Raw genomic sequence first — 55,089 nt, 5'->3', positions numbered from 1 at the left:
CTGCTGGTCGCCGTGGTGGGGCTCAAGGCGACCAGCGGTCACTGAGGCCGCTCAGTCCCAGCCGGTGGCCGTGAGCTGGGGGCCGACCGTGCCGGACGTGTTGCCGGTGTCGCCGCTCGCCCCGTCGGTGGTGCCGGTCGAGGTGCCGCCGTCGGTGGTGCCCGAGCTGGTGCCCGAGGTCGTCCCGTTGGTGGCGGTCCCGCCGTCGGTGGTGCCGGCCGAGGTGTTGCCGGTGGCCGCGCCCCCGTTGGTGGTGCCGGAGGAGGTGTTGCCGGTGGTGGCGCCGCCGGTCGTGCCGCCGCCGCCGGTCTGCCCCTGGGTCTGGCCCTGGGTGCGTCCCTTGGTGGCGTCGCCGCTCGGGGTGCTGCCGTCGGTCTCGTCGTCGCTCGGTTCGTCCGAGGAGGGCGGGGCCGAGGGGTAGGCGCTCTGCTCGCCGCCGTCCTGGATCTGGAGGTTGAAGTCCGAGGCGGTGGTGCCCTTCAGGGCGTTCCTGGTGAACTGGGCCCAGATCTCGGTGGGAGCGCCGCCGCCGTTGATGCGGGGCAGGCCGAGCGCGCCCTTGAGGGACTTGTGGGCGGCGGTCTGGGGGTCCTGGCCCATGACGGCGACCACGGTGGCCAGGTCGGGGGTGTAGCCGGCGAACCAGGCGGCGGTGTCCTCCTCGGCGGTGCCGGTCTTGCCGGCGGCGGGCCGGTCGGCGGCGAGGGCGGCGGTGGCGGTGCCGTTCTGGACGACGCTGCGCAGGATCGAGGTGGTGGTGTCGGCGGCTTCGCGGCTGACGACCTGCGAGGGCTTGCGCTCGGGCAGCTCCATCACGGCGGAGCCGTCCTTGGTGACCTTGTCGATCATGGTGTACACGCCGTGCTTGCCGTGGTTGGCGAGGGTGGCGTAGGCCTCGGCCATGTCGAGGACGCTGGCGTTGGCGGTGCCGAGGGCGATGGAGGGGTAGGGCTGGAGGTCGGGGGTGTCGGTGGGCAGGCCGAGGTCGATGGCGGTCTGCTTGACCTTGGCGGGGCCGACGTCGACGGCCATCTGCGCGTACACCGAGTTGACGGACTTGTCGGTGGCGGTACGCACGTCGATGTTGCCGTAGTTGACGTAGTCCTCGTTCTCGGGGGCGTAGGTGCCGCCGGTCCAGCCCTGGATGGGGCGCTTGTTGGTGCCGTCGTAGATCGTGTTGGGGGTGATCTGGCGGCCGTCCTGGGTCTCGGAGTCGTTCTCGACGGCCGAGGTGAAGACGAAGGGCTTGAAGGTGGAGCCGACCTGGAAGTCCTGGCGGGTGGCGTTGTTGGTGTACTGCTTGACGTAGTCGATGCCGCCGTACATGGCGAGGATCTTGCCGGTCTTGGGGTCGACGGCGGCGCCGCCCGCGCGTACGTAGGTGTCGACCTTGCGGTTCTTCTTGTCGAGCTTCTTCAGCAGCTTGTCGTTGACGGCGTCGACGAAGGCGTTCTGCTTGCCGCGGTCGATGGTGGTGGTGATCCGGTAGCCGCCGGCGTCGAGTTCGGCCTGCGTGACGATCTTGTTGTCGAGCAGGTAGTCCTTGATCGCGTTGACGAGGTAGCCGCGCTGTCCGGACATGCCGGTGTCGGCGCCGGAGGTCTCCTTGACCGCGGGGAACTTCATGCCGGTGCGCTTGGCCTCGCTGAGCCAGCCCTTGGTGACCATGCCGTCGAGGACGTAGTTCCAGCGGGCCTCTGCGGCCTTGCGGTTCTCGGGGTGGGCGATGATGTCGAACTCGCTGGGCGCGTTGACCAGGGCGGCGAGGTAGGCGCCCTGGGCGGGGGTGAGCTTGCCGGCCTCGATGCCGAAGTAGGCCTTGGCGGCGGCCTGCATGCCGTAGGCGTTGCGGCCGAAGTAGCTGGTGTTGAGGTAGCCCTCGAGGATGTCGTCCTTGGAGGTCTCGCGGTCCAGCTTGATGGAGATGAAGAACTCCTTCACCTTGCGGGTGACGGTCTGTTCCTGCGCGAGGTAGTAGTTCTTCACGTACTGCTGGGTGATCGTGGAGCCGGACTGCTTGCCCTTGCCGGTCGCGGTGTTCCAGCCGGCCCGCAGCATCGCCTTGGGGTCGATGGCGGACTCGGTGTAGAAGTCGCGGTCCTCGGCGGCGAGGACGGCGTGCTGGGCGTCCTTGGAGATCTGGGCGAGGTCGACGGTCTCGCGGTTGACCTTGCCGTCGCGGGCGATCTCGGTGCCGTCGGCGTAGAGGTAGACGTTGGACTGCTTGGTGGCGAGCGCGTTGGCCGGCGGGATCTTGACCATCGAGTAGCCGAGGGCGAACAGGCCGCCGAGGACCAGGACGCCGAGGACGAGGGTGCCGAGCACCATCCGCCAGGTGGGCAGGAGCCGGCGCAGGCCGGTGCGCTTGGGTCGCTTCACCTTCTTGCTCTCCTTGCCTTCGCTGCCACTTCCTCCGTCACCCGCGCGGGGTGGTCCGGGTGCCGTGCCTTCGGTCGGCTGGTGCGGCTGCGGCTCGTCACTCATGTGTTGCAGGACTCCCATTTCGCGTCGTACGTTCCCGTACGCCTTCAACGCCTCTTGTGCCTCTTACGTCTGTTACGCCTCGTACGCGTTCTGCGCCCCCTGCTAGAGACTCTCGCACCGACTGTTCCGTTCCCGGCAATCGGCGCGCGTTCCATCACACCTCGCCCGGCCGTGCCGCGGTGCCGCGGTGCCCGGAAAACGCGTGGCAGGCGGTCGCGGCGGCGCACTAGGCTCCTGCGCTTCGGTGCCGGTGCGGGCACCAGCGGTGACTATCGGGCGAGGAGGACGGTTGCCTTGGGATCGGCGCGTTTGTACGCGGCCGTCGCGGCGGGGGGTTTCAGAAGGTACGCGACGTATCGGGTGGCCACGGCCGCGGGGGTGTTCACCAACACCGTTTTCGGCCTGATCCTCGTCTCCGCATATCTGGCGTTGTGGGACGAGCGGCCGCACCTCGGGGGCTACGGCCAGGCGCAGGCGGTCACCTATGTGTGGCTGGGGCAGGCGTTGTTCGCGACGCTCGCCATCCAGGGCGGTGGTTTCGAGACCGAGCTGATGGAGCGGATCCGCACGGGTGAGGTGGCGGTGGATCTGTACCGGCCGGCGGATCTTCAGCTGTGGTGGCTGGCGAGCGACGTGGGGCGGGCGTCGTTCCAGTTGCTGGGGCGGGGGGTGGTGCCGTTCGCGTTCGGGGCGTTGTTCTTCCCGACGGCGCTGCCGGACGATCCGGCGCTGTGGGCGGCCCTGCTGGTCGCGATCGTGCTGGCGATGGTGGTCAGCTACGGGATCCGGTTCCTGGTGGCGTTGAGCGGGTTCTGGCTGCTGGACGGCACGGGGGCGCTCCAGGTGCTGATGGTCACGGGGATGTTCTTCTCGGGGATGGCGCTGCCGCTGAACGCGTTTCCGCAGCCGCTCGGTGATCTGGTGATGCTGCTGCCGTGGTCGGCGTTGTTGCAGATGCCGGCGGACGTGCTGATGGGGCGGGTCGATCCGTGGTCGGCGTTCGCCTTCCAGGCGGGGTGGGCGGTGGTGCTGCTGGCGGTGGGCCGGTGGGCGCAGGGGGCGGCGACGCGGCGGGTGGTGGTGCAGGGTGGGTGAGCGCGGCCGGGTCGTGGAGGGGCTGCGGGCGTACCTGCTGATCGCCGGGATGTGGATCCGTTCGACGCTGGCGTACCGGGTGTCGTTCGCGTTGACGGTGGTCGGCGGTCTGCTGGTGACGGGACTGGACTTTGTCGCGATCTTGCTGATGTTCTCGCAGGTCGACGTGCTCGGCGGGTACGCGTTGCCGGAGGTCGCCTTTCTGTACGGGCTGTCGGCCACGGCGTTCGGGGTCGCGGACCTGGCGATCGGTTCGGCGGGCCGGCTGGGCGTGCGGGTGCGGGACGGCACGCTGGACACGCTGCTGGTGCGGCCGGCGCCGGTGCTGGCGCAGGTGGCGGCGGACCGGTTCGCGCTGCGGAGGGTGGCGCGGATCACCCAGGGCGTGCTGGTGCTGGGCTGGGCGTGCGCCGTGCTGGACGTCGGGTGGACGCCGGTGAAGGTGCTGCTCGTGCCGGTGATGATCGTGAGCGGCGGGATGATCTTCTCGGCGGTGTTCGTGGCGGGTGCGGCGTTCCAGTTCGTGGCGCAGGACGCGGCGGAGGTGCAGGCGGCCTTCACGTACGGCGGTCAGACGCTGCTCCAGTACCCGCCGACGGTGTTCGGGCGGGAGCTGGTGCGCGGGGTGACGTTCGTGCTGCCGCTGGCGTTCGTCAACTGGGTGCCGGCGTCCTATGTGCTGGGGCGGCCGTATCCGCTGGGTCTGCCGCAGTGGGCGGCGTTCACGCCGCCGCTGGTGGCGGTGGCGTGCTGTGCGGTGGCCGGGCTCGCGTGGCGGGCGGGGCTGCGGACGTATCGGAGTACGGGGAGTTGAGCGTGATCGTGTCGGGGAGTGCGGCGGACGCCGGGGGCGCGCAGGAGGCGTTCATCGAGGTGGACGGGTTGGAGAAGGTCTTCGACGTCCGCAGGAGGACCGGTTTCCTGAAGCGGGAGCTGCGCCGGGTGCGGGCGGTGGACGCGATCTCGTTCACCGTGGCGCGCGGTGAGATGGTCGGCTACATCGGGCCCAACGGCGCGGGCAAGTCGACGACGATCAAGATGCTGACGGGGATCCTGACGCCGAGCGGGGGCCGGCTGCGGGTGGCGGGGATCGATCCGTCGCGTGAGCGGACGCGGCTGGCGCACCGGATAGGGGTGGTGTTCGGGCAGCGCACGACGCTGTGGTGGGACCTGCCGCTGATCGACTCCTACCGGCTGATGCACCGCATGTACCGCATCCCGGACGCCCGTTACCGGGAGAACCTCGACCGGCTGGTCGAACTCCTGGATCTGTCCGCGCTGTTGGCGGTGCCGGTGCGGCAGCTGTCGCTGGGGCAGCGGATGCGCGGGGACATCGCGGCGGCCCTGCTGCACGATCCCGAGGTGCTGTACCTGGACGAGCCGACGATCGGTCTGGACGTGGTCTCCAAGGCGCGGGTGCGGGAGTTCCTGCGGGAGCTGAACACCGAGCGGGGGACGACGGTGCTGCTCACCACGCACGACCTCCAGGACATCGAGCAGTTGTGCTCGCGGGTGATGGTCATCGACCACGGTCGGCTGGTCTACGACGGTGCGCTGGCCGGGCTGCACGAGGCGGGGGAGAGCGAGCGGACGCTCGTGGTGGACCTGGAGCGGGAGCTGCCGCCGGTGGAGGCGGGGGAGTCGGCGCGGGTGGTGAAGGTGGAGGGGCCGAGGCAGTGGCTGGCCTTCCCGGCGTCGATGTCGGCGGCGCCGCTGGTGGCGCGGATCGCGGCGGAGTACCCGTTGGTGGACCTGTCGGTGCGCGAGCCCGACATCGAGGCGGTGATCGCCCGGATGCTGTATCCGTCGGGGGAGACCCCCGCGCCCCGGTCCGGGCGGGAGCCCGAGCCGGAGACCGTGGTGCCGGCGCCCGGGAACTCGTAGGCTGCCGCCATGAGCGACGACGCAGCCCCGGGACTGCCGGATCTTCGTGCCTCCGACGCCGATCGTGAGCGGGTCGCCGAGGTCCTGCGGGACGCCCTCGCGGAGGGCCGTCTCGACATGGCGGAGTTCGAGGAACGGCTGGAGGAGACGTACAAGGCGCGCACCTACGGGGAGTTGGCGCCGATCACCCGGGACCTGCCGGCCGCCGGGGTGACGCCGCCGTCGGTTTCGCTGGCCAAGGAGGCTCCCGCGGACGGGAGGTGGGCGGGGCGGATCGTGGGCGGCGAGGGCTCGTCGGCCTGGGCGGTGGCCGTGATGTCCGGCTTCCAGCGCCGGGGCCGCTGGACGGTCCCGCGGCGGTTCACCTGCGTCGCGTTCTGGGGCGGCGGGGAGATCGACCTGCGCGAGGCGGACTTCTCGGCCGGCGAGGTCGAGATCAACTGCGTCGCGATCATGGGCGGTGTGCAGATCGTCGTGCCGCCGGGGGTCGAGGTCGTCGTCCGCGGAGTCGGTGTGATGGGCGGCTTCGACCAGCGGGAGACCGGCGTGCGCGGGGACCCGGGTGCGCCCCGGGTGGTCGTCGGCGGGTTCGCGTTCTGGGGCGGCGTCGGTGTCGAGCGCAAGAAGACGCGGGCGGCCAGGCGGCAGGAGAAGCTGGAGCGCAAGGCGGCCCGGCGCGAGCTGCGCTCGTCGTCGAGGGACGAGGATCTCGACGCCCACCTGCGGATCCTGGAGGGTCACCAGGACCTCCTGCGCGGCCACGGGCGGGGTCACGCGCCCGGGCGGGGCGCGCGGGAGGACGTGCGCGAGCCCCGCCGCGAGGACTGACGGCGGCCGTCGCCGTTCTACAGCCGGGCCGGGACCGGGCCTTCGAGGTCGGTCGGGTCGATGGTCCACGCCATCGTCCGGTAGCCGCGGTCGCTCGGGTGCAGACGGTCGCCGGAGTCGTACTCGGGGCGCAGGCTGCGCGGGTCGTACGGGTCGCGCAGCGCCTTGTCGAAGTCGACGACCTCGTCGAACACGGCGTCCGCCCGGATCGCCCGGTTGACCTGCTGCCGCACGTCCTCGCGGGCGTCGGTCCAGCCGCGGTGGCCGCGGAACGGCGTGAGGGTGCTGCCGACGACCCGGATGCCGTGGGCGTGGGCGCGTTCGACGAGGGTGCGCAGGCCGGTGACGATCGCCTGCGGGTCGGCGAGCCGCCGGTTGCGCAGGATGTCGTTGATGCCGAGGTCGACGACGACGGCCTTGACGTTCGGGCGGTCGAGGACGTCCCGTTCGAAGCGGTCGAGGGCCGACGCGCCGCGGCGGGGGTCGTCGGCGAGGAGCTGGTTGCCGCTGATGCCCTCGTTGACGACGCCGTAGCGGGGCGCGTCCCCGGTGGCGCCGTCGGCGCGCAGCCGGGCGGCGAGGACGTCGGGCCAGCGACGGTCGGCGCCGGACGTGGAGGTGATGCCGTCGGTGATCGAGTCGCCGAGGGCCACGACGGTGCCGTCGGCCTCGTCGCCGAGGACGTCCAGCGCGGTCAGGTAGCGCCAGTACTCGCCGGCGGCCGCGAACGACGCGCCGGTCACGTCCTCGGTGGACTCGCCGTCGGCGACGTAGTTGGTCTGCCGGGCGTGCGGGTGGTAGGTGACCGGGCCGGCGGAGATCGGGGAGTAGACGCTGACCAGGACGTCGGCGTCGGCGGGGACGACGACGGTCACGGCGTCGCTGGACGTCTGCCCGCCGGCCGGGACGACGACGGTGGTGGCGCCGCGGAAGGTGAGTCTGCGCAGCGTGTCCGGGTCCGCGGCGGCGCTCCCGTCGCCGGCCGCCACGGCGAGGGTGGCGTGCGTGACGGTGAGCGGGTCGGTGCCGTAGAGGTTGGACAGTGTGACGCGGGCACTCGTCCCCCCGACACTGGTGTGGACGACGTTGCGGACCGTGCGGCCCGCGGTGCCGTCGGCGGCGGTGCCCGGTTCGCCGCCGACCGGGGCGGCGGCCCAGGTGCCGACCCAGACGCCCGTCGACACGGGAGCGGCGTCGCCCGGACCGGGGGCCGCGGCGACGGCGGCCGAGCCGGAGCGGGGGCCGGGTCCGTGGTCGGCGGCGACGGAGACGTATATGGCGGCGGACAGCGCCACGACGAGGGTGATGATCGCGGACAGCAGGGCGCCACCGTGGGGCCTGGTCATGGGGGTGGGTCTCCTCGGTGAGGGGAGCGGCTGCGCGGCTCCGGGTCATGCGGTGGTGCGGTCATGCAGGAGTTCACCGTCGAGCTCCCCCACCTGACAGACGCCGGGAACTCCTGTTCCGTTCCGGGAGTCGGTCAGGTAGGGACAATATCTGCGTGATCCGCGTGCGGGACGGGTGGCACGGGGCGTCGACCGGAACGGATGGAGCGGATGGAACGTACGGAAGCGGAGCGGCCGGCCGGCACCGGGGCGGCGCGCGCGATGACCGTCTTCAGCGCCGCCGACGAGGAGAAACGGCGCGGGGTGCGCCGGATGAAGCTCACCGCGGCGGGCCTGCTGCTGTTCGTGGCCGTGGTGTACGTCCTCGCCGAGTGGGCCTCCCACCACGGCGCGGGCGCCTGGGCGGGCTATGTGGCGGCCGCCGCGGAGGCGGGCATGGTGGGTGCGCTCGCCGACTGGTTCGCGGTGACGGCGCTGTTCCGTCACCCGCTCGGCCTGCCGATCCCGCACACGGCGATCATCCCGAACAAGAAGGACCAGCTGGGTGTGTCGCTGGGCGAGTTCGTCGGGGAGAACTTCCTCTCCGAGGACGTCGTGCGGCAGCGGCTGCGCGCGGTCGGCATCGGCACCCGGCTGGGCGCCTGGCTGTCCGACCCGGAGCACGCCGACCGGGTGACGGCGGAGCTGGCGACGGCGCTGCGGGGCGCGCTGACGGTGCTGCGCGACTCGGACGTGCAGGCGGTGGTGGGGGAGGCGATCACTCGGCGCGCGGAGGCCCAGGAGATCGCGCCGGGCATCGGGAAGATGCTGGAGAAGATCGTCGCCGACGGCGGCCACCGGCGGGCCGTGGACCTGGTGGTGGCCCGCGCGTACGACTGGCTGGTGCTGCACGGCGACTCGGTGATGGGCGCGGTGGAGGGCGGCGCCCCGGGCTGGACCCCCCGCTTCGTCGACCGGCGGATCGGCGAGCGCGTCTACAAGGAGCTGCTGCGGTTCTGCGCGGAGATGCGGGACATGCCGTCCCATCCGGCGCGGGGCGCCCTGGACCGGTTCCTCGGCGACTTCGCCTCCGATCTCCAGTCCGACACGGACACCCGGGCGCGGGTGGAGCGGCTCAAGGGCGAGGTGCTGGGCCGTGGCGAGGTGCAGGACCTGATCGCGTCCGCCTGGACGGCCGTACGGTCCATGATCGTCGCGGCCGCCGAGGACGAGCGCAGCGAGCTGCGGCTGCGGGTGCGGGCCTCGCTGCTGTCCCTGGGGGCCCGGATGGCCACCGAGCGCAAGGTGCGGGAGAAGGTGGACGGCTGGGTGGAGGGCGCCGCCGTGCACGTCGTGACGACGTACCGGCACGAGATCACCTCGCTGATCACCGACACGGTCGCGGGCTGGGACGCGGAGCACACGACCCGCAAGATCGAGGCGAACATCGGCCGTGACCTCCAGTTCATCCGGATCAACGGCACGGTGGTCGGTTCGCTGGCCGGCTTGCTGATCTACACGGTGGCGCACTGGCTCGGGGCTTGAAGGCGCCGGCCGGGGGAACCCGAACCGCGTTCGCTCGATGAGGAGCGTGCCGAGGAGGGAGCCCATGACCAGCGCCGAAGCTGCCGTGCCGGCCGGGAACGACCGCACGATCACCACCGACATCCCCGCCCGCCTCGACCGGCTGCCCTGGTCGCGCTGGCACTGGACCATCGTCTTCGGGCTCGGCACCGTGTGGATCCTGGACGGCCTGGAGGTCACGGTCGTCGGGAACATCGCGAGCCGGCTGTCGGAGCCGGGCAGCGGCCTGCCGATCACCTCGGGACAGGTCACCGGTATCGCGGCCGCGCTGTACGTGGCCGGTGCCTGCATCGGCGCCCTGTTCTGGGGGCGGCTGACCGACAAGTGGGGCCGCAAGAAGCTCTTCATGATCACCCTCGCGGTGTATCTGGCGGCGACCGCCCTGACCGCGGTCTCCTTCGACACGTGGTGGTTCCTGCTGTTCCGGTTCCTCACCGGCTTCGGCATCGGTGGCGAGTACGCGGCCATCAACTCGGCGATCGACGAGCTGATCCCGGCGCAGTACCGGGGCCGCGTCGACCTGATGATCAACGGCAGCTTCTGGCTGGGCGCGGTCGGCGGTTCGCTGCTGTCGATCGTCGCGCTGAACACCGACATCTTCGCGGCGGACGTCGGCTGGCGGCTGACGTTCGCGCTGGGCGCCGTCCTGGCCCTGGTGATCCTGCTCGTACGGCGGCACGTCCCGGAGAGTCCGCGCTGGCTGCTGATCCACGGCAGGGACCGGGAGGCCGAGGAGATCGTCACCTCCATCGAGCGGAAGATCGAAAAGGACCGGGGGGAGCGGCTGCCCCGCGCCGAGGGCGAGCTGACGATCCACCAGCGCCGCAGCGTCTCCTTCGTCGAGATCGCGCGCACCGTGTTCTCCGACTACCGGCGCCGTTCCGTTCTCGGCTTCTCCCTGTTCATCGGGCAGGCGTTCCTCTACAACGCGATCACCTTCGGTTTCGGCGCGATCCTGACCAAGTTCTTCGACGTGCCGAGCGGGAACACCGGCTACTACTTCGCCGTCATCGCGGTCGGCAACTTCTTCGGTCCGCTGCTGCTGGGCAAGCTGTTCGACACGGTCGGCCGGCGGGTGATGATCTCCTCGACGTACCTGCTCTCCGGTGTGCTGCTGTTCGGCACGGCCTGGCTGTTCGACCAGGGCTCGCTGAACGCGACGACGATGACGGCCTGCTGGTGCGCGGTGCTGTTCTTCGCGTCGGCGGGCGCCTCCAGCGCCTATCTGACGGTGTCGGAGGTCTTCCCGATGGAGACCCGGGCGATGTCCATCGCCTTCTTCTACGCACTGGGCACCGCCGCCGGCGGCATCAGCGGTCCCCTGCTGTTCGCCGACCTCACCGACACGGGCAAGGTCGGCGACACGGTCCTCGCGTTCTGCATCGGCGCGGCGCTGATGTGCGCGGCGGGCCTGGTGGCCGCGTTCCTGGCGGTCAACGCCGAACGGCGCTCCCTGGAGGACATCGCCAAGCCCCTGACGGCGGCGGCGGGCAAGGCGCGCAAGGCGGCCACGGGCGACCGGCCGCGCAAGGCGACCGCCTGAGGGGCGCTGCGCGCGCGGGCGGCGCGAAGTGGCGCGCGGTGCGGGGCGGCCCGGAGGTAGCGGGTGGCGCGGGGTGGTGGCGGGGTGGTGGTGCGCGGCGGCCGGTGGCTGCCGCCGTCCCCCTCGCCCCCGCCGTGCCCCCGCCCTGCCTCGCGTCAGGCGCCGGTCGTCGACCCCGGCCGGACGATCATCAGAACCGTCACGGTCGCCCAGAGCAGGTTGAACACCCCCGTGAACATGGCCAGCCGGACCGTGGTCTCCTGGGCGCCGCCGCCCTCGACGAGCACCTCCTGCCGGGGCAGCACGAGCACCAGCAGCACACCCGCGGCCAGCACGGTCAGCACGATCGACGTGATCAGCCACGGGTCGCCCGTCACACCCATCGCGCCCGCGGTGGCGAACCCGAAGACGGGGACGGCGAGACCGACGGCCGCGTACACCTGGCAGATGCGGTGCAGCAACCGCACGCTTGCGGCGGCGTGCGCGTCGTCGGGCGCGGCCAGGGCGCGGCGCGCGGCGGGCGGGAACATGCTGGCGGCGACGGTGACGGGCCCGATCGCGACGATCGCGGCGAGGACGTGCACGGCGAGGAGGAACTTGGTCACGCCCCGACGCTAGGCGGCCCGCACGGCCGGCAGAAGTGGCACGAATGCCAGAGCCCGACGGATTCCCGCCAGCGCCTCCGGCGGGGTCCGTGGGGTCCGGGACACCGGCGGGCCGCGGTTCACGGCCGCTCGACGTGGCCGGGGGCCCGTGTGGCCGGGATCCGTCGTACGCCTAGTCTCCTGCCATGCACACCGTCGCCGTACTGGCCCTGGACGGGGTCGTCCCGTTCGATCTGTCCGCCCCGATCGACACCTTCGGCCGGGCCAGGCTGCCGGACGGCCGGCCCGCCTACCGGGTGCGGGTCTGCTCGCCGTCCGCCTCCGGCGAGGTGAGCGCGGGGGCGTTCACCGTACGGGCGCCGTACGGGCTCGAGGCGCTGGCCGAGGCGGACACGATCATCCTGCCCGGGGTCGCGGACCCGCGGGCGCCGCTGCCGATCGGCGTCGCCGAAGCCCTGCGGGACGCGGCGGCCCGCGGCACCCGGATCGCCTCCGTCTGCGTCGGCGCGTTCCTGTTCGCCGAGACGGGCCTGCTCGACGGGCTGCGCGCGACGACCCACTGGATCGCGGCGGGCGAACTGGCCGAGCGCTATCCGAAGGTGACCGTCGACCCGAACGTCCTCTACGTCGACAACGGCCGCTTCCTCACCTCGGCGGGCGCCGCCGCGGCCCTCGACATGTGCCTGCACATGATCCGCGGCGACCACGGCTCGGCGGTCGCCGCGCAGGCGGCCCGGATGTCGGTCATGCCGCTCGAACGCGAGGGTGGCCAGGCCCAGTTCATCGTCCACGAGCTGCCGCCGACGCCCGCCGGGGCGACCCTGGAACCCGTACTGGCCTGGCTGGAGGACAACTGCGCCCGTGAGGTGACGCTGGAACAGATCGCCGCCCGGGCCGGGATGAGCCCCCGCACCCTCAACCGCCGGTTCCGCGAACAGACCGGCACGACCCCGCTGCGCTGGCTGCACCGGGCGCGGGTGCGGCGCGCGCAGTACCTGCTGGAATCGACGGCGTACCCGGTCGAACGGATCGCCGCCCAGACCGGTTTCGGCTCCCCGACGGCGTTCCGCGAGTGCTTCCGCAAGGTGGCGGGCACCAGCCCGCAGGGCTACCGGCGGGCGTTCAGGTCGGGGTACCAGGTGGGAGCGACCGGGGTGAGGGCTGGGGCCGGGGTCGGGGCCGAGGTCGGGGCTGGAGCGGCTGCGGGGGCGACCGTGGGGAAGTGAGGACTCATCCCCGCACCCCTCGTCCGCGCACCTGTCGTACCCGCCGCACCCGCCGCACCCTTCCTGAGACCCGGCAGGCCCGGCGGGCCCGGCAGACCCGGCGGGCCGACCCTTCAGGAACGGCGGTCGGCGACCGCCCAGGACGCGAGGGCGACCGCGCCCGCCACGCCGAACACCGACGGCCAGGCGCCCACCCGCTTCGCCAGCGGATGCGACCCCGCGAAGGCGGCGACGTACGCGGCGGTGAGGGCGCCGGCCGCCGCCCCGCCCGCCTGCTGCCGCCACTGGCGGGCGGCCGCGGCCCCCGCGACGGCCAGGACGGCCCCGCCCAGCGGCCGCTGCCGCGTCCAGCGGGCCACGCCGTACCCGCCGACCAGCCCGCCCGCGGCGATCACCGCGCTGGGAACCTTCGCCATGTCTGCCTGCCTTCTCGTCGCTCGGCCCTGCTCGGCTCCGAGGCTAACCCGCGCAAGCACCGACGCGCCGAACCTGAGCCCAGGCTTGTCAACTTTTCTCGGCTGAGCTATATAAGAAGACGTGAGGCATCGCACCCCGAAATCTTTGGAAGGAGTGACTCGTGATGCTCATGCGTACCGACCCGTTCCGTGAGTTCGACCGGATCGCCCAGCAGTTCTTCGGCCCCGCCGCGGGCAGCGGCACCGACCACCACCCCGCCGCGATGGCGATGGACGCCTACCGCTCGGGCGATGAATTCCTCGTCCACTTCGACCTCCCCGGCATCGACCCGGAGACCATCGAACTCGACGTGGAACGCAACGTCCTCAGCGTGCGCGCCGAGCGTCGTTCCCCCGCTCCCGAGGGAGCCGAACTGATCGTCGCCGAGCGTCCGGCCGGCACGTTCACCCGGCAGCTTTTCCTGGGCGAGACCCTCGACACGGAACGCATCGACGCGTCCTACGAGGCCGGTGTCCTGACCCTGCGCATCCCGGTGGCCGAACAGGCCAAGCCGCGCCGCATCCAGATCACGGGCGGCACGAGGGGCGACCGCCGCCAACTGAACAGCTGACGCCCACCCGACCCCAGGGGCCCGGAAGGGGGTGGGGGCGGGGTGCCCGCCCCCTCGCCCTCCCGGGCCCCGGCCTCCTTGGGCCCCAGCCGCACCTTCATGGGCCGGATTCGTGTCTTGGCCCGCACGATTGGGCTGGGCCCTGGGGCCGACCGCGCGGGCCGGGCCTACCCGTCCCGCAGCCCCGAGACCCCGGTCCCGACCTGCACGGCTCCGGCCCGGCCCCGCGTCTGCCCCCACGCAACGGGGCGCCGGCCTTTTTCCTCCCTCCGAGCGGTGGGCGGCGGTCTGACTTCCCGCGACCTCGGTCTTGTCGTCGAAGCCCTGGGTGGCGCTCGATCGGCCGGTGCCGGAGAGGCGGGCCCGACTGACATACTCCCGGCTGCGGCGGGCATAGCCCTTTGTGCCACATCGTCCGTGGGGTACAGACAACTGCAAAGTCGGGTCCCATGCCCGGGGTGCGGGCAGAACACCGAGTGGCGGACTGCGTGCAGGCATCTGGGGGAGGAGCTCGCATGGACACGGCTGACGACGGAGAGCTGTGCGTCTGGGGTCTTGGACTGATCGGCTATTCGCTGGCCGGCGCTCTCGCCAGGGCCGGACGGACCTGCGTCGTGATGGACGTGGACCCCGAGCGCGTGGCCCGGCTCAACCGCGGCGAACTCCCCTTCCACCACCTGCCGTACCTGCCGGACGACTTCCGCGCCGAGGTGGTCCGGGGAACTCTGCGCGCCACCACCGAGGTGGCCGACGTGCTCCAGTCGGGCCATGCCGTGCACATCCTGTGCGTGCCCACCGAGGCCAACGGCGCGATCGACGCTTCCGCCCTCCACGACGTTGTCGGACGCCTGGCGGAGGGCGCGCGTGCCCGGCCGCTCTACCTGATCATCGAGTCCACCATTGCCCCGGCCTGGCTCGACTCCGCGGTGCACAAAGTGCTGGGCGACGCCGGGTGGCGGCGAGGTCTCGACTACCACGTGGGCGTCTCCCCACGCCGGGACTGGTTGACGGATCGGGAGCGCGACATGGCATCCACGCCGAAGGTCATCGGCGGGGACAGTCCCGAGATCATCGCGTTGATGAGGCGCCTGTACGCGCCGGTCTGCGATGAGGTGTTCGAGGCGCGGGACGCTCGGCACGCCGCCATGGTCAAGGTGGTCGAGAACTATTTCCGATACCGCGACATCATGCTGGCCTGCGAACTCAGCCTGGCATTGCCGGACTTCGATGTGGCCGACATCCTGCGTCTCGCGTCGACCAAGTGGAACATGGATCTCTATCACCCGTCGCTCGGTATCGGCGGCTACTGCGTTCCCCTCGCCAAGGACTATCTCGGTACGGAGAAGGGTGCCCACGAGGCCGTGGCCGCGCTCGAACGGGTGGAGAAAGACACCTTCTCGACCCTCCGTCAGACCGTTTGGCAGCACGGACCGGTCGACCGTGTCGCTGTGCTGGGCATTGCCTACGCCTCGAACATGAAGATCCATACGCGGTCCCCGTCTATCCCGCTGATCCGTGACCTGCGGGAGCGGGGGGCCGAGGTATGCGCACACGACCCGCTCTACTCGCCGTCCGAGGTCCAGGGGCTCACCGGCGCTCGGCCGCTGCGCTTCCCGGAGGGTCTGCGGCACTGCGACACGGTGATCCTGATGACGGGACACACGCTCTACCGAACCGTGGACGACGCCACACTTCGGGCGAACACGGCCGATGCGGTGCGGATATTCGACAATCACGGCATTTGGCTGCACAGGGAGTTCGGGACCGGTACCCGTTACCTTGAGGTGGGTGGCCGGCACTTCCAGCCGTGGCGAGGAAGTCCAGGGAACTGACAGCCTCCGTCGCTTGTGCTTTCCGGACGGATCGACAGTGACGCCCCCGGGCCGTCAGGCCCCTGCTTTCCGTGGACGGGAGCCGAACCGATGCAGTTGACCAGCAGTCGTGCCCTACGTGCGCACATGCCCTACCTGCTCCGCATCATCCTGGGACGGTTCGGGCGACTGTCGGCGCTGCACGGCAGCCTGCTCGGCATTGGGGTACTGGGAGTCGTCATCAGTGTCGTGGGTTTCGAGGACGGCTCACTCGTTCCGCTTCTGCTCGGCCTGAGCGGCATCCTCGCGTCGCTCGTCGGGATCCTCGCGCAGATCGTCGAGGACTGGCAGAGGGTGTCACGGATCTATCGCGACACCCGCATCAATCCGTTCGCCGCCGAGTACGCCGCGCCCTACGACGGGTGGAGTCGCCTCCACTTCAACGAATTCTCCTCGGTGCACAACGAGGACGTGGATGCCCGCCTGCGCAGTGACCCGGACATTCCGCTCCAGATCGAGCCGAGCTTGTGGGACGTGCCTCCCGAGTGCGAGGGAGTGCGCCGACTTGTCCGTGTCCTGCTCGACTTCGACGACGACAAGATCCGTCTCTCCGACGACCTCCTTCCCGACACGGCCCGGGTCAGCGTGCAGAAGACCCAGTACTCGGCTCACGTGGTCACCAATCTGCTCGGCGAGGTCATGCTGAGGGAACAGCGGCGGCGCCGGGAACTGGTCTCCAGCGAAGCGGTGCTTCTGCGCAACGGCACGATCCCGCGGTTGCGCTACAGCAGTTGCTCCAATCATCTCGGCGTCGATGTGGTGGCCGTGACCTCCAGCGGTCGCGTGGTGCTCACACTCCAGGGAGACAAGAACGACACGAATCAGGGCATGCTGGCTGCCTCGGGCAGCGGGTCCATGGACTGGAAGGATCTGCGGCACTGCCCGGACCTGTTGCAGTTGGTCAAGAGCACGATGCTGCGTGAGATGTCGGAGGAACTCGGGCTGCGCAGCCGGGACACGGTCGGCCTTGGTGACGTCCGGGTCCTGCGGTACGTCCGCGTGACCAACTGGGGAGGCAAACCGCAGTTCTGCGGGGTCGCGCGCCTCGGCGAGGTGAACGAGGAAGTGCGGGGGATAGAGCGCCGCTACCACCGCGATCACTTCAGCATCGACTTCGACCCGGAGGGTGATGCCGGTGATTTCGCGACGACAGTCCGCGGCTACATCCACGATCACGCCAAGCGTATCTCGTTCCCCCTGTACGAGACCCTCGATGTGCTCTGCACCTGGCTGGAACGGGACGCAGACGCCTGGCCCTGGCTCATGACCAGATGACCAGATGACCAGATGACCAGATGACCGGATGACCGGATGACTGTGAACAGGAATCCTGCCGCCCGGGCCGAGGGCCGCGTCGCCGCCGCCCTCGACCGCTTCCCGGCTCGCCTCGGCTTCGACCCGCTACAGCCTTCCGGTCGCCGCGCCCCGGCTAGCCCCGTCCGGCGCGGCGCCGTTCGCCCGGTTCCTGGCCTCGTCGGTCGACCACGGCCCGTTCCAGGACCGCGCTCGTGTTGTAGACCGTCCCCGCCCTGGCCCGCTCGGTGTCGCGGCTGAAGACGGTGCGTACCCCGAGGTAGCCGAGGGTGCCGGGATCGAAGATCCACTCGGTGCGGGTCCCGTGCCGGGTGTCCTCGCGGGCGATGGCGATGCCGTGCCGCCCGGCGGCGTCCACCGCGTCGGCGACCTCGGTGACACCGGGGATCCGGGCGGTGGCCCGGTAGAACGCGGCGGCCGTCGCCGACGGCATGATCTGCTCCCCGACGAGATCGCCGATCCGGTCGAACACCGCCTGGTCCCTGTCCTCCCCCTTCTCGGCGGGAGTGTCGGCGTAGATCAGCTCCAGCAGGGCGTCGGGGTCGGTGGGCAGCGAGGCGAGCCAGGCGTAGGTGGGCCGGTCGACGCCCGCCGGTACCGCGGAGTCCGCCGGGTCCGTACCGTCCGGCACACCGACCTCGATCGGCCAGTCCTGCCCGAACTCGCGGATCAGCCCGACGTCGGTCACGGGACCCTGCCGCTGCGAGAACCACACCTGCCGCTCGTGCATCTTCCCGAGCTTGACGCGCCCGTCGAAGACGCCGTCGTTCTCGGCCCCCGTACTGCGTACGTACACGAACTGGCCGTCGCCCACGGGGGTCACGTCCGTCCGCATGGCGACGGCGGCGATCCGGCCGAGGGTCGCGACGGCACCGCGGCTGCCGTGGGCGCCGCCCGCCGTGCCGCTCGCACCGGGCGCGGCCGTACCCCCGCCGTCCTGGTGCGGACCGAGTCCGACGGTCAGCCCGGCGGCCAGCGCGGCGGCGACGGCCCCGGCGACGAGCACGGGCCGGGAGAACCGACGGCCGCGCAACGGCGCCGGACCCCCGCCACCGCCGGCTGCACCCCTGCCGGCGGCGGTGGCTGCGGCGTCGTCGGCGGTGCCGTCCGCGTCGGCGGAGTCGCTGTCGATGAGCTGCATCAGAACGTCCTTGTGATGGGAGCGACGCCCGGGAGGCAGCACCTGCTCGGCGGGAGCGGTGGGCAACAGCCCTTCCAGCTCCCGGAGTTCTTCGAGTCGCTCGCGCTCGGGTCCGACCGGAGTGGAGTTCATCGGGCTTCCTCCTGAAGGGGCAGGACCGCGAACGCGGTCTCACTCTCTACCTCTCCGCGACGCGGGCGGGGTTCCGTCCGGCCTCCCGGGGCGCGTCCCGGCTCCGGGCTCTCCCGTTCGACGATCTCCCGCAGCCGGGCCCGCGCCCGGGACAGCCGCGACCGCACGGTCCCCACGGGCACCCCGAGCGCCTCCGCGGCCTGCGCGTAGTCGAGCCCGCCCCACACGCACAGCGCGATGACCTCCCGCTCGTGCCGGCGCAACCGCCCGAGCACCCGCCGCACCTCGGCGAGCCTGCGGGCGTCGTCGATCCGCCCGGCGACCTGCTCGGCGAAGTCACCGACGACATGCTCGGCCCCGTCGCCGGTTCCGGCCCGCCGGGCTAGGAAGGCGAGCCGTCGCCGAAGGCCCCGGTCGGCGTTGCGGGCCTTGTTGGTGGCGATGCCGAACAGCCACGGCCGCAGGGACCCGCCCTCGACAGCCACCCCGCCCCGCCCGCGCCAGGCGGCGAGGAACGTCTCCGACATGACCTCCTCGGCCACCGACCAGTCCCCGGTCAGCCGGAGGGCGTGGTTGTACACGGCCGTCGCGTACGACTCGTAGAGCTCGGCGAACGCCGCCCGCTCCCCGCTGCGCACGCGCCCGCGCAACCGGCCGTCGTCATCGTCGTCCCCGGCCTCTGCGATCTCTCTGATGGACCTCACACCTCTACCTCTCCGGGCACGGGGAGGCAGTTCCCGTGGCGTCGCTCACACCCCGCTCACATCTCGCTCAGTCGTCGCCGGCCTCCCCGCGGACCGCGTCCGCAGCGGCTACCAGGGCAGCGGGCCCTCGTCGTCCAGGAAGCGGCCGGTCGGCCCGTCGGGAGCGACCCGGGCCATCCGGACGATGATCTCGGCGCCCTCCTCGACGCTGCGCACGCCGGTGTTCCCGTTGAGGTCGGTCCTGGTGAAGCCGGGCTCCACCGCGTTGATCCGCATCTGCGGGAACGCCTTCGCGTACTGCACGGTGATCATGTTGACGGCCGTCTTGGACGCCGGGTACGCGACCCCCGGGTAGGCGTGCGCGGGCGTTCCCTCGTCGGACACCCGGGTCAGCGACGCCAGACCGCTGCTGACGTTGACGATCACGGGCGCCGGGGAGCGCCGCAGCAGCGGCAGGAAGGCGTGGCTGACCCGTACGGTGCCGAAGACGTTCGTCTCGAACACCTCGCGCAGGTGCCCGGCCGTCACGTCCGCGGCTCCGATCACCCTGTTGCCGGCGCCCCGGCTCTCGACACCCGCGTTGTTGACCAGCACGTCCAGTCCGCCGTCGGCCTCGATGCTCCTGGCCGCCGCCTCGACGGACGCGTCGTCGGTGACGTCGATGCGGACCCATCGCGCGCCCAGCCGCTCGGCGGCCCGCCGCCCGCGCTCCGCGTCACGGCTGCCGACGTAGACGAGGTGCCCCGCCTCGACGAGCCGCCGGGCGGTCTCGAACCCGAGCCCCTTGTTGGCCCCGGTGACGAGCGTCCTGGTCACGGCCCTGTGCGTACTCGGACTCGCGCTCGTGCTCGTGCTCGTGCTTGTATCCGTATCCGTATCCGTGCTCGTGCTCGCTGTCATGCCTTCAGGCTGCTGCCGACGGGGCCGGGCAGCCAGGAGCCCCGTCTTCCTGGGACCACGGGTACCAGGAAGACCCCGGCCGGGCGGTGCACAGTGGGGACATGGCGACCACGGACTTCGGGCGTACGGTACGACGCTGGCGGGACCGCGTCGCACCGGAGGCGGCGGGGCTGCCCTCGGCCGGCCACCGGCGCGCCCCCGGCCTGCGCCGCGAGGAACTGGCGATGCTGGCGGGCATCTCGGTCGACTACGTGACCCGCCTCGAACAGGGCCGGGCGCGGAACCCGTCGGAACAGGTCGTGGAAGCCCTCGGCCGGGCGCTGCGCGTCTCCCCGGACGAGCGCGAACACCTCTTCCGCACCGCGGGCCTCGTACCGCCCGGCCGGGGCACCGTACCGGCGTACATCGCGCCGAGCGTGCACCGCATGCTGGACCGTCTGACGGCGACGCCGGTGGCCGTCTCGGACGCCTCGTGGACGCTCCTGCTCACCAACCCCCTCTACACGGCGCTCATGGGCGAACGCCACGGCCGTGAACGCAACGGCGCCCGGCGGGCGTTCCTCGGCGGGAACGACCGCGTCCGCCACACGCCGGAGTCACGCAGGGCGCTGGAGACCGCGGTGACCGCCGATCTGCGCACGGCGGCGGGCCGCTACCCGGCCGACCGGCACCTGCGCCGGCTCATCGCGGAACTGCGCGCCGGGAGCGCCCGCTTCGCCGAACTCTGGGACGCCGGGACCGTGGGCCACCACGAGGCCTCCCGCAAGACGATCGACCACCCCCAGGTGGGCCCGATGACCCTGGACTGCGACGTCCTCACCGTGGCGGGCAGCGACCTGCGCATCATGGTCTACACCGCCGAACCGGGCACGGCGGACGCACAACGCCTGGAACTGCTGGCGGTCCTAGGTCCCCAGCCCTTGATCGAGGACCCCCACACGAGCTGACCCCCCGCTCGGCCGCGCAGTTCAGTCCTGAGCGCCGTCTTCGTCTCCGTGTTCGTCTTCGTCCTCGTCTTCGTCGTGGGCTTGGGGAAACCCCAACGCGTCGAGGAGCAGGTCGAAGAGGTCCTCGACGAAGGTCTCGTGGGACCGCAGCAGCTCCTCGACCCGGGACTGTTCGACCCGGGACTGTTCGGCGGTGGCCGGAACGCCGGCCGCAGCGGCCCACGCGCGGGCGCCCTCGGCGTCGGCGGGAACCTCGGCGTCGAGTTCGGCGCGCTTGCGGCTCAGGGCGGCGGCGAACTCGTCCGAGACGGCCCACAGGCTCGTGTCGTCCACGTCCTCGGGTTCCTCGACGAGGAGCGCGGCGGCCAGGTCCAGGTTGAGCCATGCCTGCCAACGGCGGTCACCGGTGTCCACCCCGGTCACCAGGGCGACGTCGCTGTCGGACACATCGGCGGCGCAGACCGGGGCGCCGGACCACTCGACCAGGGCGCCCAGGAGGGCGTCCTCCCAGACCCCGTGATCGAACTGAAGGGTCTGCCAGCCGCCGGGCCGAGGCGGCCACGCATGCACGGCGCGCTTCGCCTCCGCGCCGAGCCCGTCGAACACCGGCGCGTCCAGCAGAGGCCGCTCGCCACGAGCGAAGACCACGTGCCCCGAGAACCCCATGCGACCTCTTTCACCTTCACCGAGACGCACCGCGCACCCCGGTAGTGGGTGCTCCCTGCCGCCGGTAGGGTCGGCCCCCATGACAGCAGAGTCACCGGCACAGACCGTGCAACGCTTGTTCCCGCTGCTGGCGGAGGGGAAGAGTGCGGAGGCGGCGGCGCTGTTCGCCGACTCGGTGTCATTCTCCATCCCGCACCCGCCGGGCATCCCGTGGGTACCGGAGGTCCACTCGGCGGACGGCATGCGGACGTTCTTCGAACTGCTCGGGACCCATGTGCGGGCCAAGGAGTTCGACCTCCGTCAGGTCATCGCCGAGGGCGACGACGTGGTGCTCCTCGGACGCATGGTCTCCGAGGTCAGGAAGACGGGCCGGGACATCGACACCGCGTTCGCCCTGCACACCACGGTCGAGAACGGCCGCATCACCCGCTACCACCTCTACGAGGACACACACGCGGTGGCCAGGGCCTACTACGACGACTGACCCCGCGCATCAGCCTTCGGTGCTCACCGCGCGCAGGCAACCAGGAACTTGCGCCATGCCTCGGCCGACATCTGGATACGGGGGCCACCCGGCTCCTTGGAATCCCGGACCAGCACACCTGCGGCCACGAAGGCCGTCTCCACGCACTCGGTCGTGTTGCCGCCGCTGTACGACGACTTGAACCAGACGGGCTCGGAGTCAGGCTGCGGTCCGGCTGACATTCACAACTCCTTGCGGGCACGGTGGATCATGGCGGAGGAGGCCTCCATGTCCAACGCTTGTGCCTGGAGGTACTCGAACGCAAGTCTGTAGCGCTCCAGTTCCTCTTCCTTCTCCAGAAAGAGGGAGCCGGTGTGGAAGTCGACGTACACCACGTCCAGTGCCGGCTCCGACCCTCCGATGATGACGAAGCTGCCCAGGGCTGCGGCGTGGGCGCCCTGGGAGAAGGGCAGTACCTGCAAGGTGATGTGAGGTGACTCGTTCGCCTCGAGCAGCCGGTCGAGCTGCTCCCGCATGATCTGAGGTGATCCGACTACGCGGCGGATCACGGATTCGTCGAGAATGGCCCACAGGCGGAGCGGCTTCGGGCGGACGAGGATCTCCTGCCGCTTCATACGGATGCCGACCAGACGCTCGATCTCGGCCTGATCCAGGGGAACTTCGTTGGCTTTCTGCAACGCGGTGCTGTAGGCGCGTGTCTGGAGCAGACCGGGCACGTAGACACACGAGAAGTGGCTCTCCCGCACCGCCTCGTCCTCAAGGGTGAGCAGCAGGTTCATGCTCTCCGGAATCGAGTCGGCGAAGGAACTCCACCAGCCCTGCTGCTTGGCGTCCTTGGCGATGTTGACGACGGCCCGGCGCTCAGTGTCAGTGGCCCCGTACTCACGGCAGAGCGCGTCGACGACGAGCCATTTGACCGGCCCTGCCTGGGTCTCGTACCGGCTGACCGTCGCCTTGGAGACGCCGACGAGCCGTCCGGCCTCCTCCAGGGTCATCCCCCTGCGGGCACGCAACTTGCGCATCATGGCGCCCAGTTGACGGCGGCGGGTGGTGGTCCGTTCAGACATGCGGCTCCTTCGCCTACCACCGGGCGGCGGGCCCGGAAACCTCAACAGGCTAGGCAGCTGCGAGCGAGCCCCACCATCGGATTCACTCGATCGATTCCCGTGAGAAGTTACATAGCGAGATTTCTCCGTGCCATGCTCGTAGGCGGATTGCTACGCAGTGCAGCCGTACGGACACGGCGGGCGCAGCACGTGCGTGGCTTTGAAGTGAGGAGTAGCCATGTCGGGCTGCATGGTCACTGAACCCCGGGTCCGCTGCGTCCTGCCGTTCGAGGCGGCCCCGGCGGAGGTGGGCCTTCTCCGGAAGGCTGCTGGCAGACAGCTGAGCCAGTGGGGGGTGTCCGTCGAGCGTGACGAGGTGGAGCTGCTGGTCACCGAGCTGGCGACCAATGTCGTCAAGCACGTCGGTCAAGGCGCGTCGGCGGCCCTGATCCTCGAGTGGACGGGGGAGCGGCTGCGCCTCGAAGTCCATGACAAGTGCAGAACGCTGCCCTCGCAGAAGACCACGGGAAGCGACGATGTGTGCGGCCGCGGCCTGCACCTGCTGGCATCGCTGGCAGCCGACTGGGGCACCGTGCTGACAGCGGCGGGCAAGGCGGTCTGGTGTGAGATCGCCGCGGGCCCAGGAGCCGGCTGCCGACGCATGGAGCGGGCTGTGACGGCGCTGGAGGGCTATCAGCGCGCCGAGCAGGGTGGTGCGCTGCGGGGGCGAAGGCGTGACACCGGCCTCGCGGAGTCAGCGATCGCACTGATCGCCGATCTGCTCCATTGGTCTGCGGCTCGCGGCCACGACCCCGACGACATCCTCGACCGTGCGCAGATGCATTACGAGGCCGAGGCGGACGCGGCCTAGTGGCGGTCCCCGGGCCCGGCCTTGCCCATCAGCTCCCGGAGGGCGGCTGGAGTGCGCCAGGATTCACCAGGACGGCACCTGTGGCACATCCGGTGACAGTTCGCGCAGACGCAGGCCAGGTCATCGAGCCTGGTCTCGCGCGTACCGGATATGTGAAGGGGAGTGACGTGGTGCACTTCGATATAGCCCTCACCCAGATCCCCGTAGGCGCGGGCAAAGTCGAAGTCGCAGACCTCGCACCGCAGCGAGGCCTCGCGCTGCCGCACCTGCTTGATCTTCTGGGCGCGGAGCTTCGGGTTCCTCTCACGGGCAAGAGCCCGGCGGACGAGGAGGCGTCCCTCGATGGCGCTGCTGCCCGTCTCGTCGACCTCATCGGGTTGCGGTGGGATGAGATGCAGCTCACCAGAGCCGATTCCGTCTTCGACAGCCTGGGCCGCTTGAAGCATCTCGGCCTCACGCTCTGTGAAGGCATCGATCATGAGCAGCGTCGGCTTGCCGCACCGGGTAGCCCGGCCGGTGTACCGGCCGTGATTGGTCATGAAGTCGGTTGTCTTGCGGCTGACGCTGTCGGGGGACCGAAAGTTGGGCAGCGCGAGGGACTCGGGCCCGTGGATGGGCAGAGAGCGCAGCAGCTCCGAAAGATCCTGTACTTCCGTGTTGTGGGTCCGCAGCTCCCGCCAGCCGTTCTTCACGACGAGCGCGCCGGCGAGCAGGAGCTCGTCCTCAGTCCACGCAGGTATCCGCATGGGCCATATCGTATGAGTGTTCGGTGTGGTGGAGAGTGTGTTCAGCGAACCGCGGGGTGTACTGCACACTTGGTGAAGTCTCGTTGTCAGTGGGGTCTGTCACCCTCGGTGATGGTGGATTGCAAAGTGTGTCTGCCGCTGCATGGCTGTAAGGAGGGGGCATGACCCTGATGAAGGAACCCGATGGCGCTGCGACAGCGCGGCCGAAGCCCGAGTTCACGTCGATCGAGATCTGTGCCGGTGCGGGAGGCCAGGCGATCGGTCTGCATCAGGCAGGTTTCGGTCACCTCGCTCTGGTCGAGATCGATCCGCACGCGGTAGAGACGCTCAAGCTGAATATCGACGACCATGAGGTCTGGTCGTGGGAGCGGGAAAACTGCGATGTCCTGTCGGCCGACGTCAAGGACTTTGAGCCCTTCAGGGACCTGGTCAAGGGAGCGGAACTGCTGAGGCAGGGCGATCTCGACCTGCTGGCCGGCGGGGTTCCGTGCCCCCCGTTCTCCCACGCCGGCAAGCAGCTCGGCCGGGACGACGAGCGTGACCTTTTCCCGCGCATGCTGGAACTCGTCGAGATCCTCAACCCGCGGGCAGTGATGATCGAGAACGTCCGGGGGATCATGGACCCGAAGTTCTCCGATTACCGTGACTACATCACGGCACGGCTTGAGGGCGGTACCTACCGGGCTGCTGACGGCGAGCTGGTCACCGATAGGGGGCTCGGCTACACCGTCTGCCAGTGGGGCATCCTGGAGGCCAGCGACTTCGGAGTTCCGCAGCTCCGGCCTCGCGCCATCCTCGTCGCGCTCCGGGATGACGTCATCAAGGACCTCAAGTACGAGTGGCCTACGCCCACGCACGAGGATCCGGTCAGCGTCGCGCAGGCCCTCGAGCCGTCCATGCGTGAGCGCTACGGGCGGTATGCCGACGGTGAGCATTCCCATCTTGCTCAGGAGAGGTTCGACCGGTGGCTTCAGAAAGCCAGCGACCGGGACGCCGAACTAAGGAGCCAGGGCAGGGGCGGAGGCATTGCTCCCACGCTCGTCGGTGGATCGAAGAAGCACGGGGGTGCCGACCTTGGTCCCAGCCGTGCAAAGGCAGCGTGGAAGCAGCTCGGCGTCTCCGGGCTGGGCGTCGCCAACGACATCGACAAATGCGCCGAGAAGAAGTCGGAGGGCCGAGACCTTTTCGGTCCCGACGGGCCGATGCTTACCGTGCGGCAAGCCGCAATCATCCAGGGCTTCCCGGATGAATGGGATTTCTCGGGCGGGAAGACGGCGCAGTACCGCCAGATCGGAAACGCGTTCCCGCCGCCCGTAGCCAGGGCCGTCGGGAAGTCGATCATGGATGTACTGAAGGCGGCTAGAGAGCGTGACCAGCAGCAGGGCTGATCAGAGGCCCTCCCGCGCCTTGCGGCGTTCGCTACGGCGCTGCTCGACCTCGGCCGCAATGCGCTGAGCGCAGTCTTCCGACGGCTCATGTTCCCAGAACCGGAGCACCGTCCAGCCCGCCTCTTCCAGGCGCTGGTCGGTGTCCCGGTCGCGGGCCATGTTCCGGGCGACCTTGTCTGACCAGTAGCCCGGATTGGTCTTCGGCGGTACGTAGTGCTCGGGACAGCCGTGCCAGTAGCAGCCATCGATGAAGACAGCGACCTTCGCGGGCCCGAAGACCATGTCAGCGGTCCGGCGAAGCCCTGGAAGCGGCTTCGCGGCCACTCGGTAGCGCAGCCCCCGGGCGTGCACCAGCCGCCGGATCAGCCACTCCGGCTTGGTGTCCCTGTTCCGGATGGCCTGCATGTTCCGGCGGCGCGCTGCGGAGGATGCCCATGAGCCCGCGGGGGGACTCCATTCGCCTGCCGGTTCAGTTGGCCCTGAAGGATTACTCATAGCGCACTGACTCTTACCAGCTCACCAGTGTTGTGGCTAGTTCTTCGTATGGCCTGAGGCGCCCCTGCCCCACCATCTCGGCCAGGTCGTTCTTCTGCTGTTTGCTGCCAGCAGCCGCCACAGCCTCTTGCAATGCCTCGAAGGCGATGTGGTAAACGGCGTCAACCTCCCCGGTTCCTCTGGCGATAGCGGCGAGCCTGCTGGGCATCGGCTCAGCCGTCACGGTCATCAGGTGGGGTAGGCGGCCACGCCGGTGCCTGATCATCTGCAAGAACTCATGCCGGATGTTCTGGACGCGGTCAGAGCGAATCGTCCACTTGCATGATACGGCTGCGTGGAGAAATGAACCGATGCCGGGAGCGTGTGAAGTTCCTACTGTGACATCCGGCCTGATCAGGTAATCAAGGCCGAGGTCAGCGCTGAGGACAGGATTCCTGAGTACCGCCTGCTTCAGTTTCCCCAAGTGCATGTACTGAGAGAAATCGGAGATCACCTTCTGGTGATCTACCTGCCATGTGCGGGACGGATCGGCCTTCGGCAGGACCTCTGCAAGGTCGTTTCTCACCGACGTTTCAAGTCTTGGGCCCGGATTTCGCGGGGTGTCCGGCAGGACGACTTCCGGTACGACGCCCAGGCAATCCAGGATTTCCCGCGCCAGGGCCTTCGATGGGTCGCTGCTGCTGTCGGCGCTGTTAGGGACGACCTGTCCGGAGTCGAGTTTCTTCCAGCCCAGCAGTTGGGCTGCGAACGATGCACTCATTTCTGCGCGTTCCTACTTCGTGTGGGAGGGAAGTGAGGGCGCGGCCTCAGGAGAGTCGTCGGCAGTGGCAATGACCCAGGCGTCGCCATCAAGGACCACGTGCGGTGCGTCCCGATGGTGCGGGCGGCGCTTGGCCACTCGCACGCTGATGAACTCTCCCTCGCCGGGCTTCGGGAGGCCGAGCTGCTCCGCTACCGAGCGGTGGCTGTCGTAGTCGCCCATGATGAGGAATCCCTCGGGCTTCAGAGCTGAACGCGAACCTCCGTTGCCCCGAACGCGTTTCATGTAATCCTTCTGCTGAGCCACGGTTCGTACCACATTGCGGCTTATCAGCCGCTTCTCGGCCCGTCGGAACAACTCGTTGAGCCGCTGCTGCCCGGACTGCGAAGCAAACACCGCTGTGCAGTCGGACGGGCTCATGTGGAGAAGCACGTTCTCTGGAAGTACGGCATCGCGCCACAGCCATAGGATCTTGTCCCGGTGTCTGGCCTTCACGGTGAGCTTGGCATCGCGATTGCCGCCCTGGTTCAGCCACTCCTCCCGGACCCGGAACAATCCGGCACTCCAGCGGCTCTCGTAGTCGCTGGCCCACACGAGAAGGCAGAGGTGTCCTCTGGCCTCTGGGGGGATCATCCAGCCGCCGAAGTTCTGGGAGTACTTGCAGTCCACATCAACGCCGGCGATCCGGTAGTCCATGGATTCCCCGTCGGCGAACTTGAACTCGCGCTGCAAGTTGATCTCGACGAGAGTTCCGGCGTGCGTTCTCTCTGTCTTGAACAGATCTGCCCAGTCGTAGCGACCCGTCACCTCACCGTTCAGCAGCTGATCGATGGTGTCCCGCAACACGGCTGCGAAGCGATCTCGCGAGTTCTCCATTCCCATGAGCTTCGCGTGTACATCCAAGAGCTCGGTATCACCCCTCAGCTCTTCGGCTGGAGTGATGTTCGGTGCCGCGTAGACGTCGATGGGCAGCAAGCGGATCCCCCTCAGGACGAACTAACCGGAATAGTAGCGGCGCCGCTGTGCCGCGAATCCCTGGCCCGGAAGCGCACCAGACGACGGTCTGAGTCGACGGCCGATGCCGGTGGAATGAGCGTGAAGGCCATCACGATCTTCGAGGGGTCTGCCGTCCCGTTCCGCACGACCGCGTGCACGTCGGCATGGCTGTCGCCCTCAACGACGGGGTACAGGAGCATGACTCCTGTGGTGGGTCCGATGCTGGGATTCCGGTGAGGACGAGCCTCCGCCGAGGAGGACGCCTCGTCGATGAGACGTTGTGCCGCAGCGCGATGCTCGACGCTGGCGATACGGCCGAACGAGGTCTTACCGGACTGCCGGGTCCGGCGGACTAGGGACAGCGGCAGCGAACCGAGCACACGAGCCTCGACGCGCTTGTTCGCAGCCAGGCGAGGGGATACGAGAAGCCAGTCGTCCACCTTGGCAAGGGTGCCGTCGAGCTGGCTCAGGTAGGTCAGATGAGGATCGAAGTGCCCGGGCCGCTCCCACTCGAGTTGGGACAGCACACTGACCAGTTCGCTGTGCGAGATGGTGCCGGTCAGAGCTTCGAAGGTCCTCGGAAGCGTGCTGGAGCTGTCCGGCGGATTGGTGAACGCAGTCGGCTCCGTGCCGAGCGCGTTCAGCAGAGGACGCCAGCGTTCAGTGTTCCGCTTGAGCACCGTGTGACTTACCGGATAGGAAGCCGGCTCGATGGGACGGCCGGGGGACCTCACCTCCACGAGCTCCGCGTTGAACATCTTGTTGCGGGCAGAGGGTCTGATCCAGGGAAGGTGCTGGGCTACGAGAGGCGGCACCTGGGCCGGTGTCACCTGGGGCATCCCGTCCACCGCGACGGCGTACTGTGCCAGCTGCTCCCGGAACGTCTCCTCGTCGCGGCAGATTGCCTCGTACGCCTCGTACAGATCGGCGTACCTGTTGCGGCCGAACGGCTCCTCCCGCCCGATGTACAGCCGAACCAGGTCCCGGTAGCCAGGCCGGAATCCGAACCAGCGCCCCATCTGCATCAGGGTGTCTGCTTGCTGGGTGGTACGCCGGTAATACGTGACAGTCAGGCCTTCCACGGTGAAGCCGCGAGAGAGCTTCGTACCTCCGACAAGGATCTTCCAGACGTGAGGTGTCCGGTCGAAGTCGAGGTTCAACTGGTCGAAGTAGCGATCGGAATCCCCGTTCACCACGATGACGGGCTGGCCACCGGAGCCGATGCGCTGGCGAGCCGCGTTCACGTAGGGGCGTAGCGCCTCATAGCTGGCAGGTGCAGGCAGATCTGCGGCACGCGCATCGCTGACCAGGGAGAAGTCCGAGGCCCACAGAGCCGCAAGACGCTCGTGCCCGGCCGCCGAGCTGTATCCCGCCTGATGCCACATGGAATTGATGAGCAGCGCGAGATCCGCGTGGTCGTCCTTGCGTACCGACTGGTGGGCGAGCATCGTGTGATGGCGGAACGGCCCGTCATGCACGCCGTGATCGGCTCGGTACAGCTTCAGTGCACCGGACAGGACGAAGGCGTCCAGGGCCTCCTGGAGACGGTCGCCTGTGGACTCGCAGATGTCGCGGATGTGTGCCTTCTCCTGCGAGTTGGCGTAGGTGCGCTCCTCCCGCGGGATCGCCGAATCCAGGTCGTGGAAGTCCTGGGCGCCCATGTAGCCAATGGGGCGCGGCAGGGAGATCACGAAGTCGCTGGGGAAGATGTCCTCATCGTCCCCTGGATCAACGAAGACGTTCGCGAAGGGAGTGGCTGTGTAACCGACGTACTGCGACCGCGGGAGAAGCTTCAGGAGCTGGGAGATCAGCCCGTTGATACTTGTGCGCTCGGTGCTCCCCTGCTCCCACTTCTTCGGGTCCAGGGTATTCACGGACGCCTGGTCGGACTCGTCGTCGATGATCAGAGTCGGCAGCTCTCCGAGCAGGCCATGAATCTGCTTGAGGTCCTTGACCAGCTTAGTCAGTACGGACTTGTTCTTCTTCACGACGAGGACTCGAGCGGCAGTATGGTGAAGGTTCGCTGGATCATGCAGTGGGCGGGTCGGCTCGCGCTTCTCGAATTCAAGAGCACGGATTCCCTGTGCCAGGCTCTTGTAGTCGTTGTCGCGAGTCGTCAGGCGTTCGATATCGAAGGCGCCCAGGACGGACGGGCGGCCGCCATGCTGAACAAATTCAGGCCAGTCGGAATCGTCGTCTCCCACGTAGTCGATCCCTACCAGGGAGTCCAGGTCCGTTATGTCAGCGCCTCTCAGGATGTTCTCCTGCCCGATCAATTCCATGTCGAGGCGGCGCTGGGTCTGAGCACGCAGCAAGTTGAGCGTGCCTCCGAGGACGATGACGAGGCGGTAGCCGGCATCGATCGCCTTGGCTGTGACACCAGTGAAGTTTGCCGTCTTGCCTGACTGGACGTAACCGACGACCAGACCTTTCGCCTGCCGGGCCGCTGGTTGCTCGGGGTCGGTGAGACGCTCGACGACAGCCCGGCTGGCCTCGTCCAGGCTCGCAACGGCGGCTTCGGACCAGCCCTTTGAGCGGAGTTTCTGCTCGTAGGACCTCCAGTAGAAGGAGCGGGCCGCAGCACGTTCCGGGGTGTACCACGGCGTGAAGTCTCGAGTGATCACCGTGGGGCCCGGGATCTTCGCCACGGGGACTACTGCATCCAGCGCCTTCCGAAGGTCACTTCCGAAGCGGAGCCGGTCGTATGCGGCCGTTCGCCGTTCGTCGGTGCGTGCGGGGATGGCGGGGGCCCACTGAGGGGCCTCGGCAAAGTCCCAGGCAGTGAGATGCCGGCTCCAGAGAGCCTTGAGCGCCTCGCCGCCGCTGACGAGTTGTGTACGGAACACCTCCTCGCTCAGGTCCGCGTCCGGATAGTCCTCGGCGGCGACATTGGCCCAGTTCGCGAAGGATCGCGGATTGGTCCCCATGCCTGCGAGTGCGGAGGTGTGGATCTCAAGTAGAGCGGTCGCGTCGATGTCGCCCATGTGGGATTCCTCAGTCAGGTAGCAGTGGGTGAAACAGGAGCCGGTGACCCGCTGCGTCAGGAAGTGACCTGCGTGCGCCGTTCACGCTGCACTTCCACCGAGGCCAGGAGGATGGTGTTCCAGTAGTCCACACGGTCCTGGCGGGTCCGCTCCCACCGCCCGAGTCCGAAGCAGTCTTCGAGCAGCAGATACAGCAGTGCTTTGGTGACGGGGGCGTCATTGGAGCCGCCGCGTCGGCCCTCGTTGAAGTCGTCCCGGTAGGCCCTGTTGAGGATGACCGCATTGCGCTCGCGGTCAAGGGAGAAGAACTGAGCAGAGGGAAGCGCACTCCAGATGAAGGCGATCGGATCCTCGCCCGGCTTCTCAGGAAGCTCTTCCTTGATGACGCGCTTGACCTTGGGATCCATGCCCTTGCCTGGTGGAGTGACAGGCTTGCGGACGATCTCGTTGCGCCGTGAGCCGTCTCTGTAGGCGGACTCGGCATCGGCGAGGTAGCTCCGGAAGATGCGGCCCTTCGAGTCCACGGCCTTCTCGATGCCTTCGGTGAAGGCGGGGGTGACGGTGACCTTCTCTTTCTTTACATCGAGACTCAAGACGCTGTTTTCGCGAGACGGGAGGTCGATCGCGACCCGGGCGAGCACAAGGTGCCCTTCGGGGTTCCGCCAGCCGTTCCAGCCTCCGGCCTGCACGAGGCGGTCGTTGCGGTAGAAGTAGAAGCCCTGCCTCTCGGAGAGAGCCCCGATCTGGCGGAATCCCGCTTGCCTGGACTTGGCCGGCCAGATGTGAGCGGTCAGGTTCACATCGCCCAGGCCTTCTACGGAAGCCGTGAACTTCCGGGGGTACCCCGGCTTACCCGGCACCTTGTAGCCGAAGGGATCCAGAGCCTCCACGGCGATGTGGTCCACTTCCTCGCCGAGTTCGTTCTCCCTGCTGCTCACATCCCACACCGCGATGTCGAGTTTGAGGCCGCGTTGCAGGTAGCGGTGCAGGTACAGGCCGAGATGCGTCTCAAGCCGGGAGATCGCCTTCGACAGGAACTGATCGCTCTGGCCGCGCCCGACCGTCTCGAAGGCCCGCACGTTGTCCCACCGCACGACAGTGCCCTGCCACTCGATGATGCCGTCGTAGCGGTCCACCAGTTCCTGTGCATACCGGGGGTCCACGGTGTCGCAGCGGAAGCCGTCTTCTATGCCCTCTGCCGTGAGACGGCGTCCAGCGGACCGGCTGCGCCTCGTGCGGCTGACCACGGTCAGGGATGAAGCGTGAGAGAGGGAAGCCGCCTTGAGGCCCGTGCCGTACAGGCCCAGAGCGCCCTCGCCGTAGTCGCGGCGGCGGCCCACGGTCATGGCGCTGTCCAGGCCCGCTTCGTCCATGCCTTCGCCGTTATCGACGATCAGGAGGGTGAGGATCCGGTCGGCATCACGCAGGAAGTGCACGACGATCTCGTCGGCTTTGGCATCGATGGAGTTGTCGATGAGGTCGGCGACGGCCACTTCGAAGCCATAGCCCTGATTGGTCAGAGCCTTACCGTAACCAGCGTCAGGCGGCAGATGAGTGCTGCCGGTTGTGGGGACGTCGTATTGCCAGTTGGCGCCGGGCTCGTAGGGCATGCTTCCTCAAATGCACAGGTCAGGGGCTGCTCCACAAGTAGCAGCCCCATACACACAACAGACAGTGGAGTGTGACCGTACTGCAAAGGTTGGACATAGGGGGAGGTGGATGGCGAACGGGGGCGATAAGTCCCTTATCTGTCAACAGCTTTGGCCAGAGATGTTTCTCTCGTGTCTATCTTTATGCTGATTTGCTCATCACTGCTGATGTGACGTGGTGACTGCGTCAGGGCACGTCTGCATGAGACTGGACGCCGACTTGGACCTGGGCGGCGCACCAGACTGAGGAGCCCGTACCTCGGTGGAGGGAACCTGCGGCGGTCATGCCAGGCCCCGCGGTTGCCGGGCCAGGCAACCGCGCTGAACTGGCAGTTGACGTACCGAAGTCCGCTCAGGGCGCCTCGTCGTGGTCTTGCTCCTGCTGCTGCGTCTCTGGTCAGGCCGAGCCGCAATCCGCGGCCGGAGCTGGTTACGCCCCGTGGCACTCCTGGTACTGGGTCCCCGACCCGCACCAGCAAAGCGCCCCCCGCTCCGGCGGCCAGCCCGTTGCGCGGCCTCGGGCTGCGAGGGTCGTGGCGTACTGGGGGAGCAGGTCCGTGTCGGACGGGGTGGTGCCCTCCGAGGCGGCGAAGGCCTCGTAGGAGGGGACTGTGCCGGTGACGATGCCGAGGTTGCCCGTGCCGGAGGCGGACAGCTCGCGCAGGGATGCCTCTATGCCGGTCAGGTGCTCCTCGTGGGAGGGGTACTCCGTGGACAGTGACGGGTACGCGGTGACCAGTTCCGACAGTTCGGCCGCCGGCCAGTGCAGGACGGCCACCGGGAACGGGCGGGACAGTTCCTCCCGGTAGGCGCCCAGCTCGGCGCGCAGGCGCGAGATCTCGGCCTCCAGTTCCGCCGGGTTGTCCGAGCCCAGGGACCAGACGCGCTTGGGGTCGTGGAGCTCGTCCAGGGAGACGGCGGACGAGTGGAGGGTGTCGGCGAGGACGTCCCAGTCGTCGTGGGCCGCGCCCAGCATGCGGCGTACGCGGTGGCGGCCGAAGAGGAGGGGGTGGGCGGCGTGCGGGGGCTCCGTGGTGTCCGCCAGGAGCAGGGTCGCGCCCTCCGTGAACGTCTTCTGCGCCGCCTCCAGTTCGTCGTGGGACTCCAGCGCCTCCGCGACGATCACCCAGGGCGCCGGGTCACGGGGGGCCGTGGCGCGGATGCCGTCGATGATCGCCCTGGCCTCGGCCTCGTGGCCGTACTCCCAGAGGTTGGAGGCCTTCAGGGCGCGGACGAGGTGGGGGTTCTCCAGGTTCCGCGGACCCTCCGAGGAGGAGAGGAGGCGGTCGTACAGGGTCGTCGCGGCGGGGCGGTCGCCGGCCAGTTCCAGGTGGGCGGCGGCCTGGAGCAGCAGGGCTTCCGCGTCCTCGGGGTACAGGCCGGCGGTCCGCTCCAGGCGTGCCGCTTCGGCGGTGTGGTCGACGTTCTCGGCAGGCGTGTCGGGGCGCATGCACGACACCGTACTGCCCGCCGCTGACAAAAAGGAGATAGGTGCAGGCCAGGGGCCGACCCCCTGGCGTGCTCCCTAGATCGTCACCCCGTCCACCTGGAGCGTCTGGACCGCGCCCGCCGCGAACGGCACGCTGATGGTCTTGCCGCTCAGGTAGGTGTCCGAGCGGGCCGTGTAGAGGTCGCCGGAGCCGTTGGTCACCGTGTTCCAGCGGGGGACGAGGCCCGACGAGCCGCCGGTCACCGTCGTGAAGCGGGAGAGGTCGAAGGTCAGCGTCTGGGCCGAGGAGGAGGTGTTCGCGGCCACGATGACGAGCCGCTTCGCCGTCTTGTCGATCGCCGCCGCCGCGTAGCTCACGCCCGTGTCGAGGATCGTCATGCCCGGGCGGATGTGACGGCTGAACTGGGCCATCACGTAGTACTTGGTGGTGACCGCGCCGGCCGCCAGCGTGCTCGCGTCGTACGCGATCATCGCCCAGTTCGTCGACGGGTCCATGACCTGCCAGTACACCCACGCCGTCGGGTGCAGCCAGCGGAAGTCGTAGAGCAGGTTGCTCGCCATCGTCAGGCCGGTGCCGTCGTTGTCGCCCGTCTCCGAGTTCCACAGCGCCTTGCCGGCCGTGGTCACCACGTCGGCGTAGAGCAGGTCGCGGCGGCCGCCCGAGCCCTGGTAGCCGTGCACGTTGACGCGGTTCACGTACCCCTTCGTCGTCGACGAGAAGGAGTTCCACGTGGTGCGGGCGAGGTCGTAGCTCGTCTCGTCCGAGGCCGAGATCTTCGTCGCCGTCAGTCCGCGCTTGTCGAGTTCGCTGCGCATGTAGGGCAGTACGGCCGACTGGACCGTCGCGTCCATGTGGCAGCCCTCCTGCGTGCCGGTCGCCGTCCACCACGACGACGACGGCTCGTTGAAGGGGTCGACGGTCGCGAAGTTCACGCCCCAGTTCGACTTGGCGTACAGCGCGACCGCCGCGAGGTGGGAGGCGTGCTGGCGGTAGTTCCAGGTCTGGAGGTTGTTGCCGCCGCCGGCGGCTCCGGACGGGTTGTGGTTGGAACACATCCACCACATGGGGGAGTTGGCGAAGAGCTCGGTCGTCGCACCGCGTGACACGGCCTTCTGGAGCATCGCGCGCTGGGTCGCGTCCGCCGTCCAGTCCCAGGCGGAGGACGTGGGGTCCTCGTTGTTCCAGTCCTGCCAGTAGCCCTCGATCTGCTTGAACGCGGGGATGTTGGCGGAGGCCGCCATGGTGGTGCCGCCGACCGAGTTCCAGCTGCACGCGCCCAGGTTGTAGCGGGCGATGTTGAGGCCGAGGCCGGGCAGCGTCCTGCCGTTGTAGGACACCGACTTGGTCGTGAAGAAGATGTCGGCGAAGTCGTCCCGGGCGCCGAAGACGTTCGCCCACCAGGCGAGGGAGGTGCCCCAGCCCTCCCATGTCCCGTAGGTCGTGGAGGGGTTGACGGAAATCGTCGCGTCGGCGTGGGCGGTGCCCGTCGCGAGGGCGCCCGTGAAGAGCGCCCCGCCCGTGGCCGCCAGCAGTGTCCTGCGTCGGATCATGACTTCTCCGCTTCGTGACAGCGAACGAGCGCCGGTCGTCCCGGCCGGCGTCGTCGGGTGCGTCGGTGCACCTGGTGCGTGTGCGGTGCGGTGTGTCCCTGCCTCAGTGCGAAAGCCCGGACGCGTCCGCCCGTCGGTGCGTCCACCCGTCGGTGCGTCGGTGCGTCACGAAGCATCGGGTGTGGCCCTCGGTGTTGTCGAGAGTTATGACAGCCCTTTCTCAAACCTGTGGAGGAAGGGGGCGGCCGGGTTCGAGGGGGCGAACGTCTGGAGACCTCGGCGCCCTCCGCCTATCGTGCCCGCGTGCGGAATCCCCTCGTACGGCGTGTTCCTCTCCGGCGGCGTGTCCCCGTCGTGCGGCACAGCACCCGGTGGCGGCGCGCCCGGTACCGCCGGGCGCTCCGGGGCGGTGCCGAAGTGCTGGTCACCGCCGGTGTGCTGGTGCTGCTGCTCGTGGTGCACCAGCTGTGGTGGACCAACCGGGAGGCCAGGGAGGGCGCCGAGCGGCGGGTGGAGTCGCTGGAGCGGGAGTGGGGGAGTGCCGGGGGCGGTGGGGCGAACGACCCTGGCGATGGCGGTGGTTCCGGCGGGGCTCCGGGTTCCGGCTCCGGGGCGGGGGCCGGTTCCGGTCCGGCGTCCGGGCGGGCGGGCGACGGGAGCGGGGCGGGGGCGTCGTCCGGTGCGCCCCGTCTGTCGCAGGCCTACGCGGTGCTCCGGATCCCGCGGCTCGGTCTGCGCGTCCCCGTCGCCGAGGGCACCAGCAAGCAGAAGGTGCTCGACAAGGGGTACGTCGGGCATTACGCCGGGACCCGGCAGCCGGGTCAGGAGGGCAACTTCGCGGTGGCCGGGCACCGCAACACCCACGGCGAGCCCTTCCGGTACCTCGACCGCCTGGAGAAGGGCGACAAGGTGGAGGTGGAGACCCGGGGCGCGACCTACACGTACGTCGTCGACAAGATCCTGCCGCGGACCTCGCCCCGCGACGCGGGTGTCATCCGGCCCGTACCGCGTTCCCTCACCGAGCCCGCCTACGGGTACGACGCGCCCGGCCGCTACCTCACCCTCACCACCTGTACGCCCGAGTACACCTCGCGCTACCGCATGGTGGTGTGGGGGAGGCTGGTCGCGACCCGGTCCCGCGGCTAGGGCCGCGTCCCCTCGTCCAGAGCTTCCCGGACGGCGGTCAGCACCGCCTCGGTGTCCGCGCCGAGCGCTCGCGCGGAGGCGGTGAAGTCGCGTGCCAGGGTCGCGAGTTGATCCGGGTCGGGCCGGGCCGGCTCGGACGGGGGCGCCGCCACCCTGGTGCCCGCGCCGCGCCGGGTGCGGATGAGCTCGGCGGCCTCCAGTTCCCGGTAGGCGCGGGCCACGGTGCCTGGAGCCAGGCCCAGGTCCGAGGCCAACTGCCGTACCGTCGGCAGCCGTTCGCCCTCGGTGAGCCGGCCGGTGACGATCAGGGCGGCGAGCTGGGCGCGGATCTGCTCGAACGGCGGCACCTGGCTCGTGGTGTCCACGCGGACCGCGGGTTCACTCATCGCCGACGGCCCTGGGCATGACGATGGTGAACAGGCACCATCCCAGGCTGAACAGGGTCACCAGGCCCAGGGGGTAGATGACCAGGGCGGTGACGTTGCCCAGCATGCCGGCGCAGGTGGTGCGGGACAGCACCCTGCCGATCATCGCGAGGACGAGGAGCAGCTGGCTGGAGACCAGCAGTCCCCAGGCCGCGGTGATCGCCCACGAGCGGTCGTGGCGCTGCTGGTTGCCGCCGGGCCGGTGCGCGATGCGGCGCAGGGCCCATCCGCAGGCGACGGTGCCGAGGGCGATGGAGGCGAGCATCGGCGTGGCGAAGTGGAGCCCGGGCCAGGGTCCCAGGGGTCTGGTCACGCCGTCGCACGTGACGGTGACGGCGCGGCCCGCCCGGCCCATGGAGTCGGGGGAGGCCGCGACGACCCCGATGAGCAGGAGCACGACGAGGCAGGCCGACTGGAAGAGCAGCAGCGGCGCCATCCGGGGCGGTACATGGTCGCGGACCCGGCGCGGGGCGAGGCTCGCGGTGCGGACCGCTTCCAGGGGTGCCGGGGTGAGGGAGTCGCCGAGCAGGACGCCGCCGACGGCGCACAGCCCGAACGCGGTGACGGCGCTGAGGAAGGTCATCGCGACGTCGTCGCTGTCGCGCACCGCGACCCGCTGGGCGACCACGGCGCCCAGGGCGAGGCCTGCCCAGCGGGCGCAGAGGTCGGCGCGGGCGAGCAGACGCTCGGGTGGGACGGTGTCCAGCATGTCGGGCCCCCGGTGCACACGAGTACTTGTATCAAGTGGTGAGTACAAGATGGTGAGTACAAGATGCCCGGGAGTCGGATCTTGTGTCAATCACTTGATACAAGAGGCTGCTTCCGGCGGGCGCCCAGCACGGCCGCCGCTCCGACGAGCGCCAGCCCCGCCGACACCGCCATCGCCAGGTCCGTCCCCCGGGCGAGTCCGCCGCCCGTCCCGGTGGCGATGGCGATCGTCAGGGCCACACCGGCGCACGAGCCGACGTACCGCAGCGTCTGCTGCGCCCCGGACCCCATGGCCGCCCGCGCCGCCGGTACCGATTCCACCGCCAGCAGGGGCAGCGCCGCGTTCAGCAGGCCGCTGCCGATGCCCGCGGCCACCAGCCCCGGGAGCATCCGGTGCCAGGAGCCCGCGTCCACCGAGCCGAGCAGGGTCAGGACGCCCGCCGCGTGCAGGACGAAACCGAGCGCGAGCTGCACGCGCGTGGGGACACGGCCGGCCAGGCGGCGGGCCTGGAGGGCGACCACGAAGGACAGGCCGGACCACAGGAGGAACAGCCAGGCGGTGTCCATCGGGGACAGGCCCAGCGCCTTCTGGAGCACCGTCGGCAGGAAGCTGAACAGGCCGATGACCGCGAGGCCGGTCACCAGACCGCCGGCGGAGGAGGCCACGAACGCCGGGTCGCGCAGCAGCGAGAGGTCGATCATCGGGGTGGCCACCCGCCGCTCCACGAGCACGAAGAGCGCCAGCAGGGCGACGGACGCGAGGAGCAGCAGCCCCACCGGGGCCCGCAGCCAGCCGTCCCGGCCCAGGGTGAGGGCGGCGATCAGGGCGACGGTCGCCGCGCCGAAGGCCGCCGCGCCCGGCAGGTCCGGCCGGCCGCCGCGCGGTGAACGGGACTCCGTCAGTACGCGGGGCGCGACGGCGGCGACCAGCAGGGTCGCGGCGCCCAGCAGGACGTAGACCGGGCGCCAGCCGGGCAGCGCGCCGCTGAGCAGCGGGCTCAGGGCGATGCCTCCGCTGACGAAGGCGCCCCACACGCCGGTGGCGTGCAGCCGTCCGCGCGGGGTGGGGAAGGCGTGCACCAGCAGGCCGAGGCTGCTGGCGAGCAGGGCCGCGCTCGCCGCCCCCTGCGCGACCCTGGCCAGCGTGAACTGCCAGGTCGTCGTCGCCAGGGCGCCGAGCAAGGTGGTGAGGGCGAGGGCCAGGGTGCCGGAGACGAACAGCCGGCGGCGGCCGTGATCGTCGGCCAGGCTGCCGGCGACGAGCAGGACCGCGGCCAGGCCGAGGGGGGTGCCGTTCAGCAGCCAGGCCTGCGCGGACGGTGCCGTGTGCAGGGCGGCGGCGGTGTCCACGAGTGTCACGGCCGGGGCGGTGTAGGTCATCAGGGCGAGGGCGGTGGCCGCGCTGGTCACGGCGAGCGTGGCCCGGGGGCGGGCCGACGTCACCGGGGCGTCCGGCTCCGCCCGGGTCTGCCCGGCCGCCTGCCCGGCCCCGGGACCCGCCGCTTCCGTGACCGCCCGGTCCGCGGTGAGGGTCGGTGAGCCGGGGGTGGCGGGCGTTCCCGCGGTGGCCGTCGGTGCCGTGACGTCTTCAGTTCGGTCATTGAACCTGCTCATGCCTCCGTACGCTAGCACCCAAGGTTCGTTCATTGAACCCACAGCGGGTAAATGGTTACAGTGGGCGGCATGGCACTCGGCAAGGACTACGCGGCACAGGAGTGCTCGATCGCTCGGGCGCTGGAGGTCGTCGGCGAACGCTGGACGCTCCTCGTCGTCCGCGACGCGCTCTACGGCGTCCGGCGCTACAACGACTTCCTGGTCCACCTCGGTATCCCGCGGGCCGTGCTGGCCGCCCGCCTCCAGGCGCTGACCGCGGAGGGCATCCTCGAGAAGCGCCGCTACCAGCAGTCCCCGCCGCGCGACGAGTACGTCGTCACCGACCGCGCGATCGCCCTGTGGCCGACGCTGCGCTCGCTGGGCCTGTGGGGGCGCGAGCACTTCGGCGAGGCCCAGCTGCGGATCTTCCGGCACGCCGCGTGCGGCACCGAACTCGGCCCGTACGGCGAGTGCCCCGCCTGCGGAACTGTCGTACCGGTCCCGGACGTCCTCATGGTGCCGGGGCCGGGGCTCGACACCGACCCGGCGGATCCGGTCAGCCGGGCGCTGCTGAAGCCCAGAAGGCTTCTGGAGCCGCTCGAGGCCGGTCAGGTATAACCGACGGGAAGCACGGGAAGCACAGGAACCGAGGGGGAGGGGGGCCGGGAATGACGCGCAGCAGGTTCGTGCCGCGTCCCGCGCTCGTGCTCTTCCTCCTCCTGGTCGACGTCGTGCTCCTCGACGCCGGCAGCCTCCCGGCCGCCGTCGCGCTCGCCGCGACCGCGGCCGCCGGTTCCGCGCTCGCCGTCTGCACCCTCGTCGCCGCCCGCAGCGCCCCCGCCGTCCCGCCCACCCGGGTGCGCACGGCCATCAGGGACCGGGCCCGCCGTACGGCCTTCCTGCCGCAACGCGACCCCGACGCCTCCGGCCGACCGCGCCCCAGGGCGCCCGGCCACGCCCTCCCGGCGACCGTCGCGTAGGGCCGGCCCGTCCGGCCGTCCACGAGTGACCCACGCGGGTCGTCACGCCGCAGCCCCGTTCACCGGCACGACGAGACCCCCGGAGGGCTCCTCACCCATGTCCGTTTTCGCCAGCCTGGTCGAGCACCTCGCCGACCTGCTCCACCCGCTGTTCGGCGCCACCGCCGCGGCCGCCGCCATCGTCCTGTTCACCGCGCTCGTACGACTCCTCGTCCATCCGCTGTCCCGGGCGGCCGCCCGGGGTCAGAAGGCCCGTACGGCGTTGCAGCCGAGGATCGCCGAGCTGCGCCGCAAGCACGCGAAGAACCCGGAGCGTCTCCAGCGGGCGGTGCTGGACCTGCACGCCGAGGAGAAGGTGTCGCCGCTGTCCGGGCTGCTGCCGAGCCTGTGCCAGATACCGGCCTTCTTCCTGCTCTACCACCTCTTCTCCAGCTCCTCGATCGGCGGCGAGGACAACGCGCTGCTCGGGCACCGGCTGTTCGCCGCGCCCCTCGGCGAGCGCTGGACGGACGCGCTGTCCGGCGGCGGGGTGTTCGGCGCCGCCGGACTCGTCTACCTGGCTCTGTTCGCCGTCGTCGCGGCCGTCGCCACCTTCAACTTCGTCCGCGCGCGGCGGGTGCCGCTGCCCGAGGCCGTCACCGGCGCCGGCGCGGGCCCGGAGGTGCCCGGACTCGGCGCGGTCGCCAAGGCCATGCCGTTCCTGTCCTTCTTCACGCTGGTCACGGTGGCCGTCGTACCGCTGGCCGCCGCGCTGTACGTGATCACCAGCACGACCTGGAGCGCGCTCGAACGGGCGGCCCTGTACCGGTGACGGGTCCGCGCGGGCGGCCCGGGGTCGCGCGCCCCCGGTCCACTCCGTGAACGGGGGCTTGCGGACCCGATCGCGAGCTTGGAGGATCGACCAGTCCTCCGATGGCTGCACCCGTCGGACGGGTGCGTGACCCGCGATCGAGGGAGATGGTGACGATGAAGCTGATGCGAGTCGGTACGGCGGGAACGGAGCGGCCCGCGCTGCTCGACCCCCAGGGGGTCCTGCGGGACCTCTCCGGCGTCGTCCCGGACATCGACGGCGCGCTGCTCGCCGACGACGAGGCGCTCGGCCGGGTCCGCGCGGCCGCCGCGTCCGGGGACCTGCCGGTGCTGGACGCGACCGGGCTGCGCGTCGGGCCGCCGCTGGCCCGGATCGGCAAGATCGTGTGCATCGGGCTGAACTACCACGACCACGCCCGTGAGACCGGGGTCGAGCCGCCCGCCGAGCCCGTCGTCTTCTTCAAGGCGGCGGACACGGTGGTGGGGCCCTACGACACCGTCCTCGTGCCGCGCCGGTCCGAGAAGACCGACTGGGAGGTGGAGCTGGCGGTCGTCATCGGACGTACCGCCCGCTACCTGGAGTCGGCGCGGGACGGGCTCGCGCACGTCGCGGGGTACGCCGTCGCGCACGACGTGTCCGAGCGGGAGTTCCAGATCGAGCGGGGCGGGACCTGGGACAAGGGGAAGAACTGCGAGACGTTCAACCCGCTGGGCCCCTGGCTGGTGACGGCCGACGAGGTCGCCGACCCGCAGGACCTGCCGCTGCGGCTCTGGGTCAACGGGGAGCTGAAGCAGAACGGCACCACGGCCGAACAGATCTTCCCGGTGGGCGAGGTCGTCCGGTACGTCAGCCAGTTCATGACCCTGTACCCGGGGGACGTCATCAACACCGGGACGCCCGCGGGCGTGGCCATGGGCGAGCCTGAGCCCAAGCCGTACCTGCGGGCCGGGGACGTGGTGGAGCTGGAGATCGGCGGGCTGGGGCGTCAGCGGCAGGAGTTCAAAGACGCGTGAGCGCTCCGCTGGGGGGCGGGGGGTGACGGCGGTTGGCCGGCGGGCGTCAGGCGGCGGCGGTCGACCGGCCGTCGGCCCCCCGTCGACCGCCGTCGGCCCCCCGTCGGTCGCCGTCGGCTGTCGGTCGTGGGCGGCTGCGGGCCGGTCGTGGCTGGTCGCGCAGTTCCCCGCGCCCCTGGAGGCGCGCAGTTCCCCGCGCTCCTGGAGGGGCGCAGTTCCCCGCGCTCCTGGAGGGGCGCGGGTCAGTGCTGGTGTTTCTCCAGGTACTGGGTCAGGGTTTCGACCACGAAGCGGTGGTCCTCCAGTTGGGGGAGGCCCGAGACCGTGACCGCGCCGATGATGCCGACCCCTTCCACGTTGACGGGGAAGGAGCCGCCGTGGGCCGCGTACTCGTCCGGGTCCAGGCGCGAGGAGTCCTCGAACGTCGTGCCCTTGGCGCGGAACCGGGAGCCCACCAGGTAGGAGGACGCGCCGAAGCGCTCCACCACCCGGCGCTTGCGGGCGATCCAGGCGTCGTTGTCGGGCGTGGAGCCGGGCAGCGCCGCGTGGAACAGCTGCTGGCCCGCGCGGTGGATGTCGACGGCGACCGGTGCCTGGCGCTCACGGGCCAGCTCCACCAGCAGGGACCCCAGCTCCCACGCGTCGTCGTTCGTGAACCGGCGGAAGACCAGCCGGCGTTCCTGCGCCTGGAGCTCCTCCAGGGTCGGGGTGATCTCCGGGGTGAACTTCGGGGTCATCTGGTGGGTTCCCATCACAGCGTCACCGCCACCTTGTCTCGTGCCGAACGGCGGGCCGCCTCCAGTACCTCCAGGGCGGCGGCCGCCTCGGCGGCGGGCACCGGATTGGCGCCGCCGTCGATCAGTGCCCTGGCCACCGCAGCGTAGTAGGCCGGGTAGTCGCCGGGGAGGGTCCGTTCGGGCCTGCCGCCGCCGGTCAGCGGGGACTCCCCGGCGCCGACGCGGCCCCACAGCTCCTCGGGCTCGGTGCCCCAGCCGGGAGTGCCGTCGGGGCGCCCGCCCTCGCGCAGGGCCGCCTCCTGCGGATCCAGGCCGTACTTCACATAGCCCGCCGCCGAGCCCAGCACCCGGAAGCGCGGGCCGAGCTGGGGCGTCGTCGCGGAGGCGTACAGGTGGGAACGGACGCCGCTGGTGTGCGTGAGCGCGATGAAGGTGTCGTCGTCGGTCTCCGCGCCCGGCCGGCGGATGTCCGCCTCGGCGTAGACGGAGGCCACCGGACCGAACAGCACCAGTGCCTGGTCGACGAGGTGACTGCCGAGATCGTAGAGCAGACCTCCGATCTCTGCGGGGTCGCCGGACTCCCGCCAGCCGCCCTTCGGCAGCGGCCGCCAGCGTTCGAAGCGGGACTCGAAGCGCCGGACGTCGCCCAGTTCGCCGCCGTCCAGCAGCTTGCGCAGGGTCAGGAAGTCGTTGTCCCAGCGGCGGTTCTGGAAGACGGAGAGCAGCAGGCCACGCTCCTCGGCGAGGGCGGCCAGCTCCCGTGCCTCGGCGGCGGTGCCGGCGACGGGCTTGTCGACGACGACCGGCAGGCCCGCCTTCAGGGCCGCGGTCGCGAGCGGGACGTGCGTCTTGTTCGGGGACGCGATGACGACCAGGTCCAGCTCGTCGGCCCGGGCCAGGAGGCCGTCCGGGGTCGCCACGACGTGCACGTCCGGAAACTCGGCGCGGGCCTGTTCTCCTCGCTCGGGGGCGGAGGTGACCACCGAGTCGAGGACCAGGCCCTCGGTGGCGGCGATCAGCGGGGCGTGGAACACCGAGCCCGCGAGGCCGTAGCCGATCAGGCCCACGCGCAGCGGGGCGGCCGCCGGGCCGCGGGTCCGGGCGCCGGTCTCGGCGGTGGGGTCGGAGTCGGTCTCACCAGGTGTGCGTCCAGTCATACCGTCCACTTTCGCAACGCTGTTGCCAAAGTGCAAGCGCAGGAGACAATGGCCTCGTGAACAGGACGAACGCGCAAGCTCGCCCGGACGCCGCCGAGGTGTCCGAGACCGGCATGGCGGCAGGCACCGGCGGCTCGCCGGACCCCGCCCCGGGGGTGCCCGGGGAACGCCCGGCCGGGGTGAACCTGTTCGCCCTGCGCAGTCACAACGCCGCGCTCGTGCTCGACCTGCTGCGCACCGCCGGGCCGGACGGCATCAGCCGTCTGGAACTCGCCGAACGCACCGGACTCACCCCGCAGGCGGTCAGCAAGATCACCGCCCGGCTGCGCGAGGAGGGCCTGGTGGCCGAGGCGGGCCGGCGCGCGTCGACCGGCGGGAAGCCGCGCACCGTCCTGCGGCTGGTCCCCGAGGCCGGTCACGCGGTCGGCGTCCACCTCGACCGGGACGAGCTGAGGGTGGTGCTGGCCGACCTCGACGGACGCGTGGTGGCGGAGCGCCGGGTGGCGCTCTCGCTGGGCGCGGGGGCCGGGACGGTGCTCGGGGCGGTGGTGCGGCGGGTGACGGAGGTGGTCGAGGACCACGCGGTCGCGTCGACGCTGCTCGGCGCCGGGGTGGCGCTGCCCGGGCCCCTCGACCATGTCCGGGGCGTGCTGCACCGGGTCACCGGCTTCCCCGAGTGGGACGGGTTCGCGCTGCGCGACGCGCTGGCCGCGCGGCTCGGCGTGCCGGTCGTCGTCGACAAGGACACCAACGCTGCCGCGCTGGGCCTCGCCGTCGGCGGCGAACGCGGCTCCTTCGCCTGCCTCCACCTCGGTACCGGCCTCGGTGCCGGACTGGTGATCGGCGGGAGCGTGCACCGCGGCACCCGCACCGGCGCCGGGGAGTTCGGGCACCAGGTCATCCAGCTGGACGGGCCCCCCTGCCCGTGCGGCAACCGGGGCTGTGTCGAGGCGCTGTGCCTCGCGGCCATCGACCGGGGGGACGTCGCCGAGGCGGCGCGGGTCCTCGGCGAGGGCGCGGCGAACCTGGCCGGGCTGCTCGACATCGACGCCGTGCTGCTGGGCGGCCGCACGATCGCGGCCGACCCCCAGCCGTTCGTGCGCGGGGTCGCCGCCGTCCTCGACGCCCGCGCCCGGCGGGAGGGCTCCCGCGAGGGCGCCGTCCCGGTGCGGCTCGCCCCGGGCGGCCCCCGGGCGGTCGCCCGGGGCGCGGCCCAGCTCCTCCTGGCCCCGGTCTTCGGCCGGGGCGACGGCTGAGCCCTGCGCCGCGACCCCGGGGGCCGACCGGAGGCACCGGAGACCGCGAGGGACGGGACGCACGGAGGCCGTGAACGACCCGAGGCACGGAGACTGCGGGCGGGGGCCGGCCGCGGGCGGGGGTCTGCGCCGAACGAGGGGATTCGTACGGTCGTACAGTGTGCCTGTCCGCCGACGGGCGGTGTCTGCCCCAGGCTCACGTGTTCATGCGACTGTGCCCGCCTGTCTCCCTCTGCCTCGCCGTGGCCGCCGCCCTCCTTCCCGCTCCCGCCCGCGCGGAAGCCGGCCCGAGCTGCGCCCGGCCCGACGGCGCCGACTTCCCCCTCACCACCCGTCTGCGCGGTGGCCCGGACACCTACCGGGCCGGGGGCGGATACGGCACCTGGTACCTCGACCTCACCAACACCACCGGCCGGACGTGCGACGAGATCCACCCGGTCGTCGTCCTGGTGGACAGCGGACGCACGCTGAAGCCGTCCCAGGCGCACCTGGAGTTCTACGCCGGCGGGCGCCCGCACCCGGTGCGCCTGGAACACACCGACGACGACGAGCTGGTCGGAGCGTTCACCGACGGCCCCGCGGACGACTCGGCGGCGACGGGCGCGGCGTCCGGGGCCGCATCCGGGCAGGCCGCCGGCGCAGGCCGCTTCGCCGGTTTCACCGTGGGCCCGGGGCGGACCCTCTCCGTCAAGCTGCGCCTCGCCCTCACCTCGGACACCGCGCCCGACACCGTCACCGCCAACGCGGCGGTCGTCCAGCGGCACGGTGACGACGGTGACTGGATCGGGCAGTCGAACGACTACCGCTTCAAGGTCGTGCCGGGCTCGCCCCCCGACGCCGACGCCGACGCCGACCACGACCACGAGAGCGCGAGCGATCCGGGCACCGCCCCGGCATCCAGCGGCGCCCCCGACGGCGGGACCGCCCGGGAGTCCGCCGCCCCCGGCCGCGATCCGGCCGCGCCCCCGTCCACGCCGGGACCCACGTCCACCGCCCCGCCCGCTCCCGACGCCTCCGCCACGGACACCGGCCGCCTCTCCCTCGCCGACGAGGCCGAGGAGCTCGCCCGCACCGGCCTGACGTCACCCGCCGCCCTCGTCGCGGGCACCGCCTGTCTGCTCGCCGCCGGAACCGTCCTGCTGCTGGCCCGCCGACTCGCCCGCCGCCGTCGCTGATCCGGGGGCGCGTCCCAGCCGGTGGACGCCTCGGAACCGGCCATTCCCTCAAGATCCGGCCTGTGTTTAGGCTGGGGCGCACGCAGCGACCGCGTGCAGGCGCAGCACCGCGTACCGGCGCGGCAACCGCGTACCCGCGCACGGCAGGGAGACCGAGCACATGGCAGACCGCAAGCCCATCGAGTCGTGGCTCACCGACATGGACGGTGTGCTCATCCACGAGGGTGTGCCGATCCCCGGCGCCGACGCCTTCCTGAAGAAGCTGCGGGACTCGGGCAAGCCGTTCCTGGTCCTCACCAACAACTCGATCTACACCCCGCGCGATCTGCACGCCCGGCTGCGGCGGATGGGCCTCGAGGTGCCGACGGAGAACATCTGGACCTCCGCGATGGCGACCGCCCAGTTCCTGGACGACCAGCGGCCCGAGGGGACCGCGTACGTCATCGGCGAGGCCGGACTGACCACCGCGCTGCACGACATCGGCTACATCCTCACCGACCACGAGCCCGACTACGTGGTCCTCGGCGAGACCCGCACCTACTCGTTCGAGGCGATGACCAAGGCCGTCCGGCTCATCAACGACGGTGCCCGGTTCATTTGCACCAACCCGGACGAGACCGGCCCGTCCGCCGAGGGCGCGCTGCCGGCCACCGGAGCGGTCGCCGCGCTGATCACCAAGGCGACCGGCAAGAACCCGTACTTCGCGGGCAAGCCCAATCCGCTGATGATGCGCACCGGGCTGAACGCCATCGGGGCGCACTCCGAGAGCAGCGCGATGATCGGCGACCGGATGGACACCGACGTCCTCGCGGGCATGGAGGCCGGCATGCGGACCTTCCTGGTGCTCACCGGGCTGACCCGCCCCGAACAGGTCGAGAACTTCCCGTACCGCCCGTCGAGGATCGTGGACTCGATCGCGGATCTCGTCGACGTGATCTGAAACCGTCACACCGTGTGAGCCACTCGTACGGAGCAGTGATACCCCGCCTGAGGATGCGCCACGGGTCCGGGCGGGGGAGTCTCCCATCAGCTGGAGGTTCACGATGGGTTCACTGAAAATCACTCTCTGTGCGGCCGCCGCCGTGGCCGCCGCGGTGCTCGTCCCGACGGCGTACGCCTCGGGCGAGGGCAGCGGCGACAAGGCGGGCAGTGTCTCGGTCACGCCGTCCGCCCCCGGGCCCGGCGACGAGGTCACGCTGAAGGTGGGCGGCTGCGCCGGCCGAACGGCCACCGCCGTGTCGGACGCCTTCGTCGCCGACGCGCGACTCGTCGGCGGGGGCGGCCCGGACGGCACGCTCGTCGGCGACACCCGGGTGCGCTCCTCGATCGGGGCGGGCACCTACGACGTCCGGATCAGCTGCGTCGACTTCACGGTGAAGGGCCGCATCAGGATCGTCGCGTCGAAGTCCGCCGAGCCGCTCCCGCAGTCACCGCAGTCACCGCAGTCACCGCAGTCGGCGGAGCCGGGCGGGCCGTCCGTGCCCGCCTCGCCCGTCGCGCCGGTCCACGCGGGCGGTGGCGGCACCGCTCCGCTGGGTCCCCTCGCCGCAGTGGACGAGGAGCAGGCGGACGCCAGGGGCCCCGGTACCGCTCAGGCGGTCGTCGGGCTGGTCCTCGCGGGCGTCGCCGCGGCCGCCGTCGCCTTCCGCGGGGTGCAGCGCAGACGCAGGGCGGAATGAACGATGTCCGACCGCGAACATGCTTCCGGTCGCTTTCTGACGGGCCTGGCCTGGGTGCTGCTGCTGCTCGGCCTGTGGCTGTGGGGGCGGGAGGTGACCGACGTGCGCAACGGGACGTCCGCCTCGGCCACCGGTGACATGGCCGCGGTCGGCCGTCCACCGGACGCCGGACTCCCGCCGCCCGCCAAGCCCCTCGGGCAGGCGCTGCCGCAGCGGGTCGACATCCCCGACCTGGGCGTGCGGGCCCCGGTCGTCGCCCGCGGGCTGGACACCGAGGGTGCCGTCGACCCGCCGCCCTTCGACCAGGCCGGCGCCGTCGGCTGGTACGCCGGCGGCGCGCAGCCCGGCACCCGGGGCGCCGCCCTGCTGGTCGGGCACGTCGACACCGAGACCAGGCCCGCCGTCTTCTACAAGCTCAGCACGCTCAAGCCGGGCGAGACGGTGCGGGTGGTCCGCGACGACGGGAAGGTCGCCGAGTTCACCGTCGACGCCGTCGAGGTGATCCGGCGCGACCGCTTCGACGCCCGGCAGGCCTACGGTCCCCGCCGCGCGGGGCGCGCCGAGCTGCGCCTGATCACCTGCGGCGGCACCTTCGACCGGGTGAGCGGCGGCTACACGGCCAACGTGGTCGTGTCGGCATATCTGACGGGGACGGGGACGGGGACGGGCACGGGCAAGGGCGCGGGTGTCTGATGCGACGTCACCTCGCCCGGTCGACGGCCCGCTCCCCCGAAACCGCCGACCGGGCCGGTCCTCGACCGCGCGCGCCCGGGCTGCGGGAGTAACCCGGCGACCGGCGCGGGAGGCTGTGGGGTTCGCCTTGTCAGGTTCACCTACCCCGTACGAGGGGATGACGACCGTCCCGCGACCGTCCTTCGCCGCTCCCGCCGGCGGTGCGGGCCCCGCCGGAGCCCTGTGCGGGCGCACGACGAAGGCCCCCCGCTCTCGCGGAGGGCCTTCGGTGTCGGTGCGCCGCCAGGGACTCGAACCCCGGACCCGCTGATTAAGAGTCAGCTGCTCTAACCAACTGAGCTAGCGGCGCCTGCTGACGGGACAACTCTACAGGACCCCCGGGGGTGCCCAGGACCACCCGCCCGCGGGCCCGCCGGGCCACTGCTCCGGGCGGGCGCCGTGTACATCATTCGGACCGTCAGCATGCGCGTCGGGAAGACAGTTGAGAAACTGGCGGACGTGCAAAGTCGCGGACATTTCCAGCTGGAGTGTGAAGGGAATCGCATGGGCTCTCCGGTATTCGAGGAATTCGATCCCGGGAGCGACTGCGAATGCCCCGGATGCGTGTCGCGGCGGCGGACGGCGGTGCATTCCCCGACCGCCCCGTCCGTCGGCCGTCCGGTCGCCCATCGCGCGGTGATCGTCGCCACCGCGGCGGCCGCCGCGCTCGGCGCCGCCCACGCGGTCCCCGCCTCCGCCGCCCCGAAGGCTCCCGACCGGCCCGGCGTTCCCGCAGGTGACGAGCCCGAGACCCCGCAGGGCCGCAAGGCCCCGCTGCACGGTCCCGCGGGGCAGCCGGCCCGCCCGCAGGGAGCGGCGGGACCGGTCAGGACGCCCCCGACGACCCGGGCGGACATCATCCGCCGCGCCCGGGACTGGGTCTCGGCCGAGGTTCCTTACAGCATGAACTCCTACTGGTACGACGGTTACCGGCAGGACTGCTCGGGATTCGTCTCCATGGCCTGGAACCTTCCCGGGAACGAATGGACGGGCAGTCTCCACCAGTACGGGACGCGGATCACCAAGGAACAGCTCCAGCCGGGTGACATTCTGCTCTTCCACAATCCGACCGACCCCGAGAAAGGCTCGCACGTCGTCATTTTCGGCGGCTGGACGGACTACACCCACAGCTACTACATCGTCTACGAGCAGACCCGTCCGACCACGCGCCGGCAGGCCACTCCCTATGCCTACTGGAGCCATTCCAGTCGCTACGTCCCCTACCGCTACAAGGGCCTCACCGCAGCGGCCACGCCCGGCTCCGGCACCCAGACCGCCGCGGGTGACGGCGGCGGGAACAAGCCCGGCGCCGCGGGGGCCGCGGCGACGCCCTTCCCGGGACGGGCGGCCTTCGGGCCCGGCGCCGACAACCGGTACGTCACCCAGCTGGGGCGGCTCCTCGTCGAGCGCGGCGGCGCACGCTTCTACACCTCGGGTCCGGGCCCGAGGTGGTCGGCGTCGGACGGCTGGGCCACCGTGGCCTTCCAGCAGGCCCAGGGCTGGCGCGGCGCGGACGCCGACGGCATCCCGGGACCGAGGACCTGGGCGCTGCTGGTCTCCGGCCGGGGCAGGGACATCGCGCCCGGCTGGTCCCCGGCGACAGGCAGCGCCCCCGGCAACGGCTCCGGGACGGGAGCCGGCTCCGGTCCGGTGGCCGGTTCCGGCGGACGGCCCTCCGCCGGTGCGGGGCAGGGGGCCGGGACCGGGGCGGCCGGTTCGCCGGGTGTGCCGACCCGGCCACGCGTTCCTGCGTACCCCGGCCGGGACCGGTTCCGGCCCGGCGCGCAGAACGCGTACGTCACCCAGCTGGGAAAGCAGCTGATCAAGAAGGGGTTCGGCGGCCCCTACACGGCAGGCCCCGGTCCGCGCTGGGGCGCGGCGGACCGGCACGCGGTGGAGGCCTTCCAGCGCGCCCAGGGCTGGCGCGGCGGCACCGCGGACGGCTACCCCGGCCCCGAGACCTGGCGGCGCCTCTTCTCCTAGACCCGGTGCCGCCCGGTGCCGACGGGCACCACCCGTCACGCCCCGCTCGCGACCCGCGAACACCCACGAACGACCCGCACGCGACCCGCTCGCAGACCCCTCGGGGGAGCGGTCCGGAGCCCGGCCGGGGCTCGCCCCGGGACATCCGCCCCGCGGCCCGCCCGGGATCCGGCGGTCACCCCGATCCCCTCAGTTCACTGTCATGGCGTATCTGGCGCGGAGGCTGGAGGCACGCATGAACACGACCACGTCACACACTCCCGAGTCCGAGGGCCCGTCCAGGCCCACCCGGCTCATCCAGAACGAGCAGACCACCGAGATCCCCGTCCATCTGCTGTTCCGCGACGAGCCCGAGCCGCGGCCCGTACCGCTCGGGCCCGCCGTGGTGGGCCGTCGCGTCGGCACGGGGGAGCAGCCGAGGCTGCGCAGGCCGACGCCGGCGAAACCCCGCCCGGTGGCGCAGGTGGACCCGGACCTGGTGGAGCGGCCGGCCCGGGTGCTGCCGGGTGCGGTGGGGGTCCTCGCCGGCCTGTGCGGGGCGGCGGGCTGCGTGGCCGCCTCGTGGTGGGCGGGGGTGCTGCCGCCGCACGCGGTGCAGGTGCTGCGGCTGCCGGTGCTCGCGGGCGCCGGTCTCGGTCCGGCGCAGTGGGCGGTGTACGCGGGGGCGGGCGCGCTGGGGCTGTTCGGCTTCGGCGGTCTGGCCCGGGGGCGTACCGGACGGGCCTGGGTGCTCGGTCTGTTCGGCCGCTACCGCGGGACCGTGCGGCGCACCGGTCTGCTGTGGGTGAACCCGCTGCTGCTGCGCCGCCGGGTGGACGTACGGCTGCGGCACTGGCGCAGTGAGCCGATGCCCGCCGCCGACGGCAGCGGCGTGGCGCTGCGGGTGGTGGCGCTGGTGGTGTGGCGGGTGCGCGACACCGCGCGGGCCACGCTCGGTGTGGAGGACCACGAGGCGTATCTGCGGGAGTGCGTGGAGGCGGCCCTGGCCCGGATCCCGGTGGAGCCGTCGGGCGCCGGGCGGGGTTCGGTGGAGGCGGCGGGGGAGGCGCTGACCGGGCGGGTCGCGCTGGACGCGGGCGCGGTCGGCCTGGAGGTGTACTCGGTGCGGCCGCTGCGGATCGAGTACGCGCCCGAGGTCGCCGCCGCGATGCACCGCCGCCGGATCGCCGCGCTCGACGCGCAGCAGCGGGCGAGCATGCTGACGTCGGTCGTGGACTCGGTGGAGGACACGGTGACCCGGCTGACCATGCGCGGGTTGGTGGAACTCGACGACTACGAGCGCAAGGCGCTGGTGAAGGACCTGACGGTCGCCTTCTGTTCGGGGCGTGGGGAACAGGGGCCGTGACGGACGACACGTCGGGCCGCCGTGCCGGCGGTCCGACGTGTCGTCGATATGGACACAGCCAAGAAACGGCAATAATCTCGAACTTGGTCTAGACCTGCACGGCTCAGCTCAGTGAACTCCCCACGTTCTCCAGGAGCGGCAGCATGCGCAAAAAGACCAAGTGGTACGCGGCCGCGCTCGGCCTCACCACGGCGGGAGCCCTCGTGCTCACCACCGGGGGCGCGAGCGGACACGGCTACACCGACCTCCCCGTCAGCCGGCAGAAGGTCTGCCAGAACGGCACCGTCCCCAACTGCGGTGACATCCAGTGGGAGCCGCAGAGCGTCGAGGGGCCCAAGGGCTTCCCGGCGTCGGGGGCGGCCGACGGGCGGATCTGTTCCGCGAACAACACCCGGTTCGCCCAGCTCGACAGCCCCAGGACCCCGTCGGGCGGGGCCTGGCCGGCCACCAAGGTGAACGGCGGTCAGAGCTACACCTTCCGCTGGCAGTTCACCGCCATGCACGCCACGACCGACTTCAAGTACTACGTCACCAAGCAGGGCTGGAACCAGAACCACAACCTGGCCCGCTCCGACCTCGACCTCACCCCGTTCCTGACCGTGCCCTACGGCGGTCAGCGGCCCCCGTCCACCCTCTCGCACAGCGGCACGCTGCCGTCCGGGCTCAGCGGACGTCACATGATCGTCGCGGTGTGGACGATCGCCGACACGACCAACGCGTTCTACGCTTGTTCCGACGTCACGTTCTGAACGCCGGTGTCCCGGACGCATCGGTGCCCCGGGCGGGCCTCCGTGTCCCGGACACCCGTGTTCTGAGCATCGCTTGAGCTCCTCCGGACCCGGGCGCGGGTACGTTTCCGCACACCGGCCGACCAGGCCGGTACCAGGACCCGGGGGAGTCGATGGAAGCGTTCTTCTATGCCGTGCCGGCGGTGATGATCGCCGGCCTGCTGTGCGGCGCGGCCGGGCTGGTGCGCCGTGCGCGGCGGACCGCCCGGGCGTGGCGCGGCGGCCTCGTCGCACAGGCGCGCTGTCTGCGCTCGTACACGACGGTCAGCGGCGGCGGCGACACCGTGGTCGGCACGACCCTGCACCACGTCTACGAGTTCACCACCCGCGAGGGCCGGGCCGTCCGCTTCGAGGAGGCGCACGGCCCGGCGACGACCCTCGAAGGCGACGTCGTCGCCGTGCACTACGCGGCCGGGCGCCCGGAGGAGGCCACGGCGCGGGTGCCCGCGCGCGGCCGGCTCCTCGCCGAGTCGGGGTTCCTGCTGCTGTTCCTGTGCGCGGGCATCGCCCTCTGCGTCCTCTTCATGGTCACCGTCCACGCGATGTCCGCCGGGCCGGACGGGTTCCTGCCGTAGGGCTCCACATCTGACGACTCGTCAATTACCGTGCGCGGCCATGGAGTCCGTCGCCGAACTCGTGGCGGGCCGGTGGGGCGACCACCGGCCCGGGCTGTGGTGCCAGAACCCTGTGAGCCGTGAGGACGACGTCCTCACCCATCACCAGGTCGCCGCAGGCGCCGCCGCCCGGGCGGCCCTGCTGGCCGACCTGCTGCCGTCCGACGGCCCGCCGCACCTGGCGGTCCTGCTGGACAACACCCCGGAGTTCCCGCTCTGGCTGTCGGCCGCCGCCCTCGCCGGCGCGGCCGTCGCCGGGATCAATCCCACCCGGCGGGGAGCCGAACTGGCCCGGGACGTCCTGCACACCGAGTGCCGTGTGCTGATCACCGAGCACGCCCACCTCCCCCTCCTCGCGGACCTCGGCCTGCCCTGGGGGTCCCCCGGCCCGGGTGCGGACCGGCGCGGGCGGATCCGGCTGCTGGTCACCGGCACCCCGGAGTACGAAGAGCTGCTCGCCCCGTACGCCGGCGCCCGCCCGGACCCCTCGCGGGCCACCCCCGCAGACCGGCTCCTGCTCTACTTCACCTCCGGCTCGACCGGCGCCCCCAAGGCCGCGATCTGCACCCAGGGCCGCCTGGCCGCCGCCGGGCGTTCGCTGGCCGGACAGTTCTCCGTTCGCCGGGACGACGTCCACTACGTCTGCATGCCGATGTTCCACGGCAACGCGGTGATCGCCGACTGGGCACCCGCCCTGGTGGCCGGGGCCGGGGTCGCCCTGCGGCGGCGGTTCTCGGCGTCGGGGTTCCTGGCGGACGTCCGGCGCTACCGGGCGACGTACTTCACCTACGTGGGCCGGGCGATCCAGTACGTCCTGGCCACCGAGCCGCGCCCCGACGACCGGGACCACCCGCTGCGGCTCGGCTTCGGCACCGAGGCGGGGGCGGTGGACGCGGCCGCCTTCGAGTGCCGCTTCGGGGTGCGGCTGGTGGAGGGGTACGGCTCCTCGGAGGGCGGGGCGGCGGTGCAGTGGTCGCCGGGGACCCCCGCGGGCGCGGTCGGACGGGCGGGGCCGGGCCTCGTCGTCCTCGACCGGGAGACGCGCGAGGAGTGCCCGCCGGCCGAGTTCGACGCGGCCGGACGCCTCCTGAACGGTGAGCGGGCGATCGGGGAGCTGGTCAACCGGGGCCCCAACCCCTTCGAGGGCTACTGGCGCAACCCGCGGGCGGAGGCGGAGCGGCGGCGCGAGGACGGGGCCTACTGGACCGGCGACCTCTTCTGCCGCGACCGCGACGGCTACCTCTACTTCGC

At 71.0% G+C, this 55,089-nt stretch carries 52 protein-coding genes, 1 tRNA gene and 1 pseudogene (2 of these 54 cut by a window edge); 30 read left to right on the top strand and 24 right to left on the bottom strand.

Annotated elements, in window-relative coordinates:
- On the top strand, positions 1–45 hold the end of the coding sequence (gene sugE, locus Saso_RS14530) for a quaternary ammonium compound efflux SMR transporter SugE (RefSeq protein WP_189918284.1). Its footprint begins 276 nt before the window's first position; the window shows 45 of its 321 coding nt (coding positions 277–321); its start codon lies beyond the left edge, outside the window; it ends in the stop codon at positions 43–45.
- Between the two features lie 6 nt (positions 46–51).
- Here the strand turns inward: sugE and Saso_RS14525 are convergent, their stop codons facing one another.
- A complete protein-coding gene (locus Saso_RS14525; RefSeq protein WP_189918283.1) occupies positions 52–2,484 on the bottom strand; it encodes a transglycosylase domain-containing protein in 2,433 nt (810 codons plus the stop codon).
- 294 nt (positions 2,485–2,778) lie between these two features.
- On the opposite strand from Saso_RS14525, the gene Saso_RS14520 reads away from it, so the two are divergent.
- From Saso_RS14520 to Saso_RS14505, 4 genes are read left to right on the top strand one after another with little or no spacing between them, the layout of a single operon-like run.
- Entirely contained in the window at positions 2,779–3,579 is an 801-nt protein-coding gene (locus Saso_RS14520) for an ABC transporter permease (protein ID WP_189918282.1), read from the top strand.
- 49 nt (positions 3,580–3,628) lie between these two features.
- Positions 3,629–4,393 (top strand): ABC transporter permease, encoded by a 765-nt coding sequence (locus tag Saso_RS14515; RefSeq protein WP_189918572.1) that lies wholly within the window; start codon positions 3,629–3,631, stop codon positions 4,391–4,393.
- Between the two features lie 2 nt (positions 4,394–4,395).
- Positions 4,396–5,463: an ABC transporter ATP-binding protein gene (locus tag Saso_RS14510; RefSeq protein WP_229901045.1), complete on the top strand. Its 1,068-nt coding sequence runs from the start codon at positions 4,396–4,398 to the stop codon at positions 5,461–5,463.
- 9 nt (positions 5,464–5,472) lie between these two features.
- The gene (locus Saso_RS14505) at positions 5,473–6,291 is read left to right on the top strand and encodes a DUF1707 SHOCT-like domain-containing protein (protein ID WP_189918280.1); all 819 of its coding nucleotides are present in this window, start codon (positions 5,473–5,475) and stop codon (positions 6,289–6,291) included.
- Positions 6,292–6,308: 17 nt separating this feature from the next.
- On the opposite strand, the gene Saso_RS14500 is transcribed toward Saso_RS14505, so the two are convergent.
- Positions 6,309–7,637, bottom strand: a complete 1,329-nt coding sequence (locus Saso_RS14500; protein ID WP_189918278.1) for an SGNH/GDSL hydrolase family protein — start codon at positions 7,635–7,637, stop codon at positions 6,309–6,311.
- Positions 7,638–7,838: 201 nt separating this feature from the next.
- Here Saso_RS14500 and Saso_RS14495 point away from each other — a divergent pair, with 201 nt between their 5' ends.
- Both Saso_RS14495 and Saso_RS14490 read left to right on the top strand, forming a co-directional pair.
- A complete protein-coding gene (locus Saso_RS14495) occupies positions 7,839–9,161 on the top strand; it encodes a DUF445 domain-containing protein (protein ID WP_189918276.1) in 1,323 nt (440 codons plus the stop codon).
- Positions 9,162–9,225: 64 nt separating this feature from the next.
- Positions 9,226–10,743, top strand: a complete 1,518-nt coding sequence (locus Saso_RS14490; protein ID WP_189918274.1) for an MFS transporter — start codon at positions 9,226–9,228, stop codon at positions 10,741–10,743.
- A 155-nt stretch (positions 10,744–10,898) separates the two neighbouring features.
- Here Saso_RS14490 and Saso_RS14485 read toward each other — a convergent pair whose 3' ends face one another.
- Positions 10,899–11,348 (bottom strand): hypothetical protein, encoded by a 450-nt coding sequence (locus Saso_RS14485; protein WP_189918272.1) that lies wholly within the window; start codon positions 11,346–11,348, stop codon positions 10,899–10,901.
- Positions 11,349–11,533: 185 nt separating this feature from the next.
- On the opposite strand from Saso_RS14485, the gene Saso_RS14480 reads away from it, so the two are divergent.
- Positions 11,534–12,574, top strand: coding sequence for a GlxA family transcriptional regulator (locus tag Saso_RS14480; RefSeq protein ID WP_189918270.1), 1,041 nt, complete (start codon positions 11,534–11,536; stop codon positions 12,572–12,574).
- A gap of 113 nt (positions 12,575–12,687) precedes the next feature.
- Here Saso_RS14480 and Saso_RS14475 read toward each other — a convergent pair whose 3' ends face one another.
- Positions 12,688–12,990: a hypothetical protein gene (locus Saso_RS14475; RefSeq protein ID WP_189918268.1), complete on the bottom strand. Its 303-nt coding sequence runs from the start codon at positions 12,988–12,990 to the stop codon at positions 12,688–12,690.
- Between the two features lie 164 nt (positions 12,991–13,154).
- Between Saso_RS14475 and Saso_RS14470 the strand changes: the two genes are divergently transcribed.
- The 3 genes from Saso_RS14470 (at position 13,155) to Saso_RS14460 (ending at position 16,747) form a co-directional block, all read left to right on the top strand.
- Positions 13,155–13,601 carry an Hsp20/alpha crystallin family protein gene (locus Saso_RS14470; protein ID WP_189918570.1) on the top strand — a complete coding sequence of 149 codons (447 nt, stop codon included), beginning with the start codon at positions 13,155–13,157 and terminating at the stop codon, positions 13,599–13,601.
- Positions 13,602–14,116: 515 nt separating this feature from the next.
- Positions 14,117–15,433, top strand: a complete 1,317-nt coding sequence (locus Saso_RS14465) for a nucleotide sugar dehydrogenase (protein ID WP_189918267.1) — start codon at positions 14,117–14,119, stop codon at positions 15,431–15,433.
- 126 nt (positions 15,434–15,559) lie between these two features.
- A complete protein-coding gene (locus Saso_RS14460; RefSeq protein ID WP_189918266.1) occupies positions 15,560–16,747 on the top strand; it encodes a hypothetical protein in 1,188 nt (395 codons plus the stop codon).
- A 154-nt stretch (positions 16,748–16,901) separates the two neighbouring features.
- Here the strand turns inward: Saso_RS14460 and Saso_RS14455 are convergent, their stop codons facing one another.
- From Saso_RS14455 to Saso_RS14445, 3 genes are all read right to left on the bottom strand, one after another.
- Entirely contained in the window at positions 16,902–18,059 is a 1,158-nt protein-coding gene (locus tag Saso_RS14455) for a CU044_5270 family protein (RefSeq protein ID WP_189918265.1), read from the bottom strand.
- A complete protein-coding gene (locus Saso_RS14450; RefSeq protein ID WP_189918568.1) occupies positions 18,056–18,709 on the bottom strand; it encodes an RNA polymerase sigma factor in 654 nt (217 codons plus the stop codon). Before Saso_RS14450 ends, Saso_RS14455 begins: the two co-directional genes overlap by 4 nt.
- 162 nt (positions 18,710–18,871) lie before the next feature.
- The gene (locus Saso_RS14445; protein ID WP_189918264.1) at positions 18,872–19,579 is read right to left on the bottom strand and encodes an SDR family NAD(P)-dependent oxidoreductase; all 708 of its coding nucleotides are present in this window, start codon (positions 19,577–19,579) and stop codon (positions 18,872–18,874) included.
- Positions 19,580–19,764: 185 nt separating this feature from the next.
- Here Saso_RS14445 and Saso_RS14440 point away from each other — a divergent pair, with 185 nt between their 5' ends.
- Positions 19,765–20,610: a helix-turn-helix transcriptional regulator gene (locus Saso_RS14440; RefSeq protein WP_189918263.1), complete on the top strand. Its 846-nt coding sequence runs from the start codon at positions 19,765–19,767 to the stop codon at positions 20,608–20,610.
- Between the two features lie 21 nt (positions 20,611–20,631).
- On the opposite strand, the gene Saso_RS14435 is transcribed toward Saso_RS14440, so the two are convergent.
- Positions 20,632–21,276: a hypothetical protein gene (locus Saso_RS14435; RefSeq protein ID WP_189918262.1), complete on the bottom strand. Its 645-nt coding sequence runs from the start codon at positions 21,274–21,276 to the stop codon at positions 20,632–20,634.
- A gap of 79 nt (positions 21,277–21,355) precedes the next feature.
- Between Saso_RS14435 and Saso_RS14430 the strand changes: the two genes are divergently transcribed.
- Complete coding sequence (locus tag Saso_RS14430; RefSeq protein WP_189918260.1) at positions 21,356–21,760, top strand: nuclear transport factor 2 family protein; 405 nt, start codon at positions 21,356–21,358, stop codon at positions 21,758–21,760.
- Positions 21,761–21,783: 23 nt separating this feature from the next.
- Here the strand turns inward: Saso_RS14430 and Saso_RS14425 are convergent, their stop codons facing one another.
- The gene (locus Saso_RS14425) at positions 21,784–21,981 is read right to left on the bottom strand and encodes a DUF397 domain-containing protein (protein WP_189918258.1); all 198 of its coding nucleotides are present in this window, start codon (positions 21,979–21,981) and stop codon (positions 21,784–21,786) included.
- Positions 21,982–22,827, bottom strand: coding sequence for a helix-turn-helix domain-containing protein (locus Saso_RS14420; protein WP_189918256.1), 846 nt, complete (start codon positions 22,825–22,827; stop codon positions 21,982–21,984).
- A gap of 217 nt (positions 22,828–23,044) precedes the next feature.
- On the opposite strand from Saso_RS14420, the gene Saso_RS14415 reads away from it, so the two are divergent.
- The gene (locus Saso_RS14415) at positions 23,045–23,677 is read left to right on the top strand and encodes an ATP-binding protein (RefSeq protein ID WP_189918254.1); all 633 of its coding nucleotides are present in this window, start codon (positions 23,045–23,047) and stop codon (positions 23,675–23,677) included.
- Here the strand turns inward: Saso_RS14415 and Saso_RS14410 are convergent.
- Positions 23,674–24,423, bottom strand: a complete 750-nt coding sequence (locus tag Saso_RS14410; protein ID WP_189918252.1) for an HNH endonuclease — start codon at positions 24,421–24,423, stop codon at positions 23,674–23,676. The two genes, Saso_RS14415 and Saso_RS14410, sit on opposite strands and share 4 nt — an antisense overlap.
- 161 nt (positions 24,424–24,584) lie before the next feature.
- On the opposite strand from Saso_RS14410, the gene Saso_RS14405 reads away from it, so the two are divergent.
- Positions 24,585–25,811, top strand: coding sequence for a DNA cytosine methyltransferase (locus Saso_RS14405; protein WP_189918251.1), 1,227 nt, complete (start codon positions 24,585–24,587; stop codon positions 25,809–25,811).
- On the opposite strand, the gene Saso_RS14400 is transcribed toward Saso_RS14405, so the two are convergent.
- From Saso_RS14400 to Saso_RS14370, 7 genes are all read right to left on the bottom strand, one after another.
- Complete coding sequence (locus Saso_RS14400) at positions 25,812–26,306, bottom strand: very short patch repair endonuclease (RefSeq protein ID WP_189918249.1); 495 nt, start codon at positions 26,304–26,306, stop codon at positions 25,812–25,814.
- Between the two features lie 13 nt (positions 26,307–26,319).
- On the bottom strand, positions 26,320–27,066 hold the full coding sequence (locus Saso_RS14395; protein WP_189918247.1) for an NgoMIV family type II restriction endonuclease: 747 nt from the start codon (positions 27,064–27,066) through the stop codon (positions 26,320–26,322).
- A 12-nt stretch (positions 27,067–27,078) separates the two neighbouring features.
- Positions 27,079–28,041, bottom strand: coding sequence for a NaeI family type II restriction endonuclease (locus Saso_RS14390; protein WP_189918245.1), 963 nt, complete (start codon positions 28,039–28,041; stop codon positions 27,079–27,081).
- A gap of 11 nt (positions 28,042–28,052) precedes the next feature.
- Positions 28,053–31,046, bottom strand: coding sequence for a Z1 domain-containing protein (locus Saso_RS14385; protein ID WP_189918243.1), 2,994 nt, complete (start codon positions 31,044–31,046; stop codon positions 28,053–28,055).
- A 56-nt stretch (positions 31,047–31,102) separates the two neighbouring features.
- A complete protein-coding gene (locus tag Saso_RS14380) occupies positions 31,103–32,656 on the bottom strand; it encodes an ATP-binding protein (RefSeq protein ID WP_189918241.1) in 1,554 nt (517 codons plus the stop codon).
- A gap of 469 nt (positions 32,657–33,125) precedes the next feature.
- Positions 33,126–34,145 (bottom strand): SEC-C domain-containing protein, encoded by a 1,020-nt coding sequence (locus Saso_RS14375; RefSeq protein ID WP_189918239.1) that lies wholly within the window; start codon positions 34,143–34,145, stop codon positions 33,126–33,128.
- 75 nt (positions 34,146–34,220) lie between these two features.
- A complete protein-coding gene (locus Saso_RS14370; protein ID WP_189918237.1) occupies positions 34,221–35,696 on the bottom strand; it encodes a glycoside hydrolase in 1,476 nt (491 codons plus the stop codon).
- Between the two features lie 354 nt (positions 35,697–36,050).
- Between Saso_RS14370 and Saso_RS14365 the strand changes: the two genes are divergently transcribed.
- The gene (locus tag Saso_RS14365) at positions 36,051–36,842 is read left to right on the top strand and encodes a class E sortase (protein ID WP_189918566.1); all 792 of its coding nucleotides are present in this window, start codon (positions 36,051–36,053) and stop codon (positions 36,840–36,842) included.
- Here the strand turns inward: Saso_RS14365 and Saso_RS14360 are convergent.
- The 3 genes from Saso_RS14360 to Saso_RS14350 form a co-directional block, all read right to left on the bottom strand.
- Positions 36,839–37,228: a GntR family transcriptional regulator gene (locus tag Saso_RS14360; protein WP_189918235.1), complete on the bottom strand. Its 390-nt coding sequence runs from the start codon at positions 37,226–37,228 to the stop codon at positions 36,839–36,841. The two genes, Saso_RS14365 and Saso_RS14360, sit on opposite strands and share 4 nt — an antisense overlap.
- A complete protein-coding gene (locus Saso_RS14355; protein ID WP_189918233.1) occupies positions 37,221–37,976 on the bottom strand; it encodes a hypothetical protein in 756 nt (251 codons plus the stop codon). Before Saso_RS14355 ends, Saso_RS14360 begins: the two co-directional genes overlap by 8 nt.
- An 86-nt stretch (positions 37,977–38,062) precedes the next feature.
- Positions 38,063–39,589 (bottom strand): MFS transporter, encoded by a 1,527-nt coding sequence (locus Saso_RS14350; RefSeq protein WP_229901040.1) that lies wholly within the window; start codon positions 39,587–39,589, stop codon positions 38,063–38,065.
- A gap of 69 nt (positions 39,590–39,658) precedes the next feature.
- On the opposite strand from Saso_RS14350, the gene Saso_RS14345 reads away from it, so the two are divergent.
- The 4 genes from Saso_RS14345 to Saso_RS14330 all read left to right on the top strand — a co-directional run bounded on the left by Saso_RS14345 (position 39,659) and on the right by Saso_RS14330 (position 42,372).
- Complete coding sequence (locus tag Saso_RS14345; RefSeq protein WP_189918231.1) at positions 39,659–40,186, top strand: winged helix-turn-helix transcriptional regulator; 528 nt, start codon at positions 39,659–39,661, stop codon at positions 40,184–40,186.
- 50 nt (positions 40,187–40,236) lie between these two features.
- The gene (locus Saso_RS14340; protein ID WP_189918229.1) at positions 40,237–40,548 is read left to right on the top strand and encodes a DUF6412 domain-containing protein; all 312 of its coding nucleotides are present in this window, start codon (positions 40,237–40,239) and stop codon (positions 40,546–40,548) included.
- Positions 40,549–40,645: 97 nt separating this feature from the next.
- Positions 40,646–41,359 (top strand): YidC/Oxa1 family membrane protein insertase, encoded by a 714-nt coding sequence (locus Saso_RS14335; protein ID WP_189918227.1) that lies wholly within the window; start codon positions 40,646–40,648, stop codon positions 41,357–41,359.
- A gap of 155 nt (positions 41,360–41,514) precedes the next feature.
- Positions 41,515–42,372: a fumarylacetoacetate hydrolase family protein gene (locus tag Saso_RS14330; RefSeq protein ID WP_189918225.1), complete on the top strand. Its 858-nt coding sequence runs from the start codon at positions 41,515–41,517 to the stop codon at positions 42,370–42,372.
- Between the two features lie 242 nt (positions 42,373–42,614).
- Here the strand turns inward: Saso_RS14330 and Saso_RS14325 are convergent, their stop codons facing one another.
- Complete coding sequence (locus tag Saso_RS14325; protein ID WP_189918223.1) at positions 42,615–43,124, bottom strand: heme-degrading domain-containing protein; 510 nt, start codon at positions 43,122–43,124, stop codon at positions 42,615–42,617.
- Positions 43,124–44,266 carry a Gfo/Idh/MocA family protein gene (locus tag Saso_RS14320; protein ID WP_307822228.1) on the bottom strand — a complete coding sequence of 381 codons (1,143 nt, stop codon included), beginning with the start codon at positions 44,264–44,266 and terminating at the stop codon, positions 43,124–43,126. Before Saso_RS14320 ends, Saso_RS14325 begins: the two co-directional genes overlap by 1 nt.
- 113 nt (positions 44,267–44,379) lie before the next feature.
- Here Saso_RS14320 and Saso_RS14315 point away from each other — a divergent pair, with 113 nt between their 5' ends.
- From Saso_RS14315 to Saso_RS14295, 5 genes are all read left to right on the top strand, one after another.
- Entirely contained in the window at positions 44,380–45,522 is a 1,143-nt protein-coding gene (locus Saso_RS14315) for an ROK family transcriptional regulator (protein WP_189918560.1), read from the top strand.
- Positions 45,523–45,728: 206 nt separating this feature from the next.
- Entirely contained in the window at positions 45,729–46,697 is a 969-nt protein-coding gene (locus Saso_RS14310) for a hypothetical protein (protein WP_189918221.1), read from the top strand.
- Positions 46,698–46,857: 160 nt separating this feature from the next.
- On the top strand, positions 46,858–47,637 hold the full coding sequence (locus Saso_RS14305; RefSeq protein WP_189918220.1) for an HAD-IIA family hydrolase: 780 nt from the start codon (positions 46,858–46,860) through the stop codon (positions 47,635–47,637).
- A gap of 103 nt (positions 47,638–47,740) precedes the next feature.
- Entirely contained in the window at positions 47,741–48,376 is a 636-nt protein-coding gene (locus tag Saso_RS14300) for a hypothetical protein (protein ID WP_189918218.1), read from the top strand.
- A gap of 3 nt (positions 48,377–48,379) precedes the next feature.
- Positions 48,380–49,069, top strand: a complete 690-nt coding sequence (locus Saso_RS14295) for a class F sortase (RefSeq protein ID WP_189918216.1) — start codon at positions 48,380–48,382, stop codon at positions 49,067–49,069.
- 275 nt (positions 49,070–49,344) lie between these two features.
- Here the strand turns inward: Saso_RS14295 and Saso_RS14290 are convergent.
- Positions 49,345–49,418, bottom strand: a tRNA-Lys gene (locus tag Saso_RS14290).
- A 194-nt stretch (positions 49,419–49,612) separates the two neighbouring features.
- Here Saso_RS14290 and Saso_RS14285 point away from each other — a divergent pair.
- The 5 genes and pseudogenes from Saso_RS14285 to Saso_RS14265 form a co-directional block, all read left to right on the top strand.
- On the top strand, positions 49,613–51,091 hold the full coding sequence (locus Saso_RS14285; protein ID WP_189918214.1) for a peptidoglycan-binding protein: 1,479 nt from the start codon (positions 49,613–49,615) through the stop codon (positions 51,089–51,091).
- Between the two features lie 235 nt (positions 51,092–51,326).
- The gene (locus Saso_RS14280; protein ID WP_189918213.1) at positions 51,327–52,436 is read left to right on the top strand and encodes an SPFH domain-containing protein; all 1,110 of its coding nucleotides are present in this window, start codon (positions 51,327–51,329) and stop codon (positions 52,434–52,436) included.
- Between the two features lie 143 nt (positions 52,437–52,579).
- Positions 52,580–53,185, top strand: coding sequence for a lytic polysaccharide monooxygenase auxiliary activity family 9 protein (locus Saso_RS14275; RefSeq protein WP_189918211.1), 606 nt, complete (start codon positions 52,580–52,582; stop codon positions 53,183–53,185).
- Positions 53,186–53,337: 152 nt separating this feature from the next.
- Complete coding sequence (locus tag Saso_RS14270) at positions 53,338–53,799, top strand: DUF3592 domain-containing protein (protein WP_189918209.1); 462 nt, start codon at positions 53,338–53,340, stop codon at positions 53,797–53,799.
- A gap of 40 nt (positions 53,800–53,839) precedes the next feature.
- A pseudogene (locus Saso_RS14265) lies at positions 53,840–55,089 on the top strand (AMP-binding protein); it runs 483 nt beyond the window's last position.

Origin of the sequence: Streptomyces asoensis (genome assembly GCF_016860545.1) — a bacterium.
GTDB lineage: Bacteria > Actinomycetota > Actinomycetes > Streptomycetales > Streptomycetaceae > Streptomyces > Streptomyces asoensis.
The sequence above is the reverse complement of the archived record's forward strand: the minus strand, read 5'-3'. Positions and strand labels throughout refer to the sequence as shown.

Coding starts and splice junctions, on each gene's coding strand:
- Saso_RS14440 (WP_189918263.1), top strand. CDS start 19,765: ATGGCGACCACGGACTTCGGGCGTACGGTACGACGCTGGCGGGACCGC.
- Saso_RS14295 (WP_189918216.1), top strand. CDS start 48,380: ATGTCCGACCGCGAACATGCTTCCGGTCGCTTTCTGACGGGCCTGGCC.
- Saso_RS14275 (WP_189918211.1), top strand. CDS start 52,580: ATGCGCAAAAAGACCAAGTGGTACGCGGCCGCGCTCGGCCTCACCACG.
- Saso_RS14475 (WP_189918268.1), bottom strand. CDS start 12,990: ATGGCGAAGGTTCCCAGCGCGGTGATCGCCGCGGGCGGGCTGGTCGGC.
- Saso_RS14320 (WP_307822228.1), bottom strand. CDS start 44,266: ATGACTGGACGCACACCTGGTGAGACCGACTCCGACCCCACCGCCGAG.
- Saso_RS14385 (WP_189918243.1), bottom strand. CDS start 31,046: ATGGGCGACATCGACGCGACCGCTCTACTTGAGATCCACACCTCCGCA.
- Saso_RS14435 (WP_189918262.1), bottom strand. CDS start 21,276: ATGGGGTTCTCGGGGCACGTGGTCTTCGCTCGTGGCGAGCGGCCTCTG.
- Saso_RS14415 (WP_189918254.1), top strand. CDS start 23,045: ATGTCGGGCTGCATGGTCACTGAACCCCGGGTCCGCTGCGTCCTGCCG.
- Saso_RS14405 (WP_189918251.1), top strand. CDS start 24,585: ATGACCCTGATGAAGGAACCCGATGGCGCTGCGACAGCGCGGCCGAAG.
- Saso_RS14310 (WP_189918221.1), top strand. CDS start 45,729: ATGCGACTGTGCCCGCCTGTCTCCCTCTGCCTCGCCGTGGCCGCCGCC.
- Saso_RS14515 (WP_189918572.1), top strand. CDS start 3,629: ATGTGGATCCGTTCGACGCTGGCGTACCGGGTGTCGTTCGCGTTGACG.
- Saso_RS14300 (WP_189918218.1), top strand. CDS start 47,741: ATGGGTTCACTGAAAATCACTCTCTGTGCGGCCGCCGCCGTGGCCGCC.
- Saso_RS14280 (WP_189918213.1), top strand. CDS start 51,327: ATGAACACGACCACGTCACACACTCCCGAGTCCGAGGGCCCGTCCAGG.
- Saso_RS14465 (WP_189918267.1), top strand. CDS start 14,117: ATGGACACGGCTGACGACGGAGAGCTGTGCGTCTGGGGTCTTGGACTG.
- Saso_RS14490 (WP_189918274.1), top strand. CDS start 9,226: ATGACCAGCGCCGAAGCTGCCGTGCCGGCCGGGAACGACCGCACGATC.
- Saso_RS14375 (WP_189918239.1), bottom strand. CDS start 34,145: ATGCGCCCCGACACGCCTGCCGAGAACGTCGACCACACCGCCGAAGCG.
- Saso_RS14270 (WP_189918209.1), top strand. CDS start 53,338: ATGGAAGCGTTCTTCTATGCCGTGCCGGCGGTGATGATCGCCGGCCTG.
- Saso_RS14400 (WP_189918249.1), bottom strand. CDS start 26,306: ATGAGTAATCCTTCAGGGCCAACTGAACCGGCAGGCGAATGGAGTCCC.
- Saso_RS14460 (WP_189918266.1), top strand. CDS start 15,560: ATGCCCTACCTGCTCCGCATCATCCTGGGACGGTTCGGGCGACTGTCG.
- Saso_RS14430 (WP_189918260.1), top strand. CDS start 21,356: ATGACAGCAGAGTCACCGGCACAGACCGTGCAACGCTTGTTCCCGCTG.
- Saso_RS14340 (WP_189918229.1), top strand. CDS start 40,237: ATGACGCGCAGCAGGTTCGTGCCGCGTCCCGCGCTCGTGCTCTTCCTC.
- Saso_RS14395 (WP_189918247.1), bottom strand. CDS start 27,066: ATGAGTGCATCGTTCGCAGCCCAACTGCTGGGCTGGAAGAAACTCGAC.
- Saso_RS14285 (WP_189918214.1), top strand. CDS start 49,613: ATGGGCTCTCCGGTATTCGAGGAATTCGATCCCGGGAGCGACTGCGAA.
- Saso_RS14480 (WP_189918270.1), top strand. CDS start 11,534: ATGCACACCGTCGCCGTACTGGCCCTGGACGGGGTCGTCCCGTTCGAT.
- Saso_RS14345 (WP_189918231.1), top strand. CDS start 39,659: ATGGCACTCGGCAAGGACTACGCGGCACAGGAGTGCTCGATCGCTCGG.
- Saso_RS14330 (WP_189918225.1), top strand. CDS start 41,515: ATGAAGCTGATGCGAGTCGGTACGGCGGGAACGGAGCGGCCCGCGCTG.
- Saso_RS14505 (WP_189918280.1), top strand. CDS start 5,473: ATGAGCGACGACGCAGCCCCGGGACTGCCGGATCTTCGTGCCTCCGAC.
- Saso_RS14470 (WP_189918570.1), top strand. CDS start 13,155: ATGCTCATGCGTACCGACCCGTTCCGTGAGTTCGACCGGATCGCCCAG.
- Saso_RS14425 (WP_189918258.1), bottom strand. CDS start 21,981: ATGTCAGCCGGACCGCAGCCTGACTCCGAGCCCGTCTGGTTCAAGTCG.
- Saso_RS14355 (WP_189918233.1), bottom strand. CDS start 37,976: ATGCTGGACACCGTCCCACCCGAGCGTCTGCTCGCCCGCGCCGACCTC.
- Saso_RS14360 (WP_189918235.1), bottom strand. CDS start 37,228: ATGAGTGAACCCGCGGTCCGCGTGGACACCACGAGCCAGGTGCCGCCG.
- Saso_RS14335 (WP_189918227.1), top strand. CDS start 40,646: ATGTCCGTTTTCGCCAGCCTGGTCGAGCACCTCGCCGACCTGCTCCAC.
- Saso_RS14455 (WP_189918265.1), bottom strand. CDS start 18,059: ATGAACTCCACTCCGGTCGGACCCGAGCGCGAGCGACTCGAAGAACTC.
- Saso_RS14350 (WP_229901040.1), bottom strand. CDS start 39,589: ATGAGCAGGTTCAATGACCGAACTGAAGACGTCACGGCACCGACGGCC.
- Saso_RS14370 (WP_189918237.1), bottom strand. CDS start 35,696: ATGATCCGACGCAGGACACTGCTGGCGGCCACGGGCGGGGCGCTCTTC.
- Saso_RS14500 (WP_189918278.1), bottom strand. CDS start 7,637: ATGACCAGGCCCCACGGTGGCGCCCTGCTGTCCGCGATCATCACCCTC.
- Saso_RS14410 (WP_189918252.1), bottom strand. CDS start 24,423: ATGCGGATACCTGCGTGGACTGAGGACGAGCTCCTGCTCGCCGGCGCG.
- Saso_RS14325 (WP_189918223.1), bottom strand. CDS start 43,124: ATGGGAACCCACCAGATGACCCCGAAGTTCACCCCGGAGATCACCCCG.
- Saso_RS14525 (WP_189918283.1), bottom strand. CDS start 2,484: ATGAGTGACGAGCCGCAGCCGCACCAGCCGACCGAAGGCACGGCACCC.
- Saso_RS14420 (WP_189918256.1), bottom strand. CDS start 22,827: ATGTCTGAACGGACCACCACCCGCCGCCGTCAACTGGGCGCCATGATG.
- Saso_RS14380 (WP_189918241.1), bottom strand. CDS start 32,656: ATGCCCTACGAGCCCGGCGCCAACTGGCAATACGACGTCCCCACAACC.
- Saso_RS14305 (WP_189918220.1), top strand. CDS start 46,858: ATGGCAGACCGCAAGCCCATCGAGTCGTGGCTCACCGACATGGACGGT.
- Saso_RS14315 (WP_189918560.1), top strand. CDS start 44,380: ATGGCGGCAGGCACCGGCGGCTCGCCGGACCCCGCCCCGGGGGTGCCC.
- Saso_RS14495 (WP_189918276.1), top strand. CDS start 7,839: ATGGAGCGGATGGAACGTACGGAAGCGGAGCGGCCGGCCGGCACCGGG.